The organism is Psychrobacter sp. 78a-MNA-CIBAN-0178, from assembly GCF_040309625.1.
Lineage (GTDB): Bacteria > Pseudomonadota > Gammaproteobacteria > Pseudomonadales > Moraxellaceae > Psychrobacter > Psychrobacter okhotskensis.
This window is the reverse complement of sequence record NZ_JBEOOZ010000015.1, coordinates 1-57,671: the sequence shown is the minus strand read 5'-3', so window position 1 is coordinate 57,671 and position 57,671 is coordinate 1. Positions and strand designations below refer to the sequence as shown.

Genomic DNA, 57,671 nt, shown 5'->3' with positions numbered 1-57,671 from the left:
ACCTTGTAGATAAAGCAACTTGAGTTAAAAATAGCGATTCGGAGTATTGATATTTGTTTAGTAAAGTTCTGCTATGCGAAACAAAGTTTCATTATTCAAGCTATTTAAACAAAAATTAAGCACAGTGTAAACCTTTATCATCGTCTTAATAGCATCAAGGCTATTTATTACGGAGTCAAAAAATGCTTACCAAGAATGAATAGGGCGTGTCTTCAGTTCACTCGATAGTCATCTAAATGGGTTAAAAATGGCTAAATCTTGCCAAACATCGTCAAATAGCTAGTTAGTATCCCGATATTGTCTGCATTATTTTGCTTGTTTGACGGCAATTTATCTCATTTTTACTACCATTTTTGAAATGAAGACACGCTTTAAACTATATTTCTGCATTTATTTTGTGTCTGTAATAGATAGTCTCTTAGGATTAACTGTACCTTAGAAAAACATTCTAAATAACTGAAAATCAACGAATAATAATACTACCCTTATCGAAAGCGGCTACACTAGCAAGCTAGGATATGGTCAATACCATATAAGTTATATACGCTGTCAGGCTCGATTAATCTACTATTGCGAGTACTTTCACTCGTCTTAATAGTCTCCAAGTTATATAGAACTGACTATCGTGCTATATTTTGAAACCATAGTTTAGAATCGAAAATAATGATCTCTCTTATAAAAAAAGGATTGACCGATGAGCACCGAATTTACGCCGCAAGAAGGCTCTTGCTCTTGTTATAGCAACACTTATACGATTAACCATACTCCGATAGCTCGCTTTATTTGTCACTGCACTATCTGTCAGGACTATACGGGTAAGGCTTATAACGATGTCACGGTTTTGTTTAAGTCAGATCTCAGCGAAATGGACATCAATAAAACGCGTTTTCGTCGTTGGAAAATGCCACCGAATATCAGCCGTGGACTGTGTAAGCGCTGTCATAAGCCCAGTATAGAGATGGCTGTGGGCGGTGCTCTGGTCTTCATTCCTACCGATAACTATCCTAATGCAGCCGCTCTACCTGAACCGACGATGCATCTGTTTTACAATCGCCGTGTTAAAGATGTGGACGACAATCTGCCTAAATATAACGGTGTTGTGCAAAGTCAGACAATGGCGGTTAAGGAGCTGGCTCAAGGAATGTATAAGAGAGTCACTAAGCGCTAGCAGTATCCGTTCAAAAGACTAGTTATCTTCCTTATTAAGTTTTTTTAGTTAAATACCTATTGTCAAACATCTGGAAACGTCCTATGACTTTAAAAGAAGAAGACACTGTAAAACACTCTGCTGACATCGCTATCATTGGCGGTAGCGGTCTGTATCAAATGGCAGACTTGACTAACCAGCGTAGCGTCAGCATCTCAACACCTTATGGCAAGCCGTCCGATGATATTATCTTAGGGGAATTGAATGGTGTGACCGTTGCTTTTTTGACCCGTCATGGTCAAGGGCATAAATTTACACCTTCTAAAGTACCTTATCGCGCCAATATTTATGCGCTAAAAACTCTAGGCGTGCGCTATATCATTTCAGTATCAGCGGTGGGTTCATTGCAAGAAGAGCTTAAACCGTTAGACATGGTCGTCCCTGATCAAATGATCGACATGACTAAACATCGTGCCAGCACATTTTTTGGTAAAGGTGCAGTTGCGCATGTCTCGATGGCGGATCCTTTATGCCCGAAAGTCGCTGATATTCTGAATCGCGCTTACACTCAAGCGAATATCAATGAAGGGCAATGTCATGCACAAGCGACTTATGTGTGTATCGAAGGCCCGCAATTCTCGACTCGTGCAGAGTCACACTGGTATCGCCAAATGAACGCTGACATCATCGGCATGACGAATATGCCAGAAGCCAAGCTGGCGCGGGAAGCTAGCATCGCTTACGCAACTTTAGCTTTGGTCACAGATTTTGATAGCTGGCATCCTACTAAAGAAGACGTCAGCGCCGATTATGCGATTCAAAACCTCATGAAAAATGCCGATAATGCTCAATCAGTCATTAAAGAAGCGGTTGCTTTGTTAGCCGTTGAACAACCTAAATCAATTGCTCATCATGCGCTTGCTCAAGCGTTAGTGACACCTATTGAAGCGATGAGTATTGAGATTAAAACTAAACTTGCAGCGCTGTTGCCCGAGTAAAATTAAAGGTAATATCAAAAATAATATAAAAAGTAGTATTAATTCTATTCGCATAAAAAAGCCATCAAACTGTTTGATGGCTTTTTTGGTTTAAGCAAGAGAAGGAAAAATAAGTCAAAAATTAGCAATTTCGTCACCATCAAGCCAGCCTTTAGGCAAATACTGCAAATCTTCAGGCTCATCAATATCAGGCAAAGAGTCTAAAAAGGCCAATGACCAGTTTAATTCTGCCAAGCGCTGTTGAGTAATCTTTGCTACGCTCGGCGTGCTCCATTGGATATCATTAAATAAACGAGCAGCAACTTGTTTAAAGCCAAACAGCACATAACCGCCATCAAAGGCTGGTATCATCACGCTATCCTGAGTGTCTAATCGCTGTGCAGCCCGTTGAATGATGATAGAACTAAGGCTAGGACAATCTGTGCCTATCAAAATCACTTGCTTAAAACGCGCTAATGCTTGTTGACTCGCCGTGAACATACGCAAACCCAAATCACCATCTGCTTGCTCTGACCATCGCAGCGAGTCAGGCAAACCAAGCGTTTGCCAGCATGGATCGCTTGGCGCAGGGCTGACACACAGCTCAATGCTAAAGCCCGTAGCCACAGCTTGCTCGATACTATGTAAAAGTAATTGCCGTGCCATTCTCGCTGCACCATCAATGCCAAGCGCAGGTTGCAAACGGGTCTTTGCCATGCCCTGTGCAGGGAATTTTGCAAAAATAATAATGCAGGTTTTTTGATTTTGAGTCATATTGAAATTTTTCTATTATTTATAATAACGCGCGTTAATGTTATCAGCCGACACGCCACGCCAATAATCAAAACGTAACTGCCACATTAAGACAATCGTCCGCCATGTGCCATACTGCTGCCAACGTCTTGCTGATGTGATGACTTTATTTTTCAGACAAGCAGGTTTAGCAATACCTTTTAGTTGCTTGCATAATTCAACATCTTCCATCAACGCTTGATTAGGATAGCCGCCCATTTGCGCAAATAAAGATTGACTGATAAAAATAGCTTGGTCGCCTGTAGCGATATGAGTTAAACGTGAGCGCCAATTAATCATGGCACTGACCACCCAAAGCATCGGCTGACGACTATTTAGCTGCACATCAAAACGTCCCCAGTTTGCTAGTGTCATCGCCCTAGAAATACTATCGATAGCGTCAATTGGCAACCGCGTATCGGCATGTAAAAATAGCAAAACATCGCCAGTGGCTAATGCTGCACCCGCATTCATTTGCCGCGCACGCCCTGCTTTGGACGTAATAACTTGCCAATCAATTTTACACTCACTGCCAAGCACTAACTCATTAATAAAACTTCGAACGATGCCAATAGAATCATCGTTTGAGCCCCCATCGACCAAGATAACTTGCTGTGGCATTGGCTTTAGACTGTTAATATTGGCAAACAAATGAGGCAAATTATTCGCCTCATTTATTACTGGAATAATAATAGAAACCGTAGCTATAGCGGTCATAATTGGCAGTGCTCGCTGTTATGTTTTATCAGTATTATTTCTTATTCAGATTCCAATTATAGCTAGTATAGTCGATCTTAGTTTTGCCACTTTTTAAATCAGCGCTTTGCGATTTATTAAGCCCTAAAGATGAGCTATAACGAGCTAAGAATCCTTCCAAATCTTTGGTACCGCGCCAATTCGACTCAAAGTCTTCTTTATACCATTTAAAAATGGGAGAAACCTCAAGCGTGCCGCCTTTAAGACGGTTACGACTACTATCTGCGAGGAATTTACTTGTGACTTGCTCTAATTGCTTATCCAGTTTGCTACCGGTAAAAGCATCATTTAATAGCGCAGGACAGCCGATGCTAGCACAATTCACCGCAAAGTGAATGCGCGGTTCATTATAGCGTTTAGAGCCACGGATTAGATTGTGCTCGATGTCATCAAGTGAACGCTTTTTGCCTAATAGCGTGACAAAATCTTGTTTCCATGGCGAGCCAAATATCCCACCGATATCTTTGATCGATTTGAGATTCGGATACTTAGTCAGTATCAACTCTACCGTGCCAGCATTGTAGACGTTAATCAAAAATGCCAACTGCTCATCTTTGCTCCAACCATTGAACTCTGATTGACTGACTTTGCTAGTTGCTGCCATGTAGCTATCAAGCTTGCTTTGATCCGCTTTCATACCGTTATAATTAACGACCGAGGCTTTACCACCATTGGTCATAGTGACATTTTTACTCAGCAAGCTATCCCAAGTACTATGATTAAAATCAGCATAACTTGCCATACTAGCCAATAGCACAGAAGTAGCTACTGCTGTCTTAATCAGTAAACGCTTGCTTGAAAAACTACCTGTACTCTTACTTATGTTATTAAAGATGTTCATAATTAACTCCGTTTAGATCGAGGATGTTTTTGCTATTGTCTGCCCTGCTGTCTCTTCTTCCAGCGCGCCACCGCAGCTACTTCCCTGTCCTGCTGTACAGCCATAGCAGTGATCTGCAATCGCAATATCATCGCCAGTAGGATTTTGCGTTAATAAATCGCTCAGATGCCGACGGGACTTGTTGGGTACTGGAATCTCTAACTGCTGGTTAAAGTCACAATCAAATAACTCTCCCAGCCAATTGACACTGATCGTCGAGCGGCACATGACTTCGGCTAAATTGCCAGCCACGTAATTGGCCTTAAGCAAGTCCATATAGGGATGGAATTGGTTTTTGGCCAATAGCACCGCACCAAAGCGCTGAATCGGCATATTGGTCAAAGCAAATAACTGATGAAATTCGATATCGAAATGTTCTTTTAGCTCACGTTTATAGTCCGCCTCTAGCTGTTGCTGATTGGGCGGTAGCGTGGCGCCTTGCGGGTTATAAACGAGGTTCAGCGTTAAGTTTGAGCCAGCTTTGCCATAACCTAAGGCATTGAGCTTATGCAGTCCCAATATACTGTCGTCAAACGCACCCTTGCCGCGCTGCTTATCGACGTTTTCTAATGAATAACAAGGCATTGATGCCACCACGTCGACTTCATTGTCTGCCAAAAACTGCGCCATATCCTCATAGCCTTCTGCCATCAGAATTGTTAAATTACAGCGATCAATCACTTTGACACCCAAAGCGCGCGCGGCGGTAACCAGATACTTAAAGTCTTCATGCATCTCAGGCGCGCCACCGGTTAAATCAAGCGTATCCATATCTTGTACTTTTAGTACGTCCAGTATCAGCTCGACCAGCTCACGCGACATCATCTCCGTACGATAAGGACTGGCTGCCACGTGGCAATGTACGCAGGACATATTGCACAAATAGCCCATGTTCACTTGTAGCGTAGTTAACTCACGACGTTTGATGGCTGGAAAGTCAGTAAATTCGAGTAGTTCAATGGTAGATTTCATAAAATTATAGAATCCGTGTTGTGATATTTACTCAACTGCTTAGGGTCTGTTTACTATTCTTCTAATCGATTTGCAGTTAAGATCAAGTTTATCTAATCAATGATACCCTATTATGTCACTAGCATTTTTAATCATTGTGTATTCAATAAATATATTCAATCTTTATAAGCTATCGAAAATATGTTGAGAGAATAGCTCGCAGTATTAGTGCCAGTCATAGTTGAATTCAAATTATTACGATACAAGGAAGCTGGGTGTAAGCGATACATGAGCACGCTTAGCGAGGATAACGGTGTGGCGGATTTATATGGATTTGACTATAGCTTAATTTGCATTGACGAAACGCTTATCAATATAGCGTTTAAGATACCAAACCCAGCGACCTTGCAAACTCACACTGCCCCAACTGGCAATGGCATACTTATCGCCACAAGATAATAAATACAAAGTGCGATTTTTGGGCTGATAGCTTTGTAAGGGTTTATTTTGATCTACCATAAAAGTTAATAAATTATCTGCTGCGACTGCACCGCCATGTACGGCATGAACCCCTGAGTGCGCGACATCTTTATCCACGCGCGTTGCCACATCACCGACGGCGAATACATTATTATGAGAGACACTTTGCTGCAGCGCATTTACTGCGATAAAGCCGTTGTCAACTGTGGCAATATCCGTACTGGCTGTCCACGCTGCACCAGTCACGCCAGTGGCAGCGATAACCGCATCCATTAAAAAGGATTGCTGCAATGACGCTCTCTCAGTAATCAATGTCCCATTCTGATAGGCGATGGCGCGCTCGTAGATAACTTCAATACTCAGACGATTAAGCTGCTTGATAACACGATGTCTAAACTTTTGATTAAAACCAGCCAATAGCACATCACCGCAGATTAAAAACACTTGATGATTCGGGTGAATATGCTGCAAGGCGACTTGGGCAGCCATAACCAGCTCGATTGCCGCTGCGCCAGCCCCGATAATAGCCAATTGATAATGTGCTGAGCGCTGAGCGGTAGCAAGCACTTGCGACCACTGATTCACAAAGCTATGTAACGGACGAATCGCAATGACACTATTAGTGTCAGCACTATTAGTGTCAGCATTATTAGTGTCAGCATTATTAGTGTCAGCATTATTTAACCAGTGCATATCCGTATCCGCGCCAGTGTTTAACGACACTACCTCATAGCTATGATCATAGTCGTCAGCGGTCATGACTCGCTGTGATTTGGCGTCTATCTTTACGATTGGCTGCTGAATGAAATGCACGCCAGCCTGCTTGCATTGTGCCGCAATATCTATACGGATATCATCTAGTATATAGTGCCCCGCCATCCAGCCAGGCAACATACCTGAATAGATCGACTGCGGTTGCTCGCTGATTAATGTGATATCCGCATTTATTAGAGGCGTCCCACGGAGTCGACGCAACAGACCAATATGCGCATGACCAGCACCTACCAAGAGCAACTTTTTTAAGGGCATTATTTTTATAGGTATATTTTTTATGGGCATTTTATCGCTCAATGTTTTTGATACTTTTAAATAGTTTTGACTGGTTTACTAGGGTGTACCAACGCTGGAAACTTAGGAAAGATAAAAACGCTATCGAAATTAAAACATAAGTTAAAAGCATTTAAAGCAAGACTATTGTACGATAACGACGCCGCAGTAAATAATATTGACCTGATAAGGCTTTATGATTAAATTGATGGTAGCAATCATTCATCCCAATTATAAAACCTGACTGGCTGCTTAATTTGTAAATAAGTCATATTGACCATGCATTTAGCACCCATCGCTCAATGCTTAAAAAATTTAGAAACAGTCTGTTTTCATTCTCTAACCATGCAAGGATTCTACGCTTATGAGTACCTCTGACCAGATCACCTCTTCTGACAATACCCACTATCTGAATCATACATTTTTTGAGCCGCGTGATAGTGATAAAAAAATTAAGGCCACTTTACTAATCGTCCACGGCATGTCAGAACACAGCGGTCGCTATGCGGACTTTGCTCAGTTTTTGGCTGATAATGGTATTGCAGTAGCAACCTACGATCAGCTCGGTCATGGTCAAACGGTAAAAACAAAGGCTGATTTGGGATTTTTTGGCAGTGAGCATCCAGTGCAGTCTTTATTACAAGACGTCATCGTTATGGCTGATAGCCTAAAATCGCGTCATCCTCATGTGCCGCACTTTGTTATGGGTCACTCTATGGGCTCGTTTATCGTCCGTAATGTACTCAAACATCACGCACAAGACTTTGCTGGGGCCATCTTAATGGGCACTGCAGACGCCAACCCATTGACCAAAGTACTATTACCTATTAATAAACTATTGGCCAAAGCGGCACCAAAAAAACCAAATACTGTATTTGCTAAAGTAATGAACAAAGTACTGAATAGCAAACTTGATAACCGTATTTCTGACTCGCAGTTTGCGTGGATCAGTGAAAATCCCGCCAATATCGCCGCTTATGAAGCCGATCCACTCACCGGTTTTGACTTTACTAACAATGGTTTTATGACGCTATTCACCTTGATGACAACAGGTCTCCATAAAGGCTGGGCTGCGACGATTGCAAAAGACTTTCCCCTGTTCTTTGTCAGTGGCAAAAGTGATCCCATCGGTGATATGGGCAGCGGCATTCGCAACATTGTCAGTCGCCTAAAGAAACAAAACTTCAATAATGTGGAAGTAAAGCTCTACCCAAACATGCGCCATGAGCCCCTTCACGAGCAGGCGAACAAGGTGGTGTATCACGATATCTTAGAATGGATAGAACGCAATAGCTCATCGTTCTAAATGGCATTACTTATTATCAATACAGACCTTTGCGCCCAACTTATTTGCTAAAAGTCGTCAAATTAGCGACAATGTGGCAGGCAATATTTTTAGTCGATTTTTGACGCTATCTTTAACTATAAGATTTATTTACTTTTCATTCATCTTAGGAATTTTTATCCATGTCATTACAACAAACCATCGAACAAGCCTTTGAAAACCGCAACGAATACAGCCCATCTACTATGCCACAAGATGTGCGTGATGCTATCGAGCAAGTGCTTGAGCAGTTAGATAACGGTACACTGCGAGTTGCAGAAAAAAAGGATGGCGAGTGGGTCGTCAATCAGTGGGCAAAAAAAGCCGTCTTACTATCGTTCCGCTTAAACGATAATTACGTGCAAGCCGCTGGTGAGCACATACAGTTTTATGACAAGGTGCCAACTAAGTTTGCCAACTGGACCGAAGCACAGTTCAAAGAAGCTGGCGTACGCGTAGTGCCACCAGCCGTGGCCCGTAAAGGCTCATACATCGCAGCCGGTGCGGTATTGATGCCGTCGTATGTTAATATTGGCGCGTATGTCGATCAAGGCGCGATGGTAGATACGTGGGCGACCGTAGGTTCATGTGCTCAAATCGGCAAAAACGTGCATCTGTCAGGTGGTGTTGGTATCGGCGGTGTATTAGAGCCATTACAAGCCAATCCAACGATTATTGAGGACAACTGCTTTATCGGTGCGCGTTCTGAAATCGTTGAAGGCGTTATCGTTGAAGAAGGCTCAGTCATCTCGATGGGTGTATTTATCGGTCAGTCAACGCGTATTTATGATCGCGAAACGGGCGAGATTCATCGTGGCCGTGTACCAGCAGGCTCAGTTGTCGTACCAGGTAGCCTACCATCAGAAGATGGCACACACAGCTTATATGCTGCTATCATCGTCAAAAAAGTCGATGCACAAACCCGTGCTAAAACATCAGTAAATGAGTTATTACGTTTAGCCTAAATATGTACAGTGTATAATCATTTAGCACGTACAATCATTGTTTTACATAAAGATGCTGGAGTCATCCTCCAGCATCTTTTTTGCAGCTTAATATAGGCTGTTGCGTTATAATCCATTTTTTTGGTTTGGCTTTATCCAAACGCAAAACTCCCATACCAGAACCTGCCTTTTTATTACGATTGATAAATGCTTAATCTCATTATCAATCTTTAACTGTATTTGACATATTATGAGTGAATCACTATTACGCACCGCCGCCATTCCTGTCACTGATCCTGAAGCGGGTCTACGTTTGACAGAAATCTTTTATTCTTTGCAAGGTGAAGCACTGACCTCAGGCTTGCCGACGATATTCGTACGCTTGACCGGCTGCCCGCTGCGCTGTGTTTATTGTGATACCGAATATGCCTTTACGGGCGGCGAACGTCAGTCGCTAGAAGCCATTATAGAGACCATCAAAAGCTATCCTTGCAAGCGTATTTGTCTGACGGGTGGCGAACCATTAGCACAGCCGAATGCCATTGAACTGATGAAGCGCTTACTGAGTGATGATTATGAAATCTCGCTTGAAACCGCAGGCGCGCTCACGGTAGAAAACGTACCGCCAGCAGTCAGTAAAGTGATGGATCTCAAAACGCCAAGCTCAGGCGAAGTCGATAAAAACCTATGGTCAAATCTGGACTATCTGACTCAGCATGATCAGCTTAAGTTCGTCATCATGAACCATGCCGATTATGAGTGGGCAAAAGCCATGTTGATCGAGCATAAGCTAAATGAATTGGTCAGCACCGTTTGGTTTTCTCCGATGTTTAATGTCGCAGACGATATTGACGAAGAGGCCAGCCCCGATGTGCCAGTATTGGCGCGCGAGTTGGCTGAATGGATATTGGCCGATGCCCTGCCCGTGCGCTTTCAATTACAACTGCACAAAATCATCTGGGCAGATGCCAAAGGCAAATAGAAAAGCGCATAAAAAAGCAGGTAAAAACCGCTAAACGAACTGACATATAGCCGACGGTAAGGATTCAGGGATGGTCAAACTCATTTTACTCGGCTTGTTGGCGGGTGCGTTCTTTAGTTCCACTTTTATTTTAAACGAGCTGATGAGTGATGCAGGTGGTCACTGGTTTTGGTCAGCCAGTCTCCGCTATGTCTTTATGTGGCTGATTATCACCGCTATTATCGTTATGCAGCATGGTTTTAGTCGTATCAAAGAATTGGCGATTATCTTTCGTCAGCATTGGCGCTTTTGGTGTATCACTGGCAGTATTGGTTTTGGTATCTTTTACACGGGCATCTGTTATGCCGGTGATCATGTCGCCGGTTGGGTGGTGGCGGCGACATTTATGTTTACCGTGGTGACTAGCCTCCTCGTCCTACTGGCATTTGGGCAACGCTTTGACAAAAAATTCATTTTTTACGCCATGCTGGTATTCATCGGAGTGATACTGGTCAATGTCAGCGAAGGTCTGCGCGCTGCTGCGCTCGGAGGTATAAATGCCACCCCAATGGCAGAGATGCTACTGTATGGTGCGCTGCCTGCACTGATAGCCGCTTTTAGCTATCCAATCGGCAATCAGTTGGTCTGGCAGGTGTCTCACAACGCTCGCAAGCATACCGCTGCGCAGCGCAAGGTCAGAGAAAACAGCCTTCTGCAAAGTACTATTGACACTCACAACCAACCACTCGTCACAGAAGCCTACGCTTTACCTGTCGATAGCACTCACTCAGCGGATGCTGATAGTTCTAGTATCAAAACCGACACTGATATTGACCCTGAAAAGCTAAAAGCCAAAACGGCGGCTGAAACGCACTCACCCTTACAAACCTTGATTGCTCGTATCCCCGCTATCGAAACGGTGCTGCTGCAAAATGCCTTTAATAAAGTATGGCTAATGACTCTAGGTAGTTTGCCATTTTGGCTGGTTTTAGGCATTATAGTGCGTCCTGAGTTACCCGAAAGCACACAGCTGTTCAATACTTTGCTCGTGGCTCTGTTAGCAGGGGTAGCAGCAACCAGTATTTTTTTATATGCGCGCGAACAAGCCGTCACCTCCAGTGAAGTGGCGGGCGTTGATTCTACCCAAGCCAGCGAGGTGATATTTGCCTTGATTGGCGGTATATTATTACTCAATAACGAGATACCTTCGGCACTGGGGTTGATAGGTATTGGATTGATTATGTTGGGATTGGTACTATTTGCCAAAGATGGATGAGACCAAAATAACGCTATGATGAATAATTTTATTTTTCCTGATATTCTGCTGTATTTGCTCGATATGGTTGGCGTGATTGCTTGTGCTATCGCCGGTACTTTGCTCGCTCAGCATAAAGGCTTTGATATTGCTGGCTGCATCTTAGTTTCAATGGTCAATGCCATTGGCGGTGGTACGCTACGTGATATGGCGCTAGATCGTCATCCGCTATTTTGGATGTCAGATCTCAACTATGTGATTGTCATCACTATCACCTCCCTTATCCTGCAGATCTTTTTTCATCTCTATCATAAGATTGATAACGCCCTCAAACTCTTTGATGCTATTGGGCTAGCAGCCTTTAGTGTCATCGGTTTTAAGATAGCATTGACCCAAGATATGTCACCAGTGATTGCCATTATGATGGGCGTTTGGACAGCCATTATTGGTGGTATGCTGCGTGATATTATTTGTAATGAGATACCGTTGGTGCTGCAGCGCGAGATTTATATCTCTGCCAGTATCGCAGGCTCGGTCACTTATCTGCTGCTTGACAGTTTGGGCATGGATGCTGGATTGAATGAATTTGTGATGCTGGGCGTTATCTTTGCCGTACGGATGTTAGCGCTGCGCTTTGATTGGCATCTTCCTTCTATTCGCTTGGTTAAATAAGACCAGTTTATAGGGTTTAAAAAGTAAGCGCTGTTGTATTGGGGTCTGTTGAACATTCAAATGTGGCACTGGCAGTGGCTATTTTTTAGACAATACGCAGTGAAATTTTTGACGCCTAGTCATTCTAGGTTAGATAATTTCGCCATGTATTGGCAAAAAATAGCCCTGCCCTGAAAGGCTGATACTAAAATCACCCCAAACGTTGTTGTAAACCTAGCTAAGGTCTCGACATTATCGTCGGTTTACGCCTGATTTGATAAAAGGTTTGGGACGATTTTAGCAATCAGCAGTCCTAATATTTGAATGTTCAACAGACCCTGATTTACAATGATTATATAATTATCATAAAAACTTACTGAGACTCGCTCATGTTGACTATCGCATTGGATCCTACGGAACTGATCACGACGTTCGACCCGCGTTCTTTGCTCTACTTGTTTGACATGATTGGCATTGTGGCCTGTAGTATTTCAGGGACGATACTGGCAAAACATAAAAAGTTCGACGTCTTTGGCTGTTTATTGGTGTCGATCGTCACTGCTATCGGCGGCGGCACCGTCCGTGATGTGATTTTGGATCGTCATCCGCTGTTTTGGATGGTAGATATGAGCTATCTGACCGTCATTACCTTCTGCTCATTAGCAACGCAAATATTTTTTCATCCCAACTCAAGGCGCGTTGATAAGTTCCTCAAGCTCTCCGATACCATCGGTCTGTCTGCCTTTACCCTAATTGGTATCAAGGTTGCTGATAGCATGGGCACCAATGTACCCGTGGCATTATTACTTGGGGTGATTACGATTATTGTCGGCGGTATCATCCGCGATATGATCTGCAACGAGATTCCGCTGGTATTGCAGCAAGAGATTTATATCACGGCGGCTTTGACGGGCGGCATTCTCTACTTTGCCCTGCACAACCTAGGCGTGACTGATTGGGTTGCTGACATCTCTGCCATGATGACGATTTTTACGATAAGAATGCTCGCCATTCGCTACGATTGGCAATTTCCTGCTCTTGAATGGAAATACTAAACCCTAGGGTGTGTCTTCAATTCATTCGATAGTCATCTAAATGGGCTAAAAATGGCCAAATATCGTCGAATAGCTTGTTAATATCCCGATATTATCTACGCTATTTTTCTTGTTTGACGGCAATTTATCTCATTTTTATCGCCATTTCTGAAATGAAGACACGCCCTAGAATGCAAATATTAAAAAAGCGTCAACTTTAAACTCAGTTGACGCCTTATTATTGTCTGTTCGTGGTCTTATAATAAAGCAATATGCTTATTCACTGACCACAGCTAAATCCCTTACCATCAGCTGTAAGCTTTGTTTGCCGTTCCACTCGTTGATGTCTAGCTGAAACAATACGTGCACTTTTTCGGCACGATAATCCCATACCTCGCTATCGAAGTTAAAATAAATCGCTTCAATCGGATACTGCACATCAGGATAACGCAGTGATAATTTGAGGTGCTTGTCCTTTAGTATCTTAAAGCTCAATACTTCGAACACCCCATCAAATATCGGCGGTGCAAAGCCATGACCCCAAATACTGGCATTGGCCAAATGCTCAGCAAACCATAAGCTAAAGTCGCCTGCTTGCAAGGGGCCATCGGTGAATTTTTGCTCGGCAAAAACCTCATCCTCCATCTCTGCCATAACAGCATCGAAAGCCGTCACGAAGGCGTCAAAGTTGCGACGCTTCAAGGTTAGCCCAGCAGCCATCGCATGACCACCGAAATGGCTGATTAGATCAGGATAGCGTTCAGCAACTTGCTCAATCGCATCACGAATATGCACGCCAGCGATAGACCGCGCCGAACCTTTAATGGCATCGTCGTCACCTGTACGCTCTGTATCTGCTGGTGCAAAAACGATACTGGGCAAATAATGACTTTCTTTCAAACGTCCAGCGACGATACCGATAACGCCTTGATGCCAGTCATCTTGATATAAAACAATGCTGCGGGTTTGATTATTCACAGTCTCTTTATCAGTTTTAGACTGAATAAGGATTTCATCGCTCTCGTCAGTAGCAGTATTCTCATCGTTTTCATTTGCAACAGTAGCTAATGCTTGCACAATATTATCTGCTTGCGCGCGCATCTCGCCTTCTACGTGACGACGGGTACGGTTTAGCTGCTCAAGCTCTTGCGCCAAGCGCTGCGCCGTACTCCAGTCTTCGGTCAATAAACACTCGATACCAATGCGCATATTGTCCATACGTCCGGCAGCATTGATACGAGGTCCTAACACAAAACCAAAATCTTGCGCCTGCATTTTTTTGGGATCACGGCCCGCTTGCTCAAGCAATGCCAAGATACCCAGACAGCAGCGCCCTTGGCGGATAGCCGTCAGTCCATGATGCACCAAGATGCGATTGTTCTTATCAAGCACTCCAACGTCCGCAATCGTTCCGAGCGCCACCAAATCCAAATATTGGCTGACTTGCACGGTAGATTTATTGGCTTCACGGCGCAGCTTGGCTAAACGTCCGAGCACATAAAAAGCCACACCGACCCCTACGAGCGCTTTACTAGTAAAACTGCAATCGAGTTGATTGGGATTGACCACCGCTTCTGCAGGTGGTGTCTCTTTGGTCGTCAGATGATGATCCGTAATGATGACAGTGATGCCGTCGGCCTGCGCACGCGCCACGCCTTCATGACTTGAGATACCATTATCTACTGTGACGATCAACTCTGGCTGATACGTCTTAATGCCTAATTCGACAATTTCTGGCGTCAAACCATAGCCGTACTTAAAGCGATCAGGTACTAAAAAATCGACGACTGCACCCATTTTCGTGAGTGCACGCATCATCAGCGCGGTACTGGTCGCGCCATCACAATCAAAATCACCAACGATTAGGATACGCTGACCCCTATCAATAGCGACATCTAATAGCCGCACCGCCTCAGTGACACCGTGCAACATCTCAGCGGGCAGAAGACCAGAAAGCCCAGTCTCAAGCTCATCAGGCTGGGTAATACCGCGAGCGGCATACAAGCGAGCGAGCGTTAATGATTGGGCGGCAAGTGGTTGCAACGCGGTGGGCAGCTCGTCAGTGCGAGTGCTGGTATAACGGGGGGTTAAATTTAGCATGGTGCTATTCTACTGGCTTTGGCAGAGGGTCACAATGATAAAATTTAGCGGCTTGGTTTATCATTTTTTATTGCATTACATTGCAATAAATCATACTCTACTGCCTGCATAAACCAAGTTATCCATGCTTACCTGTCTAGCGCACATAACTGCGCATTTACAAAAACGGTGCATAGTGACCGTATTTTTCTGCATTTTGCTACAAAGCAATGATTGTATGCCGCTTATAAATCCATAAAATAGTAACCAACTGAGAGACTTGTTATCTATTGAGACTTTTAATCTGATTTTTTTATTTTAACTATTTATGAGGATGCGTTATGAAAACCACACCACTGGCTGAAAAACTACCAAATACCATCGATCCTAGCTTAGACTTGGAAAAAGTAAAGAAAGACTGCCAAAAGCTGGTCAAAAAACGTGCCAAATATTCTGCTGGTGTCGCCATCGTTCCTGTACCCTTCTTTGATGTCGCTGTGGATGCAGGCATGCTTACTCAGCTATTGCCAGAAATCAGTGAACGCTTTGGTTTGATTGAAGGCCGTCAATCAGCAGTTGATCTAGAGTCGCGCGCGATTCACTGGGGCGCGCTGAAAGATCGTACTGTCGATTTTGCAGGCTTAATGGCGACACGCGGTATCGTCAAAAAGACGGTACAAGGTTTCGGTGGTCGTATCGCTGCCAAGCAAGTGACGAAGTTCATCCCGCTGGGTGGTCAAATGGTTGCAGCCACCATGGGCTATATGATTTTCAAAAAAATCGCCAATGACCATATCAATGAGTGCTACAAGCTTGCAAAAGACATTCAGCAAAAGCAACACGGTAAGAATGTCTAACGCTATTAAACAATAGAAAATAGCTTTATAAAATAAACCCGCTAAGACTTATTGCCTTAGCGGGTTTTTTGTATTTGTTGATACTGTTATAAATGCATTCGGTATTTTTTCACTTTAAACGACGATATCCCTAATCTTGTTCCGCTATGTTGATTATCACACTGGCATTCTCAAAACCGCGCTCGATATGTACCTGCCCCGACCAATTGTCTGACAAGCTCATTACCTCGCCAAATACAATTTGCGATTGTTGATCCATTTTTAATAATTCTCTAAGTGGCTTATGCTGAGACGTCACTGGAATCAAGGTTTGCAAAATATCTGCTAAAACTGGCAAGTTGTGTCCTGCACTCGGCTGAATGCTAAAGCACACACTTTTGGTATCGCAGCCACCCAGTTCGGCGGACACTTGCATATTATTTATATGCAGTTTTTCTTCGACCAGCTGTGTATAGTCATGAATATCAATGGTAGCAATGCGCTTCACACTAGGTGCATTGGCAAATATCCGCTTATCCGTTTCTTCTGACAATTGGCAGTTGTCCCGATAATACGTGCTTATTGGAACGCCTTTTATCCAATTAATATCGAAACTTATCGTTGGCTCTATCAGCTCACCATTGTCATAAGCCTCAGGATGTGAGCGATAGTTAGGCACAGCTGCATAATGTATGCGATTGCCCTTCACCTCGTACTCGACGATATGTTCACTAAACGGCGCGTACAGTAGCACTTCATGTTCGTTAATAACGCGATTACTCTTATCTAAGAGCAGATAATGCACCGCACTATTGGTCGTCACACTGCCACCCAAAGGCCCAGAAGATTCAATCTCTAATACGATGTCCTTAATTCCATCACGATTAAAATCTTGCGTCATCAAAGGCAATAAACGCAGACTATAATCCATACTTTGCTCAGTGCCATCAGCATCGTCATACTTATCGGAGCAATCATACTCAAGGTCAAGACTTGCCTTAGTTGCCTTATTTACCTCAGGATTTGGTTGTGGGGACGAGCAATGCTGCTCTACTAAGTCCACAATCAATGAATCCGGCAATACCACATCAGCGGCATGAGTAAACGAGACCGCACTTATAGAGAGCATATATAATACAGATAGGCGTAATAACATAGGATTACCCGTAGCAGCCAATTATTGTCAATCATACCCAAAACTTCAGGACAAGATATAGTAATGAACGGTTATTTAAAAATAAAACCTATCCAGATTAGCTATTTAAACCATTTATTATTTTAAAGAATTGGTGAATATTTATAAAAACCACGCAAGTCAGAGGTAAGGTGAGGTTTAAGATAATGGTTGATGGTGTCATTGATAAGTTTTGCTGATAATATACGACCTGCTTGGACAAAACACGTTTCGCCTAGCGATTATCCCTTGCTACCAATGTCAGTTTTATCAAACAGACACTTTAAAATCAATCAAGACCTTAAAGGACTAACCCATGAAAAAAATCTTAATTTCAACGGCTATGCTTGCTACCTTCGCTCTAGCGGGTTGCACGGCGACTGACGGCATGAATACCAATACCGGTAATGCGATTGGTACAGCAAATAATATCGGTATGAACGTATTTAAAGCAGCAGTTGATAATCAGTGCCGTAGTCAGATCGAAAAACAAAGTGCCTGGCGCATTGCCAGTGTAGCCATGACTGAAACACAAGAAGAAGCGATAAAAAGCAATGTCTGTGGCTGTGTCAGTGAGCAAGCACCGCAGCAAGTGACCCTTGTTGAATTGGGTAATGCAGCGATAGACACCCAATACCGCACACAGTTGGTGACCAGAGTCGTCGCCAAATCTCTACAAACCTGTTATGCAAATTTCACCAAATAAATTAAAACGCTTTGTATTTTTGGAGCTAACATAAGCTGGGTTATCGATTGCTTAACTCAGCTTATCTATATAGATTATTAAAATATAGCCAGCCTTATATAAATCGGATAAATTGTCAAAATCAGTCGACTATTAGCAGTACTTTTAGCTGAATTGCTGTTATCCTAGTTATTTTAAGCTGACTTTAAATGGTCATTACTTTTAACAGATATCAAGGATGATAGATGAAAAGACGTGCGTTTATAAAACTAGGTAGTCAAGTAACGGTGGCGGGTACTTTGTTGACCCAGCTAAGTGCTTGCTCATCAGACGATGACTCCACCAATTCGAATACCTTGGATAAGGTAGACGACTTGGGCTATCAAGGCGCATCACCCTTTGTACATGGCATCGCCAGCGGTGACCCTTTACAAGATAGAGTAATACTCTGGACGCGCATCACCAATGACGGTAGCATCAATGCTACCAGTATTCCTGTCAGCTATACGGTGGCTACCGATCCTGAGCTAAAAAACATCGTCACTCAAGGCCGAGCGTTGGCTACTTCAGAGTCTGATTTTACCGTCAAAGTCGATGCCAAGTCCCTAAAATCCGACACCACCTACTATTATATTTTTGAAGCCTTAGGCTACCTCTCTCCTACTGGTCGCACACGCACTATTCCACAGCCAGACTTGCCTGCGAGCGCAATAGACCGCGTGCGCTTGGCAGTGGTATCCTGCTCCAATTATGGCTTTGGCTACTTTAATGGCTATGCAGATATCGCTAAGCAAGCAGATATATCAGCTGTCCTGCATTTGGGTGATTATATTTACGAGTATCCAGAGGGCTTTTATCGTGACCAGTCACTGATCGAAGAGCGTCCGATAGAGCCCAAAAACGAAATTATTAGCTTAGAAGATTATCGTCGTCGCTATGCCTGCTATCGTACTGATATTGACTTGCAAGAATGCCACCGTCAACACCCCTTTATCGCCGTTTGGGACGATCATGAGATTGCAGACAACTCATGGAAAGGTGGTGCTGGATTCCATACTGAAAGCAAAGGCAGCTATATAGAACGTAAAATGTCAGCGGTTCGCGCCTATCACGAGTGGATGCCCATTCGTGACGATAGCAGCAATGAACTGGATAGCCAGCTGAGGATTTATCGACGCTTTGAGTTTGGTAAGTTGTTTGATCTAAATATGCTAGACACGCGTATATTTGGTCGAGAAAAGCTCGATGCGAAAGCCAGCAATGAGCCTGAACGTCAACTGTTGGGACTTGAGCAAGAAAACTGGCTCTATCTAAATATGAAAGAAGGCAAACGCCGCAAAGCGACATGGCAGATACTGGGACAACAAGTCATTCTAGCGCCCTTTAGAGGCACTTTTGCGACCAACTCTGGCGATATCTGGAATGGCTATGCGAGCGCACGTACTCGCTTGCTCGACTTTATCGAAGACAATCGTATCGACAATACCGTCGTATTAACTGGCGATTATCACGCCTCTTTTGCCTTTGATATATGCAAAGATCCGTTTGATGCAAGCCGTTATAATCCAACGACAGGCGAGGGCTCAATAGCGGTAGAGTTCGTCTGTCCGGCGCTGACCTCGTTACCTTTCCCTGAGACAGCAGGCATTGAGCTAAATCCACATCAGAAGTTCAACAATCAGACCGATCGTGGCTATATGCTACTCGATATCACTGAAGAGGCTTGTCAGTGTGAATGGTACTATACCGACACGCTGACTGAGCGTGATGACGGTACGCGCTTTGCCAAAGGGCTGTATACCCAGACGAAGACCAATCATTTGGTTGAGGGCAGTCAATCTCGTCCTATCGCCAATGTCGCGGCTTTAGCTGCTGCAAATAAAGCCGTCGGAGTGAAAATATAAGTATCGTTAAGTACTACAGATATTTAAAGCGTTAAAGTAATGTTCGTTGAGAATACAAAATAATAAAAAGGGTGCGTTATAAATAACGTACCCTTTTTGTTGCTGAGTCTTTGTATCGTTCACTCCTCTCAGCGTATTAGCTTGGCTTAGAACTTGTTTTTATCAACTGGACTCTGTGACAGCGCTGCTGTAAAGGGCAGTATTTTGCTGCGACTAAAATACTTAGAAGAGCCATCGATAATCTTGTCTACTTCTTTGATCAAATCATTAATAACGTCATCATAAACACCATGATATAGCTCAGTTTCGAATGCCGTAAAGGGGTGCTTACGTGATGCCGAGCTAACCTCTGTCACGCCTTGCTTACTATAAAAAATATCGACTCGACCATCACTGTTGAGTACACAATTTAATAATCCGCCCTCTAGCTCCATCTCTACTCGCTCAGGCATAAAAATATAATCGTCTACATTGATGAGTTTTTTTTCTACTTCTCTTTTAAAAAATGATTTGATATCAAACATGGATATATCCCTGACCTTAAAATTATAATATACGTTAGCACGCCTGATTTTATCGCCACTGTCCAGCATGTAATCTGCTGCTTGTTCGTTCGTGCTTTATGAGTCAATACTATAAGATGACGTGATATTTTTTAAGACAGGATATGTAAAACTGCGTTTGATGTTGGTAAAAATGAAATATTAGCTCTGGCTCCTCTATCCTATTGCAATAAAAAAGGGAGGCTGTACGTTAGGCAACTCCCCTTTTCTAATTATGAAACTATTCTATCTGGCTTAATCACACCCAACCCTTTTGACGAAACGACTTTAGTACTTTAATGAAGACAGCCATCTCATCAGGCGTGCCAAGCGTTAGCCGACTGAAACCCTCAATCGGTGGGAACTCGCGACCGACCACAATGCCATACTCGCGCATTCTGTCCATATAAATCTTCACCTCACCGTTGACCTCATGAAAAATAAAGTTAGCTTGTGAGGGCAGATAGCTCAGCCCCAACTCATCTAAAGTCGCTTCAACCATCTGCCGTGATTGATTGGTATTGTGCAAACTGCGGGCTAAAAAACCCTCATCGTCGAGGGTTGCTAGCACGGCAACGGCACCTGAAAGGTTGGTATTATCGATAGAAGTAAAGGCCTCGATAGCCGCAATCATAGATGGATTGGCAATGGCATAACCGACGCGCATGCCAGCCAGAGCACATAGCTTCGAAAAGGTACGAACGACAATTAGATTGGCTGTTAGCTGCTGCTTTACCCACTCGACGCCACTCTCAAAGCTTTGGTCGTTGACGTACTCTGAGTAGGCTTCGTCTAATAAGAAATAATGGTTTGCAGGAGCGTTTGCTACCCAATGTTTAAAAGGCGCGGTTGAGGTAATGGTGGCAGTTGGATTGTTAGGGTTGCAAAGATAAAACAGGCTGATGCCATCAAAATCGTCGGCAGCTTTTTGCAAACCTTGAAAGTCAAAATCGTAGCTTTCGGGCTTCAACGGTACTTTGATGACGGGCACGTCAAGCGAGCTGGCATACAACTCAGCGTAAGCAAAAGTAGGATCAGGCACAATCACTTGGAAGCGCTTGCCGGTCTTAAATGCAAAATTTAATAGCATCTGCACCACGGTTCGGATGTTTTCGCTAGAGCCGTTGCCAAGTGACACTTCGCTTTCGGTCACGCCATTTATCTTGGCAATTCGACTAATAAGCGCAGCGCGTTGATCATCTGGATAACGAAAACCGATGCGCAAAGAGTCGAGGATAGCTTGTTTGGCAGAGTCTGCCATGCCCAGTGAGTTTTCGTTAGAGTTCAGCTCTAATAATTGCTTGGTAAGCACTATAGTAATACGCCTAATTTATATCAACACCAAAATTACGATGTGCAGTATCAAACTTACTGCTCTACTATTTTGCATTGGTATGTCAGATGAATGGTAAGCTTTATACCGATAAGTATTAATATGGTAAGGCGCATTCAAGGTGAATACAAGTGCCCTACGCGCATCTTGCACGCCATGCATTAGACCCAGCCTTTTTCACGGAACAGCTTTAATACTTTAATAAATGCTGCCATCTCATCAGGCGTGCCAAGCGTTAGGCGGTTGAATCCGGTAACAGGGGGAAATTCACGCCCAACCTTTATGCCATTGTCTCGCATTCTATCGATGTATGTTTTTAAGTCGCCCTTTATTTCATGAAAAATAAAATTGGTCTGTGAGGGTAAATAACGCAATCCCAGATCGTCTAACACGGTCTCAATCATCCGGCGCGATTGATTGGTATTGCGCAAGCTGAGTGCTAAAAATTCTGCATCATTTAACGTCGTAATGGCGGCGACCGCACCCGACAAGTTGGTATTGTCCATAGACATAAAGGCTTCGACAGTCTCAATAGCTTGCGGGTTAGAAACCGCGTAGCCCACTCGCATACCAGCTAAAGCACATAACTTTGAAAAAGTATGGATAACAATAAGATTGTCTGATAGCCCTTGTTTCACCCACTCAATCCCACTCTCAAAGCTTGGGTCTGACACATACTCCAAGTAAGCTTGATCTAATAAAAAGTAATGGTTATCTGGTGCATTACTTACCCAGGTTTTAAGCCTTGAAGTTGATGTAATGATGCCAGTTGGATTATTTGGATTGCAAATATAGAGCAGACTAATACCATCAAAATCGTCAGCTACTTTTTGTAATTCATCAAAATCATAATCATAGTTTTCAGTGGTTAACGGTATCTTGACCACAGGCACGCCAATGGAATTTGCATACATCTCTGCACAATCAAACGTTGGCACAGGAATCACCATTTGAAACTGCTTGCCCTCTTTTAGTGCTTTGTTTTGCAGCATCTGTAAGGTCGCTCGAATATTTTCAGTCGAGCCATTGCCTAAGGAGATTTGGTCTTTTGCCACACCATGGATGGTGGAAATTTTGCTAATGAGCGCCGCGCGTGGATTATCTGGATAACGAAAGCCCTCACCTAAAGACTCTATAATGGCTTGTTTGGCAGAATCTGCCATACCTAGTGAGTTTTCATTCGCATTTAATTCTAAGAATTTATTATTTTTCATGATGGATTATGTGCCTTAACGTCCGTTGTTATAAGTTCATATTGCTCATTGATATCATATTAAGTGGCATTTGGTATAAACACAAGTTTTGATATAACCAATTATTAGTTATAATTATATCGAAAAAAAATCGAGTTTGTTTTGCTGATAAGAAAACCATAAAAAAGGTGAGCTGCACCGTTGGCAACTCACCTTTTTGTTAGATACAAACTGATATTAACGACAGTTCAAATAACCTATTAGATCAAATGCGCTTTTAACTCTAGCACTTTATCACGCGTTTTCGCGGCATCCTCAAATTTCAAGTCACGTGACATCTGCTTCATAAGCTTTTCAAGACGGTTGATTTCTTTCGCCAGCAAATCAGGACTGCGTAAAATGCTGATATCGACATCAGGCAGATTGCTCTTGATAGGAATCACTTGATTGTCATTGGCATTCTGATCGTCACCCGTATCGATTTTATCGGTGATACTACGGCGTGCCCCTTTTGGCGTAATGTTATGCTCAAGGTTAAATGCTACCTGTTTTTCACGGCGACGGTCGGTCTCGTCTATCGCCTTTTGCATACTGTTGGTAATGCGATCAGCATAAAGGATAGCCTTACCATTGATATGACGCGCAGCACGACCAATGGTCTGAATCAAGGCACGCTCAGAACGCAAGAAGCCTTCTTTGTCCGCATCAAATATTGCGACCAATGACACTTCTGGCATATCTAAACCTTCACGCAATAGGTTAATACCGACCAGTACATCATGCACGCCAGTCCGCAACTCATGAATGATTTGCATACGCTCGACAGTATCAATATCCGAATGCAGATAAGCAACTTTGACGTCGTATTCTTTCAGATAACTGGTCAAATCTTCTGACATGCGCTTGGTCAAGGTAGTTATCAGCACGCGCTCATCTTTTTCTCGACGCTTAGTAATCTCTGATAACACATCATCGACCTGCGTCAATACAGGGCGAATCTCAATCTCAGGATCAATCAAACCCGTTGGACGGACGACTTGTTCAACGACTTGCTCGCTGTGTTCAAGCTCATACAATGCAGGCGTAGCACTGACATAAATAGTCTTAGGCTTGATACGCTCCCACTCTTCAAACTTCATCGGACGATTATTCATAGCACTTGGCAGACGGAAACCATAATTGACCAAGTTCTCTTTACGTGATCTATCGCCTTTATACATTGCACCGATTTGCGAAACAGTGACATGTGACTCATCAAGGAACAGCAGTGCGTCTTCTGGAATATAGTCAAACAACGTCGGTGGCGCTTCCCCTGATGGACGACCAGAGAGATGCTGCGAATAGTTTTCGATACCGTTGCAATAGCCGAGCTGTTGAATCATCTCAAGATCATACTGGGTACGCTCTTTGAGACGCTGTGCTTCAATCAGCTTGTTATTTTCACGGAAATATTCTAAACGTGGCTCAAGCTCAGCGCGAATGGTATGACTGGCAGCTTCTAACTTGTTGCGCGGCGTCACATAATGCGATTTTGGATAGATAGTAATACGTGGCACGCTACGTACCGTCTTACCCGTCAAGGGATCAAACCACGTGATTTTCTCCACTTCATTGTCAAATAAATGCACACGTACCGCCAGCTGCTCAGACTCAGCAGGATAAATATCTAGCAGCTCGCCACGCAAGCGATACGTACCACGGCCAAAGTCTAACTCATTGCGCGTATATTGCATTTCAACGAGGCGTTTAATGGTAGCAGTACGATCGATTTTGTCACCGACGACGACGTGCAGCAGCATTTTTAGATAACTTTCTGGATCACCCAAACCATAAATGCACGATACTGAGGCGACGATAATCGCATCACGGCGCTCTAGGAGTGCTCGTGTCGCTGACAGGCGCATCTGATCGATGTGATCGTTAATGGCACTGTCTTTTTCAATGAAAGTATCACTGGCAGCGACATAAGCTTCCGGCTGGTAATAATCATAATAGCTGACAAAATACTCAACGGCATTGTTGGGGAAAAATGACTTGAACTCACCATATAACTGCGCGGCAAGCGTCTTGTTATGTGCCATGATAATGGTTGGGCGCTGCGTCTCAGAGATGACCTTGGCCATGGTATAGGTCTTGCCAGAACCCGTCACCCCCAGCAGTAACTGCTCATCCATACCAGAATTGATACCCTTGACCAGCTTTTCAATCGCTTGCGGTTGATCCCCTGCTGGCTCAAACTCTGTGACCATCTCAAAAGCACGACTTGATATTTGCGTCCCAGACGCATTAACACCACTAATTTCAGCTTCGCCTTGGAGCTGAGTGGCCAATTGGTTTAACTGACGCGATGAGCGCGGTTCGGGCATACGCATAATGGCTTTCTTCTTCTTTAGGTTTATAACAATATGGGGTCTGACGAGCAGTTTTTAAAGGACAATCGTGAGTCTAGTCATTAGGCTAGGCTCGTATAGCCCGTCATAGAACAGCGCTGATAGAGATAGAATTTATGATGAGAAAAATTGCAAATTGTCATAAAAACCGCACACAGACTCTGATAAATTTACAAAGCTTTTCATGGTTAACAAAGTCATTACACGACCACCTAACAAAGCCTAACGCTTGAGGTCACCAACAGTGCCATGAGCTGCTATTATCGTTTATGAAATAACTCGTTAAGAACAAGCACTGTTGAAAATAAGTACAGTCCATAGACAAACTTTATTTATAGCAATCTGTCTTTTTTAACAATATGTCTTTTATAGTAATTGGCCTATGGTTACTTTGAACCAACCAATCTAAAGAGATGAATCAAACGGTGCTTGGATACCTTTCTAATAAAAAGAAAAGTAAACCCAATAAAATAAATCTAAATAATGGAGTAAAATATGAGAGAACGTTACGCAAGTGGAATAGACGACGCAACCGCAAAGAAAATGATCGACTTATTGAATGCTAACTTAGCAAATCTCATTGATTTGAGTATGGACAGTAAGCAATGTCACTGGAACCTTCAAGGTACTGGCTTTATCGGTGTGCATCAACTACTTGATGATACCTATAGCCGCTTGACTGAAGCTTATGATACGGTCGCTGAACGTATTGTTATCCTAGGCGGTAAGGCCAATGGTATCTCTAAGCGTGTGGTTGAAGACTCTATCTTAGAGACTTACCCTACTGATATCAGCGAAGTTGATCAGCATGTACGTGAGCTGACCAATCGTTATAAAACCATTGCAGCATCATTACGTGAAGGCATCGATACTGCAGGTGATGCAGGCGATGAAGATACTGCCGATCTACTAACAGAAGTTAGCCGTACTGTTGATAAAGATGCATGGTTCATTGGCGCTAATGCACCAAAAAAATGAATATTTTATAGTTTTGATTAATCTCAATACCGATTAGTCGAATCGCTATAGATAAAGTAAAAAAGAAAAGGTCACTCCATTGGGTGACCTTTTTTTATGCGTGACAAAATTAAGATTGGCGCTAAAATAGCTAAACTATCAATTAAAATACACCTTTGATAATCTCTTGCATTTGCGGTAATAACTCACCCAATTGCGCTTCTGTCTCACTAGTATCATCAGGCAAAGATTGCTTTAAAAAGGCTGCTGTAATTTGTGGCTGTTTAGCCAAGATACTTTGACCAACTACTGTGTCATAAAAACCAATTTGAGCATCAACTTCCGCTTGCGTATAGTAATTTTTTGCTGCGTTAATATACGCTTGGGTCAACGTCTGCTTGTCAGTGGCGTTGCCTATACCATTGGTCATTATCTTGGCATATTGACCCAATACACTTTGAATTTGCTCTTGTAGCTCACGTTGGCGTTTGTTCAGTTTGCCATTGTCTCTTTGTTGAGTGCGCGTCTGTTGCGTATTAATAGCATCGATAGCCGCTTGTTGCCCGTTAACGATAGATTCTATTTGCTCATCAATATGCATCACTTGCATCAACTTAACAATAGACGTATCTGTTGGGAAGATATCATTATTCATGAAAGCGGTATTGTTAATAGAATCGCTATTGGCACTTACTATCTGCTGTTGAGCAGGCTCATTGTGAATAACTAACTCAGCGTTGGCCTGAGTCAGACTGACTACTGTAGTAATCATCATAACCGCCACACTTAATGAACGAACCATGATGGAACAGCCGACTTTACTTTCTACAATAGATTGCAGACTTAGTTTCATATTACTTCTCATTATGAGGCAACTTTATCGTTACTTTTGGGCAAACTGAGCACCTCAGCATTAGGCACTGACAATGTCAAAATGGCTTCTTGGAATAAGGGATCGGCACGGAACTGGCTTTCAATGTCTTCAAATTTTTGCGCGATTTCTTTTTCTTTTTGATTACCAGCGATATCTACTGCCGCCACCATAAATATTTTTTTTGGCCCTACCCACTCTAGATGCAAGTAAGACACACTATCAATATCTGGATGATTGAGCAGCTCGCTCAACGCATAGGAATGCATCCTATCGGACACTTTATAGCCGACCAAAAAGTCGCGATTACGGCTGATTAAAAAGATAGCAACCACACCCAATAATAGGCCGACGACGATAGAACCTAGCGCATCCCAAAAGGGTTGTCCGGTATAAGCATGCATACCCATCGCAGCCGCAGCAACAAGCAAGCCAATCACAGCCGCTAAATCTTCAAAAAACACACCGCGCAAAGTGGGGTTAGACGTATCGACCACATAGCCGATGGCGCTGACATTGATCGCTTCACCATGCTTTTTGCTTTGCAAGTAAGCCTGTCCTAACGAAAAGCCTTCGAGTACAAAAGCTACTGCTAATATAATAAACCCAATCGTATAGTCGGTCTCACTCTCAGCCGCGTTCCACTCGGTAATACCAGTATAAATGGAGACAATAGAGCCTGCCATAAAAACACCAAAAGCGGCAATCATCGACCAGACATACGACTCTTTACCGTAGCCAAGCGGATGGCTTTTATCAGCAGGTTTGATGGCCTTTTTTTCGGCGACAATTAATAAAGTCCCATTACCTGCATCTGCCCAAGAATGCGCAGACTCTGCGATCATAGAGGCAGAACCCGTCATAAAGGCGGCTATGGTTTTGGCAATCGCAATGATGAGGTTGGCCCCAACAGCAATCAATACCGTCGTCAATGAGGCAGAATGTTGCTCATCTTTATCGGCTGCTGGCTTAGACACATCATCGAAGCCAGAACGAGAACTACCATCAGAATGGGTCTTATTAATGAGCGTACCAGTACCGCGAGCACGATTATGATGCGGTGCTGGCTGATCAGTAGTAGGACTATGTGAATTGGTTTTTGATGGCTTTAAACTCATAATAGTCTCAGTAAAATAGCGAATGGGTAACCATTGTCTCTATCCTAGTTTTTGCTTACAGTAAATGCTGTTCTAGTAAATACTTATGAAGCAACCGCAATGGCTAGCATAAAAGATAGCGCAGTCTTAGATAAACTATCAGTAACTTTTTAGTGAATCGCTGTTTACTTTAGATGACCAACACTATCTTAGCTCTTAATTTACAACCCTTGGCTAAGCGTTCTATTTGGCTTAATCTTCACGACTACTTGACAGCTCACCAATCATATCTTCTATATCACAGCTAGGACGGTGTGAGCTTTGCATACGTAGATTTTTACGCTCTAAGCCTGCATCAAAACGACACTGCTGCATCACATTTTTGATATCAAGCGGTGGCGCTGGCGTTGGCTTGCCATTGTCATCAATGGCGACCATCGTAAAGTAGCAGCTATTGGTATGACGAACCGTGCGCGCCCGTACATCTTCTGCTTCGACACGTATGCCTACTTCCATCGACGTTCTACCCACGTAGTTGACGCTCGCAGCAAAGGTCACTAGCTCACCCACATAGATTGGCTCACGAAACATCACTTGATCAACTGATAGGGTCACCACATAGTTACCGCTATAGCGACTGGCACAGGCATAAGCGACCTGATCGAGCATTTTGAGCAAATCACCACCATGGACATTGCCGATGAAATTTGCCATATCAGGGGTCATTAGCACCGTCATATATAGCTCATGATTTAAAGGGGCTTTTTTGGCAGTTGAGGTAGTATTGTACTGGGGCATAACATTCCTTACGGTTTTCTAAAATTTATTGGTCTTAAGTGACCAAACGGGTTTTGAGCACATGACTTAAGTATTTTTTTATAAAGATAACGATTCTCACAATCTATTATAATAGGTTGCATTATAGCAGTCTATTTTGAGTGTTTTATAAATAGGATTTAGGGATGCAAATAGCTGGTTATATTGGTGAGTACTTCAGAGGAATCAATCCATTGTACTGGACAGCTCTATATTGTCAGAGGTTAAGTATCATGAAATAATACTCCTAAAATTAAAGTAAGAGTTGTTCCCATAATCATTGAAGCATCAAACGATCGTTAATAAATCTATCAGAATAAACGAGCAACCCTATAATGAAACAGCACTTTCAAACCCTTTTAAATCAAGTGGGACTTACCGCTTTAGTGACAGCAGCATTACTATCTGGAACCGTACAAGCAGCAGATAATAATGGCCAACTAAAGAGCGCCGTTGATCAACAAGCCAAATTACTAATGAATGAGCATAATATTTCAGGAATGGCTTTTGGCGTTATTATCGATGGTAAATCACATTTATATTATTATGGTTTGGCTGATAAGAAAGCCAAAATACCTGTCTCAGAAAACACTGTTTTTGAGCTAGGCTCAATCAGTAAGACGTTTGCTGCTACCTTAGCCAGTTATTCAGAATTAAATGGCACACTTAAATTAGAAGATACGGCTGATAAATATATTCCCTACCTAAAAAACAGCACCATTGGCAATACTAAGCTTATAAACCTAGCCACCTATTCCGCTGGTGGTCTACCGCTACAAGTACCTGATGAGGTTAAAAATAATAAAGAGTTGCTCCGTTATTATAAATCTTGGCAGCCAGTCTTTCCGGTCAACTCAAAGCGTTTATATTCCAATGCCAGTATCGGTCTGTTTGGTTATATATCGGCATTGAGCATGGACGTTGATTACACACAATTGATGGAAGAAAAAATACTACCGTCACTCAATATGCCCAACACCTTTATCAATGTGCCTAGTGACAAAATGGCGGATTATGCATTTGGTTATAACGCTGCTGGCGATGCTATCCGAGTCAATGCTGGCATGTTAGACGCTGAAGCCTATGGCATTAAATCCACCATTAAAGATATGACGCATTTTATGGCTGCTAATATGGGTCTTGTGCCGTTGGATAAAGATATTCAGCAAGCGTTAGACAATAATAGAAAGGGTTACTATCAGGCGAGCACTTTTACACAAGGGTTAGGATGGGAGATGTACCCTTATCCTACTCAGCTAGATACCTTACTCGAAGGTAACTCAATGGATGTGGTGCTAAAGCCTCAAGCCATTAAAATAGACAACCATCCAACGCCTATTTTAAACAATGTCTGGGTCAACAAAACAGGCGCTACTAATGGGTTTGGTGGCTATATCGCTTATATTCCTGCCGAAAAATCAGGCATTATCATTCTGGCAAATAAAAATTATCCCAATGCAGATAGGGTCAAAGCAGCGTATATGATTTTAGAGAATGCAATAACTCATTGAGCATGAGCCACCAGCTAAGTACGCTGATATTGTATCAACAGCTCGACCTATTAGCACATATAGACCGGATATCAAGCTTCAAGTCCTCACTCAGGATTTAAGCCTTCATCTGTAGTGACTGTATTTCAACTACTTTGATATGACCTTCTAAGACAGAACCTAAACTTTATCCTGCTTAATATATAGCGCATTTACCCAATAGAACTCTTCCAAGACGTTCATCCATTGATCGTCTAGTCCTGCTTTTAGCAACAATGGCTCACCGGTGACTGGATGGCTAAACGCTAAAGTTTGGGCATGCAGCAGCATGCGCTCGCAGCCATATTGAGTACGAAAAAATCTGTTGTGCCGTCCGTCGCCGTGGCTAGTATCACCCACTATGTGATGAAATAAATGTCTCATGTGTCGACGCAGCTGATGCTTGCGACCAGTCTCAGGTGTTAAGCGCACTAGACTGTAGCGGCTCGTATCATGCTTTTTTGATACCGCAAATGGCAGCTCAATTTGAGCCAAACTCTGCCAGTGGGTCACCGCATCTTGAGCGGGTTTGTCCAAGTTGGCAAACTTATCGGCAATGGCGTCGGGCTTGAAACTCAACGCATAATCAACAGTACCCTGCTCTGGCATAAAACCGCGCACCACAGCTAAATACTGCTTGGTAACGTTATGGGCAGTAAAAGCCTCGGTAAGGCTGCGCGCGACGCTTGGGCTCTTGGCGAACAACAACACGCCTGATGTCGGCTTGTCTAACCGATGCACCGGAAATACATGGCAACCTACTGCATCACGAGTGAGTTGCATGGCAAAGCGGGTCTCGCCTTTGTCCAGCCAACTGCGATGTACGAGTAAACCCGCCTCTTTATTAATCGCCACCAAAAACTCATCTTCATAGATAATCTCTATTAGATTAGCGGTTTGATTGACTGTGCTACCTTCGATATCTATGTTTTCGATGCTCATACTTTAGTTACTATTATTTTAAATAATGTAATTATATATCTACTGTCTTTTATATATACCCTTTTTATTTTATTGCCCTTGTAGTGACATAATAAATTCGGACTGTGTTTCAGAGAAATAGGCGGTATATGCTGGTTAGCTCAACCAATGAAAACGGTACGCCAGCCAAGCGACGATCGCACTCACTGAGCCAGTTAAAATTCCGCCCCACGCAAAATCTACTAACGCGGTATCTAAGGTAAAGCCTTTATACAAAGCTAAGTTGGTAAAGTCATAAGTGCCATATGCCATCAGTCCTATCAGACCACCCAGTAAGAAGATATGGCCGACCGATGCCTGTGCTTTGATTTGCGGATACAGAACCAATATACAAAGTGCCAATATGTAAAACATATAAAACACGCCAGCGGCCATCATATTGGGCTCATCAGCCAATAGATGACCGATACGCGACTCATAAAAAGCCCCTTTCATGGTCGTAAGCCAAACTGCATCAACACCCAAAAATATGACAACAGCAGCCAGATAGATAAATACGTAAGCCATAATAATATCCTTTTATCAGGGTTGCTCAGCATTAGGCGCTTTTGCACCAATACGCAACCTCATGTCAAACAGTGCGTTAAGCGGATACCTTGTCTGCCGCTGGTAAATCAGAAAAATGTAGCGTGTCGATGTTATTTGGTTTGACCGCTGTTACTTGTACCACACCGATGGTACGCTCCAAAAAGCCGCCTTCACAGTAGCAGAAATAAAACTCCCACAAGCGAATAAAGGCTTCATCATAACCGAGTGCTTTGATTTCATTGCGCTGCGCCATAAAAGCTGTGCGCCAATCGCGTAATGTATAGGCATAATCAAAGCCATAATCATGCAACTGTTTGATGACCATATCGGTCTGCTCAGTAAACTGGGTATTGAGCTCTTGGTTTGAGAGCAGACAGCCACCAGGGAAAATATGGGTCTGGATAAAGTCGACCGAATCGATATAGTCTTGATAGTTCTGATCATTAAAGGTAATCGCTTGCAGCACCATCAACCCTGTTGGCTTAAGCAAGCTATTACACTTGGCAAAAAACGTCGGCAAGAATTCATGTCCGACCGCTTCAATCATCTCAATACTGACCAGCTTGTCATACTGCCCAGTCAGCTCACGATAATCCTGCTTGAGAAGGGTGATTTTATCAGACAGTCCGGCAGCTTCGACCCGCTGCTGTGCCTCGTTATACTGCGCATCTGAGATGGTCGTTGTCGTTATATGACAGCCGTAATGCTTGGCGGCATAAATAGCAAAGCCGCCCCAGCCAGTACCGATTTCAATGACATGATCGTCAGCGCTCAGTTGTAGACGCTGACAGATAAGCGCTAGCTTATGCTGCTGGGCATCGCTCAGTGTCGTATCAGGCGACTGATATACTGCCGATGAGTACATCATGGTATCGTCCAAAAACCGCTCATACATATCATTGCCCAAATCATAATGCGCTAAGATATTGGATTTTGAGCCAGATTTATCATTACTACGCAGTCGGTGCTTGGTTTTTTCAAAAGTTTTGCTGACCGCAGCGAAGCGGTTTTCTAACTGGTTAAGCACGGCTAAGTTGCGCGCTGCCAGTCGAATCAAGCCTGTCAGATCATCCGTATCCCACTCGCCATTGATATAACTATCTGCTAGGGCAATCGAACCACCAAATAACAATTGGCGATAGGCGGCACTGTCATGAATCATCAATGTGACGTTTAAGGGATGGCGACCCACTGCTGAGCTGCTCATCGCCTCAGATGCCTTGGTACCAAAGCTCTGGGTCTTAGGCGCTTGCTCATCGAATGCTTCGATCAATGTGAGGCTGCCAAACTGCATATGCTCCAACGCGCGAAAGATCAACTTTCGTGCCAAATTATTAATACGGTCATTGACTGGTCGCAATACGGTGCTGTCATTGACGGTTTTATTGATACGTGCGGTAAATCTTCCTAATGTCGAAGCTGGATTTCTATTGGTCGGTCGTGCTGACATCGTCTACTTATCCTTATCTAAAGGCCTTATGTTTGGACATTAGGCTCTTGAAGTCGCGTGGCTTAATTCTGAAACTTGATTTCAATTCTGTACTGAGTTTTACATTTATACCGAATGTTAACTTTGCACTGGCTAAATGATGTCTTTTTTATTAGCCGCTTGCTGCTGTTTGCTATCGGCTAGCTTTTCATCATAATTAATATAAGGCACTTTTTTAATCGCATAAAGCTTAAACGCATGCCAATAAATACGCGTTAGCGAGGTCATATTCATCAGCGGATTTTTGCGTAAGCTATCGCGAACCGTTGCCTCGGTCATCGGCACCCCAGACACCTTGATACCAGTCTTTAGCACCTCTCCCCGCTCGTCGCTAATATCGATGGCAATACGCACTTGTAAGCAGTTATCTGGCTGTTTTTTAACTTTAACCTGCCAGCGATAGAGCTGGTCGATAGGATTAAATGGTGAGACATGAAAGTCTTTATCATGGCAGAATTCGGTATCCGTCCCATCTAATAAAAATCCGTAATAGTGACGTTTATTCCACGGCGTATTAGAGACCTCAGCCAGTAAATGTGTCGGCTGTTGCTGCTCATTGAAACCCAGATAAAAATTCACGGGGCTAAAATATATGCCAGCATTGCGGCAGACAACCAAACCCAGCATGTCACCACTTGGCGCGCTACCAGCATGGTTCATAAAAGCCTGACGCAGTCTCTGCTCAAGCTCTTGATAGCTACTGACGTTGGCTAATTTATTGTTGGCTACTCTATTATTAGCTTCTTCACCGTTTTTAGAATTTACATCAAGCGATTTTCTGGCATCATTTGGATCATTACTTTCACTTAGGCTATTTGGCTCTTGCGAACCTAATTCTTGTGATATGCCCTGCAGATAGTCATCAGGATAAAACTGCTGTAGGGCCTTTTTTCCTGTGGAAAATAGTGGCAGCCCTTTTAAGCGCTTACGTTTACCAAAGCCTGCTGTATCGACTTTGGGGAGCGCCTGCCCTGATGCTAACGCGCTAATATTGACACCCCAATAGCGATACGGATACACAAACTTATGCACATTTGGCAGTAGCCGACTGTGCCACGTATTCCCATGAAATAACTGGTGCGGCAAGCTGTCAGAGGTACAAGGTAACTCATGAGTTGACATTGCGTGAGACGGATGCACTGGGGTCATCATAATGCTCTCTTTTATTTCACTCATTACTATGCTGCTTGGTACTATGTTGCTCGGCTTTACGCCGACCAAATAAGCCACGTTTTTTCTTTTGCGGCGAGTCAGTAGCGGCAGACTGTAAACGGTGAACGTAATCAACCAATTCTTGATTGGTCGTTGCCGTCACTACCTGACGCTTTGTCAGTGTGCGCGACTGTTTATCGGCTTTTACTGGCAAGTCTTTATAACGAAACGGCGTGTGTGCGCTATCACTATCCGGCAAGTGACTTGGGTCGACTTCGTCTTTTATGTCAATATCATACCCAAGCGCTTGGCAAACTCTTAGACCACTGCGTACACCATCTTCATGAAAGCCATTGAACCAATACGCACCGCAAAAATGCGTATGCAAACCACTGCCAGAGATGCGTGACCATTGTGTCTGCGCCTCAATCATCGCCTTGTCGAAGATAGGATGGCTATAGTCAATACGCTTAATAACTTGTCTGTCATCAATACCTTTATCAACGGTTGCTGGATTGAGGGTGACCAAATAATTATGCTTTTTGGTCAGCCGCTGCAAGATATTCATATGATAAGTCAGTACTGGCTTTGAGGCAGCCTGCTTGCCAGCATCAATCACGTCATTTTTTAAAGCATCCTTTGCATCTGTCTCATTACCAATAAGATAGTTCCAGCTTGCCCATGCTAGAGGCTTGTTGGGCAACACCTGAGTATCAGTATGCAGGACAGCGGTATTTTTGCTAAAGCGGAAATGACTCAACACCTCAGCTTCATCGGTACTGGCATCTGCTAGAATCTTGAGCGCGGTATCTGCATGACAAGCAAAGATAACGTCATCAAACACAAGGTGTTCAACCTTATCATCAGTGCGGCTCTTATCTTGAATGGTCAACGTCACCTTGTCGCCATCATCAGCACCCATACGAGTAACAGACTGCACCGGGCAATTTACCCTTACCTGGCCGCCTGCCTTGACAAAGCGTGGCAGCAATTTATTGACATATTGTTTAGAGCCGCCTTTGATGGTGAACCATTGCGGACGATTGACTACATCGAGCAGTCCATGATTATCAAAAAACTGGGCAAAAAATACCAATGGGAAATCTTGTACGTCATCCAGACTGGCTGACCAAATAGCAGACACCATAGGCAGCAGATAATTATCGGTAAATAGCGACCCATAGCGTTTTTGCGCTAGATAATCGCCCAATGTTTGCGCAGTAAAACCGCTGACATCTTGCCCCTGTGCACGCGCCGCATCATAATCTTGGCGCAGCTGCTTGATATGCTTATTAAACTGTAGGATATCTTTGATAAATTGCCAAAACTTAGGATTGAGGACATTCTTGCGCTGCGATAATAAGGTATTGAGCGTGTGACCGTTATACTCAAAATGACGCGCGATATTTTTTACTGAAAAGCTCATATCCGTTGCTTGAAACGGCACTTGTAACTCATGGAGTAAGAGAAAAAAGTTGGGATAGGTACGCTCATTAAAGACAATAAAACCGGTGTCTATTGCGCTGTTTTCTACTTTACTGCTCTTTGCTTTTTTGCCATCTTGTAGCGCCACATCAATGGTATTTACATGCCCGCCAATATAATCACTGGCTTCAAATATCGTCACCTCATGCTCTGCGACCAAATAATGAGCACAAGTCAGTCCTGAGACCCCCGATCCGATGATAGCGATACGCTTTTTCGCGGGCGCATTAGCTGAATCTTTAAAGGCGTTGGGCTGTTTTTTATTGGTTGACACTGTATTCGTACTGGCACGCTTACGACGGTTAAACAGCATAAAAGCATTCCTTTCTATATTTTTGTTTTTGCTATTATTTGGACGAGCGATATTTTATAAACACAAGGGCATTTCATTCATTTAATCGTTAGAGCATATCCTCTATCCAACTGAAACTCATCTCAAAGGGCTAACAATGAAGACATGCCCTAGGCTGTTATTTTTTACTCAGCTTACTACCCACTTGTTGCCAGACCAAATCTGGCAATGTACCCAGCACTTTTAATGGCAAGGTGAGTTTTTTAGGGAATTCGATAACATCATGGCCGCTGGCAATACCATCGCGTATCGCTTGGCTTGCCTGTTTTGGTGTTTGGATAAATGGCATGGGAAAATCATTTTGTTTGGTCATCGGCGTTTCGACAAAGCCGGGAACGACTAAGCTCACCGAGATATCCTGCGGAGCAAGACTAATCTGTAAGGTTTTCATAAGATAATGGATAGCGGCTTTTGAGCTACCATAGGCTTCGGCACGAGCAAAAGGCACGTAAGCAGAGGCTGAGCCGATACCGACCAAGCGACCTTTTGAAGCAATCAGCTTTGGCAACACCCCTTCGATGGCGTGCGATAACGTGCCCATATTGACTGACATGACTTTCATAAACACACTACTGTCAAAGTTTGGCATGTCTAAATACTCACACATGCCAGCACCGCAAATGGCCACATCAATCTGGCTAACCTTATCAAAGGCGGCAATGACTTTTTCTCGATCCATAAGATCCAAATCAATCGTCTCTGCCCCTAATGCTTTCAGCTCAGCCAGTGCTTCATCATCTCGTCCAACGGCATAGACATGATGACCGTCTAGCAGATAGTCTTTGGCCAGTTGCTTGCCAATACCTGAGGTCGCGCCAGTGATAAGTATGTGTTGTTTTTCGGGAGCGTTTGTCATCGTTAATATCCTTGTTAACCATTTTTATCATATAGAAATTGTGACGGGTATAAAGCACTTATAATTCGTTTTTTGTTTTTATTGAGAGTGAGTATTAGTAACATTTACATTAACTAAGTACATCACTTATTTATCAAATCTAAATAATTATAGTATAAGGCTGCGGCGCTATTGTTGTGACTTCGCAATCAATGACGTACAAGTCATGCTAGCAATATGACATATATTTGATCAAATAAAGGCTAAAACCCTCTGCAAAAGCGTCATTTTCTGTTACTGCCTCTATGAGACAGCGTAATAGCAGCATGCTACAATGCCAAAACTGGCAAGCTTTATACTGAGCGCTAACGACTTATTATTCAGTAATAGCCATGTATTATTCGGCGATGCCTGATATGAATAATAAAATGATGCTAAAAAACGCTTAAACTACCTTATAACGTGTCCTGATAATGCTTAAAACGTTATATAATTACCAGCAGATTTTCACCAACCCACTCCCATACGAAAAGGAGCTCTCATGAGCGAATTGCAATTGTCTGACCGTGTCAACAACATCAAACCATCCCCTACCTTAGCAATCACCAATAAAGCCAAAGAGCTAAAAGCCTCAGGCAAAGATATCATTGGTCTAGGTGCTGGCGAACCTGATTTTGATACGCCAGAACATGTCAAAAAAGCAGCAATCGATGCCATCAATGACGGCTTCACCAAGTACACTGCTGTCGATGGCACCCCAGAGCTCAAAAAAGCCATCATTGAGAAATTCAAGCGTGATAACGACATCAGCTATGAGCCAAATGAAATCTTGGTATCGGTCGGTGGTAAGCAATCCTTCTTTAACCTTGCCCAAGCTTTTATCAATCCTGGTGATGAAGTCATCATTCCAGCACCGTACTGGGTCAGCTATCCTGACATGGTCATCATCGCAGAAGGCGTGCCAGTCATTGTTAAATGCCCAGCTGAGCAGGACTTCAAAATTACTCCAGAGCAATTAGAAGCTGCCATCACTGACAAAACCAAAATGCTGGTATTGAACAGTCCTTCTAACCCAACGGGCATGATTTATACGCTAGATGAGCTAAAAGCTATCGCTGAAGTGCTGAAAAAGCACCCACAAGTCTATGTGGCCTCTGACGACATGTACGAGCACATTCGCTGGACGGGTGATAAGTTCTACAATATCTTGAATGCTGCGCCTGAGCTTAAAGACCGCGCTATCATCCTAAATGGCGTATCAAAAGCCTATGCGATGACCGGCTGGCGTATCGGCTATGCTGGTGGCCCTGCTAAATTAATTGGTGCGATGAAGAAAGTACAATCGCAATCAACCTCATGCCCGACCTCTATCAGTCAAGTCGCTGCCGAAGCTGCTATCAGTGGTGACCAAAGCGTACTAGAGCCTATGGTCGCGGCATTTGAAAAGCGTTGTGATTTGGTCGTTGACGGTCTAAACGCCATTAAAGGCATCACATGTCTACGTCCTGATGGCGCATTTTATGTCTATCCTGATATCAAACCGCTCATCAAAGCCGCTGGTCTATCGTCATGTACTGAGTTTTCAGCATGGTTGTTAGAGAAAGTTGGCGTTGCGGTCGTTCCTGGCGATGCCTTCGGTCTGGGCGGTTATATGCGTATCTCTTACGCCACTGATGAAGCGACACTAAAAGATGCGTTATCACGTATCGAAAAAGCGGTTGCTGATTTAGACGTTGCTGAATAACGATTATATTTAATCTACTATAAACAGTAATAAGCATTAGAAATATGTAAATAAAAAAGACGCCCACATATCCTTTATGTGAGCGTCTTTTTTATTGTGGTTTTAACAACTACCGATAATGAAAAACGTCTTAAAAACCGTCATCATCCTATTAAAAACCATTAATGTTGTTAATTATGCAAAAAAAGCTTGACGTATTTTTTATCTTTGCTAGAATACGCCCCACTTAGCAAGAACTCGTTAGAGACTTTCTAAGCTCGTTGTAAGCCATGAAACACTTACAGCTTATTCTCCAATAGCTCAGTTGGTAGAGCAACGGACTGTTAATCCGTGTGTCCCTGGTTCGAGCCCAGGTTGGAGAGCCATATTTTAGTAGTAAATTTTTTGAGTCATCTTTGATTCGATTATGGCATTTGCCAAGACCCTCATCACTTTGATGGGGGTTTTTTTATGGGTGCTATTTATTGCTTTATGTTTTAGATATTACTGAAAATATTTTACTACCGACTCATGAAAACGACCGTCAGTACTTATAGTCAGTCCAATATTAAAAAGATACAGCTGGACTGGGATGAATTTTTTGCAGCCTCTGTCGGCATAGGCACAGCAAGCCAGAAAAATTCATCCCAGTTCCGCGTTATTAAACAACGTATCCATTTATTTAATATTAACTATAACTAACGGCCGTATTTTAAATTATTATCGGTAACTATCTCTCGGTAAATATAAGGTAAATATCTCTCGGTAAATACAAGCAGTTACGGTAAGAAAATTGAAATATGCGCTTGCTCTTTATTTTCTTGGATGACGTTATCATAAGCTGAGAGTTGATGATCCGTGAAGCTATTGGTCAGATACCACATAGTTGTAAATATCGCCGTCAATAGCACTGCCATTACGGCAACGATGATCCATAGCGGTGTCTCACTGGTCAGTGTGTGCTTAATCTGATCAGGAATCGCCCAAAATGGCGAAAACTCGTTTTTATTACCACGCAAATGCTCAATCTCATCACCCAAACGCGAGATAAGATAGCGTATCTTTTCTGGCGCCTCTAAACGATACTTTCCTTGAAAGCCAAGCAACATCGCATAATGATAGACTTCTAACGCTGGCAGACGCCTCTCCCCTTGTTCGCGCAGACCATCTAAGCGCTCAAAGAACTCATTGCCAGCGATTTGCGAGCCAAACAAATCTAACTGTAAAGGGTTTAGCTCCCAAGCATCCTTTAACGTTTGAAACTCTGGCTCTTGCGACGTCATGATTGTCTCATCAATCAGCGCACAATAAGCGTACTTGGCTTCGTGAATATCTTCTGACAAAAAGCCCTTTTTACGAGCGTTCATTTCGAACTTATCTAAAAACTCGTATATTTTTTGACGGAACTTACGCGGTTCGGTACTAAAATAATGATTACGCAATAAGAAAACCAAGTAAAAGCCGTCATACATGATATCAACCAGCGACTGGCTGCTGATGCGTCTATCAAGGCCATTCGCTGATACTTTTGATGCCACCTCGCCTGAATCTAGCAATGAAGGCGCAGAACCCGTTGAATTGTTTGCTGACATGATCGTTCCTAATACTAATTATTTGAAATACAACTGAATAAAAGGGTTTGGTTAAAGATTATCCATAAGCAAAAATTGAGTGAGATATTTTAGATATAAACATCAATTTCTCATAAACCCTTATTCATAACATTTCTCAGAAAAACTACTGCACGATGGCCATCAGCTCTATTTTTAAGTCATCAAAGCCGTTCGGTACATAAATACAGATAGACTCAGACTTAATCATCTCATCATACAGCTCACCGACCGGTTCGATAGTGAAGTAGCTAAAGCCTGGTCTTACCGGTATCGCACTAGGTACTTGGGTGACATGCGAGACTGGTGACCCCGGTAGTGCTGATAGTACCCGCTTCTCTACCGCGTCTGGCGTTGCCACTTTAAAGCGTCTTGGCACGATATCAATGAGCTCATGCATCGGTAGCGATGAGCTAACCGACAGATACAGCTGTGAGCTGCGAGTAATCTTGTCACTGCTCAGCTCCCCTGTGTAGTAAGACGGTTTATTTTGACGCAAAGGAATAGAGATAAAGTTGCTAGCAATCACCGTATTGAGCAGTTCGCGAATGATCAAAATGATACTGACAAAAGACTCATTGGCATTGTTATGCTGATAAGACGGCAAATCACCTACTTTATATAATGAGCTAAAGGTCGCCAATTGACTGGCAACATTCAATAGCGCCTCATAAAGCCGTTCCGGATGTAGCTTGGCATTATTGTATAAATGGCTGAGCTGAGAGTATGCGGTATTTAGCGTATGCAAAAGCCAAAAAGACGCAATGTCTGATGAGCGAAACTCCAGCAAATCATTGTTAGATTGACGATGATGGTCATAGAGAGAGGTGGACTTGGTATTAATCATCGTCATCAAGCGATAGACTTGGTTGACCAATGCAGGATTACTGGTGATATGGACGCTAGGCACAATATAATCCTCGTCCACTTGGTAGACACCTTGGGTGGTACGCAGCAACTTAGCAACTAGCAAAGAGACGGTATCTTGACTGGGCGCTTGAGCAGAATGGCTCAGCTGCAAGCTTGGTGACAGTTGAATAACATCGATCATCGCTTCGGCAGCTTGACTGTACAGATCTTGTGCCTCGACCGTATTTCTCACATAGCGTGCTGGGTTATCGCTTTGCTCTGTCTGTATATTGCTACCGCCACTATGAACAATCTCAAGGCTCAAAAACACGAATATCTCATCGTCGTTACGGTGAGTATCAAGCGTGATTGGCTTTGGCAGCGCATCGGTACGTGGCGCTTGATAGATAGTACCGTCTGGTAGCACACCGTAGATGCTTTGGAAGCTTAATAAATTGCTCTCTAGTAATTGTTTATCAATTTGCACGTCTGCTATGCCATAAGCATAAGGGTGCATCAGTGTCATACTTAGTGCACGTTGCGAGTTATGATAGCTGTCTTGAATCTGAAAATGCTGGGGTCTTAAAAACAGTCCCTCTCCCCATAATACTCTATGTTTACTCAAGGCTATCTCCTACAAGCAGCTAACCAGCGGTTGCTGATAATATTTAAGTTTGGTGGTAAAGTCAGGCACTAACTCTGGATTGACGCCTTCTTTGATATTGATATCACAAGCGCCGATATTTAAAACCAGCGCTCGGTCAAAATCGATACTATCAAGTGGTATCAATACCTGCGAGCGTTTCTGCGTATGTCTCAGTCCAACTTTGATGGCAATAAACTGTGCATCCTGTGGAATACTTAGCTTAAGACTGGTGGCACGATTGGGAATGACGCTAACTTCTTTAGCAGCCCGCTCCTCTACCTCAGCGAATTGATTCTCTTCTTCTAAAAATCCAATATAAGCCGTACTCGCGGTGCCTTGTTTGGCACGTCCAGCATTGGCATTAGCCGCAGGCAGGATTTGCAGAGTAATACTTTGACGTTTTAGCTGTTCTTGCAAGGCTTTTTGCTCGTCATTCATTGACTCAAGCCGCTGTTGCTGTTGCTCTAGTTGCGCTTTTAGGTTTTGTAAATCTTCATTCATTGCCGTGCTTTTATGGCTAATAACGTCTTTCATGCTATCGATGACGGAGGCTTCGTTATTGGTGTCTGACTTGCCAGCCAGTACAGACGCATTACTATCAGACTTACTAGCGCCACTGAGGCTACATCCTGATAGCGTGGTCGTTAATACCCAACCAAGAGCCACTGCCGCTATAGATAATTTCATACATTTGTCCATATTATTTCTGTATTTTGCTTTGTTATTGTCGTTATTGACTGGTCAAAATCTCTGCCATTTGCGGGCGACCAAGCACGCCTTTTTTGCGCAGCTCAACATGGCCCAAATCCATCATACGCCAGTCGCCGCCCCACACTAGTCCAGCCGATTTTGCTACTTTACCATATAACTGGTAGCCCTGCATCGCCCATGGATCCTTTTCAGTAATCACAATTTTACCATTTCTAATAAAGGCGCTATCGCCTGCTAGACCAAACTGATGATAGCTCTTATAAGATCCTGCCTTGGTGACATTTGGGCCTTTTTTGAGCAAGCGTGCTTGCCTTCCCGGACTACGATAGCCCTCTAGCAGCACCATGTCATAACCATATTGATCACTCATAACCTTATAGACAGTCAACAGCCGTTGGACAAACTCAGAGTTCATCTTATTCCAATTACGGTCAGCATTTCTGATGTTAATGTGCCCATTGCTGATATGCGATGCCAAAATATCACCCGAGTAGCCCGTACTGTGGTCTTGGGTATTTAAATCAGACAGGTCAGGTTCAGGGAGCATTAAAGGCCTTTGTACTGGTGACGCGTCCGTCGCCACCTCCGGCCAATAGCCCTCGTCGGTTTGCGTGGCTTGATAGCTGGCAATCTCTGCTTCTAGCTCAGCGAAAAGCTCAGCAGGCGGCGCAGGCGGTGGTCGCAATCGCTCCCCGACCAGTAATTGACTGATTTGCGAGTTGGCAGTATTCAACGAGTCATCTTGAGCATGATAAACCTCAAGAGAGTTATGCATAATCAGAAAATAACACCCCACTGTCGTCGTGAGAATGGCTAAAACAGATAAAGCAGGAACAATAGGAATGCTGTTAGGCGAGATACGTGGCAGAACTGGTAGCTTGAGCGTGGGGCGTTGAAGTTTGATCACCGAGACGCCTTGCCAAACAGTGCTCACCTTATCAAACAGTCGCTCATACAGCTGACGATCAAAAAGCATGATAATCACTGTAATGGAGACAAGCGTAAAAAGGATAACGACCAAATAAATCATAAGGAAAACAATGGCACAGTGAGGCATAAAGAAAAATAGCGGGCAAAGTATTGGAAAATACTAATGTTCAGCCATCAGCATGTCGTAGCTGGCTATTATATAGACAGATGAGATATTTTTTTATAAAAAACCCAACTTAATTGTATTTTTTATTAACTGGCTATATTGACTAATGATATAGCATGGCGATGAGCAAAAATCGAGAAGAAAAACTATTTTATACTAATTAACCAAGCAAAGTAATGATACATGGTAGCGAGAAATCTTCAAATACCATAAACTACCTCTAATAAAATTATGTAGATAAGGGGTATGGCAAGTGGGCGTAAAAAAGCTAATAACTTACGGGCGCTATGCTCTTGCACTTTTTTTAGTCATTTATCTGTTATTGGTTTGGATGTACTTTAAAGATAATACGCTGCAACTTACCTCTGCAAGACTGCTGCTATGGTTTGTGATTATTCCAATAATTTTGTTTGGCTTTATCGTGTTTATTAGATGGCGACAAAAAAAATCAGAAGCAGAAGAACTAGCGCCAGCTCAGAAAATAAGCAAAAAAATAAAGGCGCCACCTATCGATTCTTATCAATTGTTTATAAATAGTAGTATCTGTCTACCCGAAGGGATTGATTGGCCTGAAATCATAGACAATGATAACGATCTCACGGTATTGAGTGAAGCGCTATCAGACTTTGACGGCTTACCAATATTAACCAAGCCGATTGAGGGTGTCATCACCGAACGAGCAGCGCTCTACGCTTACGATAATGAGCTAGATAACGAGACATATCCTGAAGACGCGGCTGAAAGCCTAAATGAGCTAACCTTGCGTCTATGGGCATTGATTGATAATCAACTTACCGCAAGTGATGATGCACTAAGTGTACTGGCTCAGCATTTTGAGCGCATTATGCAACAAAATATCCATGAGCCAAACTCAGCGCTGAATATCCATCCAGAATGGCAGCAACACTACATCGCGAGCACACCAGAAGACTCCTCTGCAGAGGATAGCCTTCCCGTTATCTCATTGTCTACGCTGTCTGTTTATTTGTCTATTCCTGAGCTGGCTGATGCTAATTATCTGGTTGAAAGGCTAAAACAGCAATTGGCAACCTATGGTATTCCCGAGCAGCTACTCACTATTCAAACCATCATCGCTGATAAAAATCCTCGTCATACAGACTCTTTTCATAATAGCCATGACGGTGCTGATAGCGAGACCTATCAGCCGCTGCAATTTATTCACGGGCAACTTATTGCTCTGACCAAAGCTGCGACCCCCGAGATTTGTCTTTTTATCACCGTCGACTCACAGATTAATGAGCAATGGCTTGAAGCAAACTTATACGTAGACAACGCCTCCAATCTCTTGCCTACCGAAGCCGGTATATTGCTGATTTTCTATAACAAAGCCGCCAAAGACCTTCTCGATCTAGATCACAAGGTACGTTTTTCCATGACTGAAATTGGCGAGGCGCTACCCAATGATGCCAGTAGTATGGCCGCTGAGGTGCCGCAGCAGGCTTATAGCAATACTCGCCAGCATTATTTAGCAAATTTGAAAACGATAAAACAGCTGTTACTAGATAATTCATTTGCTCTATTAGATCGCCATGACGACAAAACCAAGGCAGAAGAAAAAAAGTCAGCGCAGGCCATTGACAATAAAACAACAATGACAGATACGTTAAGCGAAAATAGCATCACCCTCTTGTCAGACATTAATCCATCAACACAACCTTACGACTTATCCCTACTTATGACATTTATCGATGAATTTATAGCGCAAGGGGCGCTAGTAAATGACCACCATTTAGGGCATTATATGCCTCTGAACTCATGGTTACAGCCTTTTTTATGTCTCGCACTGTTGGTCAGCGCTGCCAAAGAACAGCCACAGGAGTCTGACATTAAACTCCTTATTACCCAACATAAGCACCGCTGTATGTTGTGGCTTGCAGAGCCCAACCAAACACTTTAGCCACTTTTAGTTCAGTTAATATTGCTCGTTTTATCGCTTATATCAGTCATTGTTTATGATGAAATGATGACTCTCTATTATTTCAAGATCACATTAGGTAGCAGGCATGTTCTCAAGGTTTTTTCATCTCATCTACAATCCAAGAGTGTTATTGGTCTTAGCTATCATAGTCGCTCTGGTCTTACTCTATGATTATGTCGCGCTACAAACCTTCTTCGTCATTATCGGTGTCTCCATAACCTGTCTGCTACTAGCGTGGTTTGGCTACTACTGGTGGAAAAAGCGTAAAAAGGCGGCCGCTGAGCTCGCAGATTTAGTAGAAGACAATAACGATGAAGGCGCTAATAGTGCCAATAGTAGTGCTGCTAAAGACGAGAATGCACAAGAAGTACAGGCCTTACGTCAGCAAATGCAAGACGCTATTAAGACCATTCGCAAGTCTAAAATTGGCGATCAAACTGGCAAAGCTGCACTGTACGAGTTGCCATGGTATATGGTCATTGGTAACCCAGCAGCAGGTAAAAGCTCGGCGGTACTTCACTCTGGGCTAAAATTCCCGTTTATGGAAAAAACCAACAAGCTGTCGGTACAAGGTGTCGGCGGTACTCGTAACTGTGATTGGTTTTTTTCTACCGAAGGCATCCTACTCGATACCGCAGGACGCTACTCTGCCTACGAAGATGACCGCTCAGAATGGCTGTCGTTTTTAAACCTATTGAAGAAGAACCGCCCCAAAGCGCCTATCAACGGTATTATTATCGCCGTTAGTATCGCTGAGCTTACCAAAAATGACCCCAGTTACGCACTAGACTTGGCCAAAAACCTGCGTAGCCGTGTGCAAGATTTAACAGAGCAATTAGAAGTTTATGCCCCCGTTTATGTGGTCTTCACAAAAATGGATTTGGTATCAGGCTTCCGTGACTTTTTTAATGATTACGAGCAAGAAGAGCGCGGGCAAGTATGGGGCGCGACGATTCCCTATCCCGAAGACCCTGATAGCATCAATATCAGCGATGTGTTTGAAGAGCATTTTGGCGTGCTGGTTAACGGTCTAAAAGATCTTAGCACCACTAAGTTGTCTCTGCGTCACCAACGTACGGTATCTCCGAGTCTGATGACTTTTCCCATGGAGTTCCAATCATTACGGCCGATGATTAGAACGCTGATGCACGCCTTATTCGAAGACAACCCTTTTCAGTTTAAGCCCATACTACGTGGATTTTACTTCACCAGTGCCTTACAAGAAGGGCAAGTCAGCAGTCAAATGACCTTACAAATGGTGCAAAATTACGACTTGCAACCACCTGCAGTGCCTTTAAGTGCTCAGCAAGAAGCCGCCGACAAGCCTTACTTCTTGCATGATTTATTTTCTAAAGTCATCTTAAAAGACAAGCATTTGGTCAAACAACATAAAAACCGCAACAAGCGTAGCCATCGCGCGCTGGCCACCCTCGCCTCTGTGGTGGTGCTATGTACAGCGGTTGGTTTATGGACTTGGTCTTATGCCAATAACAAGCAATTGACTGAACGTGTAGAAGCTGACTTGCAGCAAGTCGCACTAATGCAAAAAAATGCTAATGGTGATTTGCAGTCACAACTTGAGTCACTCACTATCCTGCAAAGTCGAATAGAGCAACTCGAAGGCTACGACGAGAATCGTCCGTTGTCGCTGAGCTTTGGGTTATATCAAGGAGATAAGCTCAAAGAAAAACTGCTATCTGAATATTATAATGGTGTAGGCATTATCGTGTTAGCGCCTACCAAACAAAACATTGAAAGGTTTTTGACCGACGTCAATACGAATGCGGCAGACCTGAAAGTGCAGGAGGCAGAAACGTCAGCAGCTGAATCCGAAACCGTGAGCAACGACGCTTATATACAATCTGACCCTACCGACGTAGAGGATGCTTATAATGCGCTGAAAGCTTATCTGATGCTGGGCAATCATGAGCACTTAGAAACCAGCCATTTGAGCGATCAAATGACACGTTTTTGGCGCACTTGGCTTGAGTCCAACCGTGCTGATATGCCGCGTGACAAGATGATTCGTCAGGCTGAGCGCATCTTAAGCTTTACGCTTGCTCATGTCGACGACCCCGCCTTTCCATTGATTCAAAATGACTTGGGACTGGTGGATAAAACCCGTACGACGTTGTCTAAAGCCAGTAAAGGCCAACCTGCCCGTGAGCGTGTCTATTCTGAGATTAAAATGCGCTCCTCTGCTCGCTTTCCATCGGTGACTGTCGCACAAATTACCCAAGACAGTGCCAATGAAGTACTGCTAGGCAGTTATGTGATCTCCGGCACCTTTACCAAGCAAGCATGGGAATCGTTCGTGAGTGATGAGATTGATAGAGCTGCTACCAATAGAGTGGTTGCCGACGATTGGGTACTTGCGACCAGTAGCAAAGATGATTTGACGCTGACAGGCAGCCCTGAACAAATACGTCAATATCTGGTCAATCGCTACAAACAAGAGTACATCATTGAGTGGAAGCGCTTTTTATCACAGGTCTACATCCGTGATAGTAAAGGCTTCGACGATCATGCGCTCTTATTAAATCAGCTGTCTAACGCCACCGAATCACCGCTAAAAACACTATTTGAGACGGTAGATCGTCAGACCCAGTGGGACAATAAAGCCGCAAACCAACCCGCAGCGAATGGCTCCAACTCTCGGCGCTCATTTGTCAATTGGTTCAAGCAAACGATCCTGCGTCAAAGCCCAGCTGAGCTTCGTCAAGCAGAAGCGGCGATGAATAATGGCAGTAATAACAGTACTAATGAAGCGGCAGCCGTCCCTGCCAGCACCGGCATGGTAGCGCAGGAGTTCTCCTCAATACACAACCTAGTCACCCCAAGAGAAGACAATCAAGACTTATCGCTATTGGATAACTATTTGGCAAGCTTAGGAGATATTAGAACGCGGTTCAATAACATAGCCCGTAGCGATGATATCGGTCCTGATGCCTTGTTATTTGCTTCGCAAACGCTCAGCACTGAAGGTTCAGAGATGACCAAGTCCTTGCAGATCTTAGATGAGCAAATACTTAGCCAAGCCAACTCTGAAATAAAACAGCTGGTACGTCCATTGCTAAGCGAGCCGCTAACTCGCTCATTTACGATGCTCCTCACCCCGACTAAGGCTGAGATTAATAAAGTCTGGCAAGCACAAGTATACAAGCCCTTTTTGGATAACTTGGGCAATAAATATCCATTTACCGCCAATGCTAACTTGGAGGCAACCCCTGCTGAGATTGGACAGTTCTTTGGGGAAGATGGCTATGTCGCCAAGTTTGTTAACGAAACCTTATCGCCTTTTATCATCCGCCGAGGCGATCAAATCTCAAGTAAAATTTGGAATGGTGCAGGCTTAGGTCTGAATCCTAAGTTCGTCGCTGATTTTGGCAGATATTTTGTCAACTATACTGGTGGCAATGCTGGAAGCGCGTCAGGCGCGAGTGGTGGCAGTGCCACTGCCAATCAAACCACATTCCAAATCATGCCTTTACCGGTAAGCGGTTTGACCGAATATACGATCGTCGTTGATGGACAGCAGCTGCGTTATCGTATGGGTACGCAAGCATGGACGACGTTTGTATGGCCAAATCCAAGTAGCCAACCAGGAGCCAGCATCAGAGCCAAAAACTACGATGGCAGGGATTACACCATATTTGAGGAAGCTGGTAGCTTTGGCGTTGAAAGGCTGATTAATAGCGCCCGCCGCACTGAGCTTGGCGACAATATCTTTGAGATGGCATGGTCAGGTGATGGCATCACTATTCCGGTACGTTTTAGAATCATCAGTGGTAGCAGTAGCACAGCCAGTCAAGGGCGCTCTAACAACCCCTTTACTGGTATGAAACTCCCTAACGAGGTGATTGCCCTTGGGGTCACACGTACGGCAAGACCTGTTACGGATAATAGCGCAGCGGCTAATAGCAATAATGCTCGTGAATCAACCGGTCAAAATACTGAGCAAACGAGTACAGCCCCTCCAGTAGCAGGCGTGTTGAACTTGGCTCCTAGTACAGACGCCAATACAGATGCTAATACCAGTGCTACCACGAGTAACGTTCAGAACACCGAGGACAATAGTGGCAATGGCGCACAAACTGCCTCGTCTCCAACTACGGCTACCTCTGAACCGCGGGAGCCAACGCCATGACTCCTGAATCACTACCCCTAGTTTATTTTGGCAAATTACCAGCTCGTGGAGACTTTATCAGGGCGCGCGCTCATATCGCTGAGACCAATGCAATTGATCAATGGGTCAGTCAAGCCTTGGCGATATCAGAAAACTTATTCAGTGACGCGAGTGACTCGTTGATAGACAGCCCACCGACGAACAACATTGCTTTTTTGAACTTTAGTCACGTAGATACGGTATCTAACGAGATTATTACCGGCGTCCTGCTTCCTAGTCATGACAGTAGCCATAGAAACTATCCGCTTATCGGTTTTGGTGTGCTTCATCTCGATAAACCAAAAAGCTGGATGAACTACCTGCCCGTTAAGTCATTAACGCTGTGGAATGAGACTTATGAAGTCCTAAGCGTGGCTAAATCTAAAACCGATAGCGCTGAGGTTATGGCGGGTCTGAACGACGGTCAGCTTACCGTCAATAAAAACGCCAGTACCCACTATTACGATTTTATCAATACCACCACATTGCACGACATCGCGATATTGATGAACATCAGTAAATCACAACTGATACAACAAATCATAGCCACAGGCTTGTTATTCTTACCGACTTATAGCAAAGGCTTTAGCGGTCTGAATAAAGCCATATATTGGACCCTGACCTCTGACAGAGAAAATGCCATACATATGGCGACTTTTTGGCATGATCTTATTAGCGGTTTTTATCAGCCACACCAGCTCTATCTGAATACGTATCTGTACCGAGTTTCAAACTGCTACCGCCTGCTATTGAGCTTTACCAAGCCGGACGGTTGCATGCTTAGCCAGCTGGCAAGTAGTGAGGACAGTCATCCCGATGATTGGGTAATCATTGCTCATAGTGACTGGACACAAAGCTATATCGATGAAGATATCGGCTTAACTCGGTTTAACAAAATATTGTTGCAAGATGACCTTTATCTGTACGATACTAGACAACTGTTTAAAAAAACCTTCTTGGCACAGTAGCTATTCGATAATTGGTCGTTAACAAGCATGCTCTCAATAACAGTAAGATTAGAAAAGGTATTTTTATGCTAGCCCAAGTCTCAACCACAATACCTAAATTAACACGTCGTAAAAAAAGCCTATTATTCGCTGCTGTTACTTTGTCTATGAGTGCTGCGGTGTTTGCGGCTCATAATGATGCTCATATTAATAATAGCCCTGAAGATGTGCCTGTGGTCATTAAAGGTGTCGTAGCTACCAGCTCGGATAAGCAGCAACTCCTTGAAAAGCTAAAGGCGCAATACCCTAACAAGCCCGTCAGAGATGAGATCGAAGTGCGTTCTAACATTAGCATACCGACCAACTGGCAACAGGTAGCGACCGCTATTATCGATAGTGATATCTCCAATATCCGTCAGGGTCGTATTGATATTCATGGGACTACCATTAGCTTGCATGGCAAGGTGAGCAGCATTGAGCAAAAGCAAGCCATCCAAAACCGGATACACACGCGCCTCACCGATCTTTACCAATTAGAAAATCAATTGGTCGTCGTAGAAGGTGAGCAGCGACTTATCGATGACACCTTGGGCAACCGTATTGTCGAGTTTGAATCCGGCAGCGCGAAGTTGACCTCAATGGGACTGGGTATTCTAGACGATATGGCTGGCGTCCTGCAGCGTGTTGGCGATAAGCCAGTGACCATCATTGGACATACTGATAATGTGGGCAACCCAAGCGCCAATCTGGTCTTATCTAACAAGCGTGCCGAAGCAGTTAAGCAATACCTCATCGGTCGTAACATTGATGCGGCCCGTCTAAGTACCGCTGGTAAAGGTGACGCTGATCCTATCGCGAGTAATGACAATGAAGAAGGACGCACTCGTAACCGCCGGATCGAATTCAATCTTGGTGAATAACGCTGCTATATACGTTGATCATGGCAGCTAAGCACTGATGCTTATGATGCCGTCTCTGACACAAGAGGGACTACCCCTATGTTACGCTTGACCAACACCGTGCTTCCGATGCACCCTGATAGGCTGTATGCGATTGAAAGCAATAGCCAAGCCCCTTACGCCAGTGCTCGACAAGATATGGCGGCTCACCGAGCGTGGCTACAGAAACTGACTCATGCTCATGAGGAAGCACACATCATCGCTCAGCTGAACCCGAACGGCTGTCACCAGCAAGAGCAGCACGGTATTGATACCTATCTATTACACGTCTATATCCATGAGCGCCATCATCCCCCTTTCACACCGTTGACGGCTTTAATCGGTAGTGCATTAACCTTGAGCTTTGATACGCCGAGCGGATTGACCTATCGTCATCTCTATATCACAGCCATTCGTCAATTGGATCATGATGGCAGTTATGGCTATTACCGTCTGCTGGCACAGCCGATTACCTATCGCTTGCATCAGCATCTACACAGTCAAATAGACACCAATTTATCTGTTCTCACTATGGTCTCAGAGCGCCTCAGCACACTAGATGTGGACGTGGTCGATGACAGCAGCAACGGTGAAAATGATACGAACTGGATACCCGCTCGTATGACTCAGTGGCAAATGAGTCACTGGTCACATATTTGTGAGCGCCTCGCGCGTCAAGGGCTGACGGCTTATCTGCGCCATGAGCAAACAGACGATCACAGCCTGCCAAAGCTCATTATCACCTCCGCCCATCCCAGCGATAGCGATGGCGTCAGCCTAAATATTGGCGCATTACGCTATCAACAAATATTACACGACCGTGTCCATGCGCCTGTCTTGGCCATCAGTGAGCAGGTCATCACCCAACCAAACTCAGTAACGATGCAGCGCTTCAATGCAGCAAATGTCGCACACCCAACCCAGTCAGCCGATATTGCGACGAGCAATAATGGGGATAAAGAAAACAATCAAACGAGTAGTCATTCACTCACTTTAGACAGCCCAGCCGCCTTTGCACCAGTAACCGATACTGAAACTATAGATGAGGCAAGCATAGTCGCTCACAGCCATCAAAGCAGATATAGCGTCTATCACGCCCTCGCCCATGCCACGGATTTGAATGTTGCTGATACTTTTATGCTTGTCGATCACAGTGCGCTCAATCAACACTACCGTGCTACCCATATCGTTCATTTGGCACGCAATAGTCTGGCACATGTGACTGGACTCACCATAAGCCGCCGCCATCATCAGCGCCATGCCTCCTCTTTGGAAGCTGGCATTCACTTAACCCAGCTGAGCCTCATTACCGCTGATACCCCGTGGGTCGGTCCTCTATACAGCAGACAGGCTCTACCGCCGATGACAGGCATTACAGACAGTCAAAGCGATACAGACAGTCGCAACCATATGACCCCGACCAAAAGCTACTTACTGGATAGTCCAGCCCAACCTATCAATCGCCTTGAAGCACAAGCTGGCGCTAACTATGGCACACACTTCACCCATCGAGCGGACGACCAAACTCTCCTGCAGTCTATCGGTGATAGCGAGCATCTAATCAATACTGGCAGTCTATTGTCGTCTACGCGCCCAAGCCTATTTGCCACGGATAATGAACAAGCGGTCGAAAGTGGTTATCGCAACACGGGTAACGGTTTATCGGAATGGATCACTGATCACCGTACAGAAAAAGCGTACTCTCAGCTAAAAGTAGACAGTGCTGGGATATCTGCCAGTCTAAAAATGGGGGTCATCAATCCATCAGACACCGCCAAACGCGAAGGCATCAATGCGACTACTAACGCTCAAATCAATATAAAATCAGGCGAAGCCCTCGTCCTTTCCACTCAACCGCAAACTCATACGCAATCTGGACAGCATAACTACCAGCAGCACACCCCGACTCTGACTCAAACTGGTCTTGGAGGTCAGCACTTAACTGAGCGGTTAACGCAACTGGCAACAGGGCTTGGACGTCATGTCAATGACCACAAAGCGATTAAAACCCAACTTGAAACTATCGCAGAAGAACAGCAAACCAAAACCCATCAAACGATGCCCTACACGCTAATCGATAGCGCAGCATACAGTGCTTATGCCAGTGACGATACGCTGATTCACAGAAGTATGGGTGAGATGATAACCACCACTCAGCAAGACATGAATATCAGTAGTGGCGATAGTCATAACCAAGTCAGTAGCGAGTCTCTAAATATCATAGCCGATGGTCAATTTAGCATGACCAATGCCAAAGAGAATATTACCCTCTCCGCCCATACGGGTAAGCTTGAAGCCACGGCTAAGCAAGATGTGAATATTGCCTCCTCGACTAAAGAGGTTGAGATAGTAGCGACGAATAAAATTACGCTGACGGCTGGTGGTGCGAGTATCACTTTAGATGGTGGTGATATTACGATTACGGCAAAGCAGTTTACGGAGAAGGCTGGTAAGCATAGTAGGGCTGGAGGCGGTGTAGATGGGTTGGGATTGGCAGGGTTGCCTAACATTATTCCTGATAAAAAGACGTTGATGGATGGGGTTTATAACTTAGCGTATCAGTTTGTTGATGATGATGAGGAACCTTATGCTAATACGCCTTACACCGCTATTAATAAAGTAACAGGAGAAGAGTTTAAAGGTAATACAGATAAAGACGGTTGGTCAGAAAGGTTTCAATCTAATAGTGAAGACGATATTGAGGTGGTTTTGAAACTTGATTGGCAGAGTGATAATGAAAGGAGTAAGTAATGTCTTCATCTACAGGTACTACAAAATCTACACCCAATAATAATAAAAAAGTAAAAATTTCTCCTCCTATCGAGTTATTTTTACTATTTTGGGTTGATGAATGGGATAGTGGAACAAAAATGTTTTCTGAGTCAGCACAAACGAGACTAAAAAATATTAAAAAATCAAGCTGGTACAAGTCTAGTATTCATAAGGTTCACTGTCCTCCAATACAAGCCTTACAAGAAATACAAGTCATAATAAATAATTATATAAAAAAATACGGAGGCAAAAGTAAAGTTAGAACTAGAGAAGTAAGTATATTTTCTCATTCTGGAACTGATGGGCCTATCACTTATGATACACCTAACGACCCTCCGCTTAATGACAAAAAAAAGCAAATGCATATAGATGGCTGGTCAAGTATAGATTTTAACTGGGCTACATACAAAGGTGTAACTACAACTAGATGTGTTTTCTTTGGATGTAGATCTGCCTTAAAAACTAATTCTTTTGCTAAAAGAATTTCAGCATTACCGAACTATTCTACTGTTGAAGTTATAGGTCAAAGCACATCATCCTTCCCTTCTGTATTTCCTGATTACCGAGTAACGACAGGCGCTCGAAGTATTCCTATATTTGGAGGAGCAGGCTGGGATATTGCCAATACCTACATGGTAGGTAGCTTAGGCGGCAAGGGTCTTGATTCTATAACTTGGCAGGGAGTAGAAAAACCCAATCTTAAAGATTTTCCAAAAGCGGAAGTTATGAGGTTCTATAAAAATAACACTATTACTAATAATTCTCATCAAGGTATATTCAATGATCATAGGTAAGAAATACTATTGCATACCTTTTATTGTAATTATTCTATTATTAACTATATATTTAGTGAGTAAAGTTATGTCTATTAACGCAGAAAAAAACCTTTATATAGATATAGATGTCGACAAACATTTACAGGATAATATTGTGGTAAATATTGAGTTATTAAGGAATAGTCATGAATATAGTGAGTATGTTGAAACTAAGCTAATTAGTATTCATAATCAAGAAAAATACAGTAACTCGACGAGAAAAATTGATCTTGATAACTCCTTCGTTTATGAACTATTCGTCAACTATAAAAACAGAAAATTTTTTAGTATAAGTAAAGATCAAATATATGATCATTACAATACAGATGTAAAGAATAAATTCAAAATACTAGAAATAGACAATCAAATCTATCTGCTAGATTACGGTTTATATAAAAAAAATGAAAACTATGGTACTACTTTCGATACTTATCTGTTAGAAGAAAAAAAAATATCAGAATTACCTGATTCTAGAAAATTCACTTATTCTTCAGACCATGACCGATTTATAATTCAGCCGATGGATATGGACTCAATAAATTACTTTTCAAAACTTTCATATCCTGAATTGGAAGAATTTAAATTTATTCTTAGTGATCAAAAAAAGATTGAAGAGCTGAAAGCGCAGTAAAGTATATTAATAGACTGCACTAACAAATGATGGTGAGCACTCATAGAGCCGATGATCAAACGCTAGTTCAGTCTATTGGCGATGGTGAGCATTTGATTAATACGGGTAGTCTGCTATCGAATACCCGTCCTAGTCTGTTTACCACTGAGAACGAACAAGCGATAGAGAGTGGTTATCGCAATACCGACAATGGCTTATCAGAGTGGGTCACTGATCATCGTAGCGCGCAAGCGTACTCGCAGCTCAAGGTCGAAGACGGACAAGTGGGCGCAACGTTTAAGATGGGGGTTATTAATCCATCGGACACTGCTAAACGCGAAGGTATTAGCGCTACCACCAACGCGCAAATCAATATAAAATCAGGCGAAGCGCTCGTTCTCTCCACCCAAGCACAAACCCACGCTCAATCTGGACAGCATAACTATCAACAGCATACCCCGACGCTGACGCAAACAGCATTGGGTGGTCAACACTTAGCTGAGCGACTCACGCAATTGGCAACGGGACTAGGCAGAAACGTCAAAGACCATGCCAATATTAAAACTCAGTTAGAGAGTATCGCCAAGGAACAAGACACTAAAACCCATCAGCAAACACCTTACACGCTAATCGACAGCGCAGCAGACACAAGTTATGTCAGTGACGATATACTGATTCATAGAACTATGGGTGAGATGATTAATACCACTCAGCAAGATATGATGATCAGTAGTGGCGATAGTCATCATCAAGTCAGTAGCGAGTCTCTAAATATCATAGCCGATGGTCAATTTAGTATGACCAATGCCAAAGAGAACATCACCCTTTCTGCCCATACGGGGAAACTTGAAGCGACCGCTAAGCAAGATATCAACATCGCCTCCTCGACCAAAGAGGTTGAGATAGTCGCAACGAACAAGATCACGCTGACGGCTGGTGGTGCGAGTATTGTCTTAGAAGGCGCTAATATCACTATCGCCGCTAAGCAGTTTACGGAGAAAGCTGGGAAGCATAGTAAGGCTGGAGGCGGTATGGATGGGTTAGGATTGGCGGGGTTACCACAACATATCGTTAAACTAAAAAATTCAGTACTACGAAAACCAGATTGGGTTGCTTTTGAAGAAAATACTCTTGATTTAGCTGGAATGAAATGTCGCTTGACTCTAACCAATGGAGATTCTATAGATTCAATATTTGACGAAAACAGTTATGTAGAGTTTAAAGATATATACGGCGAAGAAGTAAGAATATTTGAAATTTTATTTGATGAAAAGACTAAATCTAAAAATAGCTTAGTTGACGATATATTAAAATTAATGTCCGAGTAATATTAAATAAAGGAGGTTTGAGCTATGCTGAAGAAACCGTACAACTAAACTTGGTAAACTAAGCGTATTCACAGGAGTTTACCATGACCAAGAAA

46 protein-coding genes and 1 tRNA gene are annotated in these 57,671 nt (G+C 43.4%); 23 read left to right on the top strand and 24 right to left on the bottom strand.

Translation table 11 applies throughout. The features are described 5' to 3' along the window. The first annotated feature begins 694 nt into the window (after window positions 1-694). The gene (locus tag AAEY80_RS09650) at window positions 695-1,168 is read left to right on the top strand and encodes a GFA family protein (protein WP_101211505.1); all 474 of its coding nucleotides are present in this window, start codon (window positions 695-697) and stop codon (window positions 1,166-1,168) included. Between the two features lie 83 nt (window positions 1,169-1,251). Continuing rightward, entirely contained in the window at window positions 1,252-2,145 is an 894-nt protein-coding gene (mtnP, locus tag AAEY80_RS09645) for an S-methyl-5'-thioadenosine phosphorylase (protein ID WP_350588248.1), read from the top strand. Between the two features lie 114 nt (window positions 2,146-2,259). Here the strand turns inward: mtnP and AAEY80_RS09640 are convergent, their stop codons facing one another. From AAEY80_RS09640 to AAEY80_RS09620, 5 genes are all read right to left on the bottom strand, one after another. After that, the gene (locus AAEY80_RS09640; protein WP_201616873.1) at window positions 2,260-2,898 is read right to left on the bottom strand and encodes a TIGR04282 family arsenosugar biosynthesis glycosyltransferase; all 639 of its coding nucleotides are present in this window, start codon (window positions 2,896-2,898) and stop codon (window positions 2,260-2,262) included. A gap of 15 nt (window positions 2,899-2,913) precedes the next feature. Beyond that, window positions 2,914-3,633, bottom strand: a complete 720-nt coding sequence (locus tag AAEY80_RS09635) for a TIGR04283 family arsenosugar biosynthesis glycosyltransferase (RefSeq protein WP_025650972.1) — start codon at window positions 3,631-3,633, stop codon at window positions 2,914-2,916. Between the two features lie 34 nt (window positions 3,634-3,667). After that, window positions 3,668-4,513 (bottom strand): DUF547 domain-containing protein, encoded by an 846-nt coding sequence (locus tag AAEY80_RS09630; RefSeq protein WP_201566621.1) that lies wholly within the window; start codon window positions 4,511-4,513, stop codon window positions 3,668-3,670. A gap of 12 nt (window positions 4,514-4,525) precedes the next feature. Further along, window positions 4,526-5,524 carry an arsenosugar biosynthesis radical SAM (seleno)protein ArsS gene (arsS, locus tag AAEY80_RS09625; RefSeq protein ID WP_201566623.1) on the bottom strand — a complete coding sequence of 333 codons (999 nt, stop codon included), beginning with the start codon at window positions 5,522-5,524 and terminating at the stop codon, window positions 4,526-4,528. Between the two features lie 324 nt (window positions 5,525-5,848). Beyond that, the gene (locus tag AAEY80_RS09620; protein ID WP_350588247.1) at window positions 5,849-7,042 is read right to left on the bottom strand and encodes an FAD-dependent oxidoreductase; all 1,194 of its coding nucleotides are present in this window, start codon (window positions 7,040-7,042) and stop codon (window positions 5,849-5,851) included. 352 nt (window positions 7,043-7,394) lie between these two features. Here AAEY80_RS09620 and AAEY80_RS09615 point away from each other — a divergent pair, with 352 nt between their 5' ends. From AAEY80_RS09615 to AAEY80_RS09590, 6 genes are all read left to right on the top strand, one after another. Further along, a complete protein-coding gene (locus AAEY80_RS09615; protein ID WP_173240148.1) occupies window positions 7,395-8,336 on the top strand; it encodes an alpha/beta fold hydrolase in 942 nt (313 codons plus the stop codon). Window positions 8,337-8,497: 161 nt separating this feature from the next. Next, window positions 8,498-9,319, top strand: coding sequence for a 2,3,4,5-tetrahydropyridine-2,6-dicarboxylate N-succinyltransferase (gene dapD / locus AAEY80_RS09610; protein WP_025650967.1), 822 nt, complete (start codon window positions 8,498-8,500; stop codon window positions 9,317-9,319). Between the two features lie 229 nt (window positions 9,320-9,548). After that, entirely contained in the window at window positions 9,549-10,280 is a 732-nt protein-coding gene (queE, locus tag AAEY80_RS09605; RefSeq protein ID WP_025650966.1) for a 7-carboxy-7-deazaguanine synthase QueE, read from the top strand. A 70-nt stretch (window positions 10,281-10,350) separates the two neighbouring features. Then, on the top strand, window positions 10,351-11,535 hold the full coding sequence (locus tag AAEY80_RS09600) for a multidrug resistance efflux transporter family protein (protein WP_350588246.1): 1,185 nt from the start codon (window positions 10,351-10,353) through the stop codon (window positions 11,533-11,535). Window positions 11,536-11,550: 15 nt separating this feature from the next. Beyond that, window positions 11,551-12,186 carry a trimeric intracellular cation channel family protein gene (locus tag AAEY80_RS09595; protein WP_025650964.1) on the top strand — a complete coding sequence of 212 codons (636 nt, stop codon included), beginning with the start codon at window positions 11,551-11,553 and terminating at the stop codon, window positions 12,184-12,186. A 368-nt stretch (window positions 12,187-12,554) separates the two neighbouring features. Next, entirely contained in the window at window positions 12,555-13,220 is a 666-nt protein-coding gene (locus AAEY80_RS09590) for a trimeric intracellular cation channel family protein (protein ID WP_025650963.1), read from the top strand. A 255-nt stretch (window positions 13,221-13,475) separates the two neighbouring features. On the opposite strand, the gene recJ is transcribed toward AAEY80_RS09590, so the two are convergent. Further along, window positions 13,476-15,299, bottom strand: coding sequence for a single-stranded-DNA-specific exonuclease RecJ (gene recJ / locus AAEY80_RS09585; protein ID WP_025650962.1), 1,824 nt, complete (start codon window positions 15,297-15,299; stop codon window positions 13,476-13,478). A 320-nt stretch (window positions 15,300-15,619) separates the two neighbouring features. Between recJ and AAEY80_RS09580 the strand changes: the two genes are divergently transcribed. Continuing rightward, window positions 15,620-16,135 (top strand): hypothetical protein, encoded by a 516-nt coding sequence (locus AAEY80_RS09580; protein WP_025650961.1) that lies wholly within the window; start codon window positions 15,620-15,622, stop codon window positions 16,133-16,135. A gap of 130 nt (window positions 16,136-16,265) precedes the next feature. On the opposite strand, the gene AAEY80_RS09575 is transcribed toward AAEY80_RS09580, so the two are convergent. Then, on the bottom strand, window positions 16,266-17,270 hold the full coding sequence (locus AAEY80_RS09575) for a hypothetical protein (protein ID WP_350588245.1): 1,005 nt from the start codon (window positions 17,268-17,270) through the stop codon (window positions 16,266-16,268). A gap of 334 nt (window positions 17,271-17,604) precedes the next feature. Here AAEY80_RS09575 and AAEY80_RS09570 point away from each other — a divergent pair, with 334 nt between their 5' ends. Together AAEY80_RS09570 and AAEY80_RS09565 are read left to right on the top strand one after the other, a co-directional pair. After that, window positions 17,605-17,994, top strand: coding sequence for a hypothetical protein (locus AAEY80_RS09570; RefSeq protein WP_025652103.1), 390 nt, complete (start codon window positions 17,605-17,607; stop codon window positions 17,992-17,994). Between the two features lie 224 nt (window positions 17,995-18,218). Further along, window positions 18,219-19,877 (top strand): alkaline phosphatase D family protein, encoded by a 1,659-nt coding sequence (locus tag AAEY80_RS09565; RefSeq protein ID WP_173240144.1) that lies wholly within the window; start codon window positions 18,219-18,221, stop codon window positions 19,875-19,877. Between the two features lie 146 nt (window positions 19,878-20,023). Here the strand turns inward: AAEY80_RS09565 and AAEY80_RS09560 are convergent, their stop codons facing one another. From AAEY80_RS09560 to uvrB, 4 genes are all read right to left on the bottom strand, one after another. After that, window positions 20,024-20,401, bottom strand: a complete 378-nt coding sequence (locus AAEY80_RS09560) for a hypothetical protein (RefSeq protein ID WP_025652101.1) — start codon at window positions 20,399-20,401, stop codon at window positions 20,024-20,026. A 277-nt stretch (window positions 20,402-20,678) separates the two neighbouring features. Continuing rightward, entirely contained in the window at window positions 20,679-21,731 is a 1,053-nt protein-coding gene (locus AAEY80_RS09555) for a pyridoxal phosphate-dependent aminotransferase (protein ID WP_350588244.1), read from the bottom strand. A 182-nt stretch (window positions 21,732-21,913) separates the two neighbouring features. Continuing rightward, on the bottom strand, window positions 21,914-22,966 hold the full coding sequence (locus tag AAEY80_RS09550) for a pyridoxal phosphate-dependent aminotransferase (protein WP_025652099.1): 1,053 nt from the start codon (window positions 22,964-22,966) through the stop codon (window positions 21,914-21,916). Window positions 22,967-23,205: 239 nt separating this feature from the next. Further along, complete coding sequence (gene uvrB / locus AAEY80_RS09545) at window positions 23,206-25,317, bottom strand: excinuclease ABC subunit UvrB (protein WP_101211489.1); 2,112 nt, start codon at window positions 25,315-25,317, stop codon at window positions 23,206-23,208. Window positions 25,318-25,830: 513 nt separating this feature from the next. Between uvrB and dps the strand changes: the two genes are divergently transcribed. Further along, entirely contained in the window at window positions 25,831-26,313 is a 483-nt protein-coding gene (gene dps, locus AAEY80_RS09540) for a DNA starvation/stationary phase protection protein Dps (RefSeq protein ID WP_025652096.1), read from the top strand. Between the two features lie 142 nt (window positions 26,314-26,455). Here the strand turns inward: dps and AAEY80_RS09535 are convergent, their stop codons facing one another. The 3 genes from AAEY80_RS09535 to AAEY80_RS09525 form a co-directional block, all read right to left on the bottom strand. Further along, window positions 26,456-27,145, bottom strand: a complete 690-nt coding sequence (locus tag AAEY80_RS09535; RefSeq protein WP_350588243.1) for a DUF2059 domain-containing protein — start codon at window positions 27,143-27,145, stop codon at window positions 26,456-26,458. A gap of 11 nt (window positions 27,146-27,156) precedes the next feature. Next, window positions 27,157-28,281, bottom strand: coding sequence for a cation diffusion facilitator family transporter (locus AAEY80_RS09530; RefSeq protein WP_025652094.1), 1,125 nt, complete (start codon window positions 28,279-28,281; stop codon window positions 27,157-27,159). A gap of 231 nt (window positions 28,282-28,512) precedes the next feature. Beyond that, window positions 28,513-29,058, bottom strand: coding sequence for an acyl-CoA thioesterase (locus AAEY80_RS09525; protein WP_025652093.1), 546 nt, complete (start codon window positions 29,056-29,058; stop codon window positions 28,513-28,515). A gap of 353 nt (window positions 29,059-29,411) precedes the next feature. Here AAEY80_RS09525 and ampC point away from each other — a divergent pair, with 353 nt between their 5' ends. Then, window positions 29,412-30,587, top strand: coding sequence for a class C beta-lactamase (gene ampC / locus AAEY80_RS09520; RefSeq protein WP_201617379.1), 1,176 nt, complete (start codon window positions 29,412-29,414; stop codon window positions 30,585-30,587). Window positions 30,588-30,746: 159 nt separating this feature from the next. Here ampC and truC read toward each other — a convergent pair whose 3' ends face one another. The 6 genes from truC to AAEY80_RS09490 form a co-directional block, all read right to left on the bottom strand. Then, window positions 30,747-31,547, bottom strand: a complete 801-nt coding sequence (gene truC, locus AAEY80_RS09515; RefSeq protein WP_350588241.1) for a tRNA pseudouridine(65) synthase TruC — start codon at window positions 31,545-31,547, stop codon at window positions 30,747-30,749. Between the two features lie 135 nt (window positions 31,548-31,682). Further along, on the bottom strand, window positions 31,683-32,093 hold the full coding sequence (locus AAEY80_RS09510) for a DUF2177 family protein (RefSeq protein ID WP_025652090.1): 411 nt from the start codon (window positions 32,091-32,093) through the stop codon (window positions 31,683-31,685). Between the two features lie 76 nt (window positions 32,094-32,169). Beyond that, the gene (locus tag AAEY80_RS09505) at window positions 32,170-33,564 is read right to left on the bottom strand and encodes a class I SAM-dependent methyltransferase (protein WP_350588240.1); all 1,395 of its coding nucleotides are present in this window, start codon (window positions 33,562-33,564) and stop codon (window positions 32,170-32,172) included. 132 nt (window positions 33,565-33,696) lie between these two features. After that, window positions 33,697-34,755 (bottom strand): DUF1365 domain-containing protein, encoded by a 1,059-nt coding sequence (locus AAEY80_RS09500; protein ID WP_350588238.1) that lies wholly within the window; start codon window positions 34,753-34,755, stop codon window positions 33,697-33,699. A gap of 16 nt (window positions 34,756-34,771) precedes the next feature. Next, a complete protein-coding gene (locus tag AAEY80_RS09495; protein ID WP_350588237.1) occupies window positions 34,772-36,553 on the bottom strand; it encodes an NAD(P)/FAD-dependent oxidoreductase in 1,782 nt (593 codons plus the stop codon). 157 nt (window positions 36,554-36,710) lie between these two features. Beyond that, complete coding sequence (locus tag AAEY80_RS09490; RefSeq protein WP_025652086.1) at window positions 36,711-37,448, bottom strand: SDR family NAD(P)-dependent oxidoreductase; 738 nt, start codon at window positions 37,446-37,448, stop codon at window positions 36,711-36,713. A gap of 520 nt (window positions 37,449-37,968) precedes the next feature. Here AAEY80_RS09490 and AAEY80_RS09485 point away from each other — a divergent pair. Together AAEY80_RS09485 and AAEY80_RS09480 are read left to right on the top strand one after the other, a co-directional pair. Beyond that, window positions 37,969-39,171: a pyridoxal phosphate-dependent aminotransferase gene (locus AAEY80_RS09485; protein ID WP_010200026.1), complete on the top strand. Its 1,203-nt coding sequence runs from the start codon at window positions 37,969-37,971 to the stop codon at window positions 39,169-39,171. Window positions 39,172-39,460: 289 nt separating this feature from the next. Continuing rightward, a tRNA-Asn gene (locus AAEY80_RS09480) sits at window positions 39,461-39,536 on the top strand. Window positions 39,537-39,929: 393 nt separating this feature from the next. On the opposite strand, the gene icmH is transcribed toward AAEY80_RS09480, so the two are convergent. The 4 genes from icmH to AAEY80_RS09460 all read right to left on the bottom strand — a co-directional run bounded on the left by icmH (window position 39,930) and on the right by AAEY80_RS09460 (window position 43,942). Next, window positions 39,930-40,742 (bottom strand): type IVB secretion system protein IcmH/DotU, encoded by an 813-nt coding sequence (gene icmH, locus AAEY80_RS09475; RefSeq protein WP_025652084.1) that lies wholly within the window; start codon window positions 40,740-40,742, stop codon window positions 39,930-39,932. A 145-nt stretch (window positions 40,743-40,887) separates the two neighbouring features. After that, window positions 40,888-42,234, bottom strand: a complete 1,347-nt coding sequence (tssK, locus tag AAEY80_RS09470) for a type VI secretion system baseplate subunit TssK (RefSeq protein ID WP_350588236.1) — start codon at window positions 42,232-42,234, stop codon at window positions 40,888-40,890. A 9-nt stretch (window positions 42,235-42,243) separates the two neighbouring features. Next, window positions 42,244-42,942: a hypothetical protein gene (locus AAEY80_RS09465; protein ID WP_201617370.1), complete on the bottom strand. Its 699-nt coding sequence runs from the start codon at window positions 42,940-42,942 to the stop codon at window positions 42,244-42,246. Between the two features lie 43 nt (window positions 42,943-42,985). Next, the gene (locus AAEY80_RS09460) at window positions 42,986-43,942 is read right to left on the bottom strand and encodes a M15 family metallopeptidase (protein WP_227674862.1); all 957 of its coding nucleotides are present in this window, start codon (window positions 43,940-43,942) and stop codon (window positions 42,986-42,988) included. 451 nt (window positions 43,943-44,393) lie between these two features. Here AAEY80_RS09460 and AAEY80_RS09455 point away from each other — a divergent pair, with 451 nt between their 5' ends. The 8 genes from AAEY80_RS09455 (at window position 44,394) to AAEY80_RS09420 (ending at window position 57,576) form a co-directional block, all read left to right on the top strand. Beyond that, window positions 44,394-45,980 carry a hypothetical protein gene (locus AAEY80_RS09455; protein ID WP_350588235.1) on the top strand — a complete coding sequence of 529 codons (1,587 nt, stop codon included), beginning with the start codon at window positions 44,394-44,396 and terminating at the stop codon, window positions 45,978-45,980. A 106-nt stretch (window positions 45,981-46,086) separates the two neighbouring features. Next, window positions 46,087-50,148 carry a type VI secretion system membrane subunit TssM gene (gene tssM, locus AAEY80_RS09450; protein WP_201576490.1) on the top strand — a complete coding sequence of 1,354 codons (4,062 nt, stop codon included), beginning with the start codon at window positions 46,087-46,089 and terminating at the stop codon, window positions 50,146-50,148. Then, window positions 50,145-51,134, top strand: coding sequence for a type VI secretion system-associated protein TagF (gene tagF / locus AAEY80_RS09445; protein ID WP_025652078.1), 990 nt, complete (start codon window positions 50,145-50,147; stop codon window positions 51,132-51,134). The genes tssM and tagF overlap by 4 nt, the downstream gene beginning before the upstream one ends. A gap of 65 nt (window positions 51,135-51,199) precedes the next feature. Continuing rightward, a complete protein-coding gene (locus AAEY80_RS09440; RefSeq protein WP_025652077.1) occupies window positions 51,200-52,033 on the top strand; it encodes an OmpA family protein in 834 nt (277 codons plus the stop codon). Window positions 52,034-52,111: 78 nt separating this feature from the next. Beyond that, window positions 52,112-54,802 (top strand): DUF2345 domain-containing protein, encoded by a 2,691-nt coding sequence (locus tag AAEY80_RS09435; protein WP_025652076.1) that lies wholly within the window; start codon window positions 52,112-52,114, stop codon window positions 54,800-54,802. Continuing rightward, complete coding sequence (locus AAEY80_RS09430) at window positions 54,802-55,617, top strand: hypothetical protein (RefSeq protein ID WP_025652075.1); 816 nt, start codon at window positions 54,802-54,804, stop codon at window positions 55,615-55,617. Before AAEY80_RS09435 ends, AAEY80_RS09430 begins: the two co-directional genes overlap by 1 nt. Before the next feature lie 67 nt (window positions 55,618-55,684). Next, entirely contained in the window at window positions 55,685-56,269 is a 585-nt protein-coding gene (locus tag AAEY80_RS09425) for a hypothetical protein (protein ID WP_156915640.1), read from the top strand. Between the two features lie 32 nt (window positions 56,270-56,301). Continuing rightward, on the top strand, window positions 56,302-57,576 hold the full coding sequence (locus AAEY80_RS09420) for a DUF2345 domain-containing protein (protein WP_198015435.1): 1,275 nt from the start codon (window positions 56,302-56,304) through the stop codon (window positions 57,574-57,576). Window positions 57,577-57,671: the final 95 nt, after the last annotated feature.

Bases quoted from the DNA above. Each gene is read 5' to 3' on its own strand.
- AAEY80_RS09485 (WP_010200026.1), top strand. From the start codon at position 37,969: ATGAGCGAATTGCAATTGTCTGACCGTGTCAACAACATCAAACCATCC.
- AAEY80_RS09590 (WP_025650963.1), top strand. From the start codon at position 12,555: ATGTTGACTATCGCATTGGATCCTACGGAACTGATCACGACGTTCGAC.
- AAEY80_RS09500 (WP_350588238.1), bottom strand. From the start codon at position 34,755: ATGATGACCCCAGTGCATCCGTCTCACGCAATGTCAACTCATGAGTTA.
- AAEY80_RS09455 (WP_350588235.1), top strand. From the start codon at position 44,394: ATGTACTTTAAAGATAATACGCTGCAACTTACCTCTGCAAGACTGCTG.
- AAEY80_RS09635 (WP_025650972.1), bottom strand. From the start codon at position 3,633: ATGACCGCTATAGCTACGGTTTCTATTATTATTCCAGTAATAAATGAG.
- truC (WP_350588241.1), bottom strand. From the start codon at position 31,547: ATGAGCATCGAAAACATAGATATCGAAGGTAGCACAGTCAATCAAACC.
- AAEY80_RS09650 (WP_101211505.1), top strand. From the start codon at position 695: ATGAGCACCGAATTTACGCCGCAAGAAGGCTCTTGCTCTTGTTATAGC.
- AAEY80_RS09430 (WP_025652075.1), top strand. From the start codon at position 54,802: ATGTCTTCATCTACAGGTACTACAAAATCTACACCCAATAATAATAAA.
- AAEY80_RS09530 (WP_025652094.1), bottom strand. From the start codon at position 28,281: ATGAGTTTAAAGCCATCAAAAACCAATTCACATAGTCCTACTACTGAT.
- icmH (WP_025652084.1), bottom strand. From the start codon at position 40,742: ATGTCAGCAAACAATTCAACGGGTTCTGCGCCTTCATTGCTAGATTCA.
- ampC (WP_201617379.1), top strand. From the start codon at position 29,412: ATGAAACAGCACTTTCAAACCCTTTTAAATCAAGTGGGACTTACCGCT.
- AAEY80_RS09570 (WP_025652103.1), top strand. From the start codon at position 17,605: ATGAAAAAAATCTTAATTTCAACGGCTATGCTTGCTACCTTCGCTCTA.
- recJ (WP_025650962.1), bottom strand. From the start codon at position 15,299: ATGCTAAATTTAACCCCCCGTTATACCAGCACTCGCACTGACGAGCTG.
- uvrB (WP_101211489.1), bottom strand. From the start codon at position 25,317: ATGCGTATGCCCGAACCGCGCTCATCGCGTCAGTTAAACCAATTGGCC.
- AAEY80_RS09640 (WP_201616873.1), bottom strand. From the start codon at position 2,898: ATGACTCAAAATCAAAAAACCTGCATTATTATTTTTGCAAAATTCCCT.
- AAEY80_RS09525 (WP_025652093.1), bottom strand. From the start codon at position 29,058: ATGCCCCAGTACAATACTACCTCAACTGCCAAAAAAGCCCCTTTAAAT.
- AAEY80_RS09615 (WP_173240148.1), top strand. From the start codon at position 7,395: ATGAGTACCTCTGACCAGATCACCTCTTCTGACAATACCCACTATCTG.
- queE (WP_025650966.1), top strand. From the start codon at position 9,549: ATGAGTGAATCACTATTACGCACCGCCGCCATTCCTGTCACTGATCCT.
- AAEY80_RS09510 (WP_025652090.1), bottom strand. From the start codon at position 32,093: ATGGCTTACGTATTTATCTATCTGGCTGCTGTTGTCATATTTTTGGGT.
- AAEY80_RS09560 (WP_025652101.1), bottom strand. From the start codon at position 20,401: ATGTTTGATATCAAATCATTTTTTAAAAGAGAAGTAGAAAAAAAACTC.
- arsS (WP_201566623.1), bottom strand. From the start codon at position 5,524: ATGAAATCTACCATTGAACTACTCGAATTTACTGACTTTCCAGCCATC.
- tssM (WP_201576490.1), top strand. From the start codon at position 46,087: ATGTTCTCAAGGTTTTTTCATCTCATCTACAATCCAAGAGTGTTATTG.
- AAEY80_RS09505 (WP_350588240.1), bottom strand. From the start codon at position 33,564: ATGTCAGCACGACCGACCAATAGAAATCCAGCTTCGACATTAGGAAGA.
- AAEY80_RS09565 (WP_173240144.1), top strand. From the start codon at position 18,219: ATGAAAAGACGTGCGTTTATAAAACTAGGTAGTCAAGTAACGGTGGCG.
- dps (WP_025652096.1), top strand. From the start codon at position 25,831: ATGAGAGAACGTTACGCAAGTGGAATAGACGACGCAACCGCAAAGAAA.
- mtnP (WP_350588248.1), top strand. From the start codon at position 1,252: ATGACTTTAAAAGAAGAAGACACTGTAAAACACTCTGCTGACATCGCT.
- AAEY80_RS09595 (WP_025650964.1), top strand. From the start codon at position 11,551: ATGATGAATAATTTTATTTTTCCTGATATTCTGCTGTATTTGCTCGAT.
- AAEY80_RS09580 (WP_025650961.1), top strand. From the start codon at position 15,620: ATGAAAACCACACCACTGGCTGAAAAACTACCAAATACCATCGATCCT.
- AAEY80_RS09490 (WP_025652086.1), bottom strand. From the start codon at position 37,448: ATGACAAACGCTCCCGAAAAACAACACATACTTATCACTGGCGCGACC.
- AAEY80_RS09435 (WP_025652076.1), top strand. From the start codon at position 52,112: ATGTTACGCTTGACCAACACCGTGCTTCCGATGCACCCTGATAGGCTG.
- AAEY80_RS09535 (WP_350588243.1), bottom strand. From the start codon at position 27,145: ATGAAACTAAGTCTGCAATCTATTGTAGAAAGTAAAGTCGGCTGTTCC.
- AAEY80_RS09630 (WP_201566621.1), bottom strand. From the start codon at position 4,513: ATGAACATCTTTAATAACATAAGTAAGAGTACAGGTAGTTTTTCAAGC.
- AAEY80_RS09440 (WP_025652077.1), top strand. From the start codon at position 51,200: ATGCTAGCCCAAGTCTCAACCACAATACCTAAATTAACACGTCGTAAA.
- AAEY80_RS09425 (WP_156915640.1), top strand. From the start codon at position 55,685: ATGTCTATTAACGCAGAAAAAAACCTTTATATAGATATAGATGTCGAC.
- AAEY80_RS09550 (WP_025652099.1), bottom strand. From the start codon at position 22,966: ATGAAAAATAATAAATTCTTAGAATTAAATGCGAATGAAAACTCACTA.
- AAEY80_RS09620 (WP_350588247.1), bottom strand. From the start codon at position 7,042: ATGCCCATAAAAAATATACCTATAAAAATAATGCCCTTAAAAAAGTTG.
- AAEY80_RS09600 (WP_350588246.1), top strand. From the start codon at position 10,351: ATGGTCAAACTCATTTTACTCGGCTTGTTGGCGGGTGCGTTCTTTAGT.
- AAEY80_RS09460 (WP_227674862.1), bottom strand. From the start codon at position 43,942: ATGCTTTTTGATCGTCAGCTGTATGAGCGACTGTTTGATAAGGTGAGC.
- AAEY80_RS09575 (WP_350588245.1), bottom strand. From the start codon at position 17,270: ATGTTATTACGCCTATCTGTATTATATATGCTCTCTATAAGTGCGGTC.
- dapD (WP_025650967.1), top strand. From the start codon at position 8,498: ATGTCATTACAACAAACCATCGAACAAGCCTTTGAAAACCGCAACGAA.
- tagF (WP_025652078.1), top strand. From the start codon at position 50,145: ATGACTCCTGAATCACTACCCCTAGTTTATTTTGGCAAATTACCAGCT.
- AAEY80_RS09495 (WP_350588237.1), bottom strand. From the start codon at position 36,553: ATGCTGTTTAACCGTCGTAAGCGTGCCAGTACGAATACAGTGTCAACC.
- AAEY80_RS09465 (WP_201617370.1), bottom strand. From the start codon at position 42,942: ATGAAATTATCTATAGCGGCAGTGGCTCTTGGTTGGGTATTAACGACC.